The following is a 57,671-nucleotide window of genomic DNA, read 5'->3' on the forward strand; positions in this document are numbered from 1 at the left end:
GAATAAGAAGTTATGAATTTCATTATGCACTTTATAAACCTGGAGCATTTTATAAAAAACATTTTGATCAATTTCAAGACACCAATAACCGTCAATTTTCTATGATAACTTATTTAAATCTTGATTGGGATGAATGTGATGGTGGTGAATTAAAGATTTATGATGAAGATAAAACACAAATTATTAGTCCAACCAACAGAAAAACAGTTTTTTTTAAAAGTAACGAATTAGAACACGAAGTGCTTGTTACCAATAAGTTAAGGTTAAGTATTACAGGTTGGCTAAGAAAAGATTTAATCTAAACATATGTTAAATTTAATAAAGAAGTTGTTTTTTAATCCAATTACCAACTACATTTGTACCATAAAAAAATAAAAAATGAATTATTCAATAGCACAATTCCATCATCATCATACTTGTTTCAAGGCGAGTTAGTGATGTATTGTATCTATTAAAACATAACAAAAACCCGTCTGAGTATATCAAGACGGGTTTTTTATTTTTATTCCTTTCTCTTTTATACTCAGATTTTATCTAAAATAAAAAAATGAGTACTTTAAAAATTGCCATTCAAAAAAGTGGTCGACTTAGTGAAAAATCACTACAATTATTAGAATCGTGTGGAATTAAAATTTCTAATGGAGATCGAAAATTAAAAGCTATTGCAAGCAATTTTCCTGTTGAAATTTTATACTTAAGAGACGATGATATTCCGCAATATGTAGAACAAGGTGTTGCCGATATTGGTATTTTAGGCGAAAATGAAGTTTGGGAAAAAGATAAAAATGTTGCAAATATTACACAACTTGGATTTGCATCATGCAAACTTTCTTTAGCTGTTCCAAAAGATGAGATTTATACGGATTTGACTTTTTTTCAAAACAAAAGAATTGCTACAAGTTATCCTAAAATTTTAACTCAGTTTTTTGTGTCTAAAAACATCAACGTCATTATTGAAGAAATTAGCGGCAGCGTTGAGATAGCAACAGGAATTGGTTTGGCTGATGCCATTTTTGACATTGTAAGTACAGGAAGCACTTTATTAATGAACGGTTTAAAAGAAGTTGAAATTGTTACCAACAGTCAAGCAGTTTTAATTGCAAATCAAAATCTCACGATTGAAAAACAAGAAATCTTAAATAAATTATTGTTCAGAATTGATTCTTACAGAAATGCAAAAGAAAACAAATACATTCTATTAAACGCTCCTAACGAATCCATTACCGAAATATGTAAAGTTTTACCAGGAATAAAATCACCTACAATTCTTCCTTTAGTAGAACAAGGTTGGAGCAGTCTACATTCGGTTGTCAAAGAAGATGATTATTGGGATGTTGTAGATCAATTAAAAATGTTAGGTGCAGAAGGAATATTAATTATTCCTATTGAAAAAATGATTAAATAAGATATAAACATGAAAATACTATTAAATCCACAAAAAGAAGTTTGGTCAAAATTATCGGAACGAAATGCAGTTTCAGGAATCGACCTAAATCAAACCGTTCAAGATATTTTTAAAGATATTGAAAAAAATGGTGATTTTGCCATTGAAAAATACACGCAATTATTTGATGGTGTGGCTTTAAATCAATTTAAAGTTTCATCTCAAGAAATTGAAGACGCTAACAATTTAGTCGATGAAAATTTAAAAAATGCCATCCAAAAAGCAAGTGCTTCAATTGAAAAATTTCATGCTTCTCAAAAAGAAATCATAAATCCAATTGAAACCTTAAAAGGAGTAACTTGTTGGAGAGAAAGTAAAGCAATTGAAACCATTGGAATTTACATTCCTGGAGGAACAGCACCTTTGTTTTCAACTGTTTTGATGCTTGGAATTCCGGCTAAAATTGCAGGTTGTAAAGAAATTGTTTTGTGTTCGCCGCCAGATAAAAACGGAACTATAAATCCAGCCATTTTATACGCAGCTCAACTAACTGGAATAACACAAGTTTATAAAATTGGAGGCATACAAGCTGTTGCTTCACTTACTTATGGTACTGCAACTGTTCCTAAAGTATTAAAAATATTTGGACCAGGAAATCAATATGTTACTGCAGCCAAACTATATGCACAACAACTTGGAGTTGCTATAGATATGCCAGCAGGTCCAAGTGAACTTTTAGTCATTGCTGATGCAACTTGTGATGCAGATTTTGTAGCTTCAGATTTACTTTCGCAAGCAGAACACGGAGCAGATAGTCAAGTGGTATTTGTTACAAACTCAGAAGAAATAGCAGAAAAAGTCTTACTTGCAGTAGCAAATCAAAAGGAATCTTTACCAAGAAAAGAATTGGTCGAAAAAGCGTTATTAAACAGTAAAATTTTAGTTTTTGAAACTATAATAAAAGGGATAGAATTTAGTAATTATTATGCACCAGAACATTTAATAGTAGCTTTTTCAGATGCCGAAAATCAATTAGACACAATAGAAAATGCTGGTTCTGTTTTTATAGGAAATTATAGTTGTGAAAGTGCTGGTGATTATGCAAGTGGTACCAATCATACCTTACCTACAAATGGTTTTGCTAAAAATTATAGTGGTGTTTCTTTAGATAGTTTTGTCAAAAAAATTACGTTCCAAAAAATCACAGCACAAGGCATTCAATATTTAGGACCAACTATTGAAATTATGGCTGAGGCAGAACAATTAATGGCTCACAAAAATGCAGTTTCTATTCGATTAAAAAAATTACAAGATGCAAACAATAACTAATTTGATAAGAAAAAATATTCAAAACATGCAACCCTATTCAAGTGCTAGAGATGAATATGAAGGAAAGGAAGGTATATTTTTGGATGCCAACGAAAATCCGTTTGGAAGTTTGAACCGTTATCCAGATTCAAATCCTTGGAGATTAAAACAAATTTTATCGAGTCAAAAAAAGGTAAAATCCTCTGAAATTTTAATAGGAAATGGTAGTGATGAAATTATCGACTTGGTTCAGCGTGTTTTTTGCGAACCTAAAGAAGATGCAATTATAGTTTGTCCACCAACTTATGGTATGTATGAAGTTTACGCTGCTGTAAACAATTTAGAAGTTATTAAAATCAATTTAACTACTGATTATCAATTGAATTTGGACGCAATTTTAGACCAAAAGGCGAAAATGATTTATGTATGTTCGCCCAACAATCCAACAGGAAATGTGTTAGAAAATATAGAATCGATTTTACAAAATTTTAAAGGAATTGTATTTGTTGATGAAGCTTATATTGAGTTTAGTAATGTTCCTTCATTAGTTGGAAAAATCAATCAATATCCAAATCTAATTGTTTCTCAAACGTTTAGTAAAGCTAGAGGATTAGCCGCTGCGAGAATAGGTATTGCGTATGCCAATGAAATAATAATTGAAGCCTTAGAAAAAATTAAACCACCTTATAATATCAGTCAATTAAACCAAGATGCTGCCGTTTTGTCTTTGGCTAATGCAGATGCTTTAAAAACAAATATTGCTGTATTAATTCAAGAAAGAGAAAAGCTTGAGAATAATTTGGTGTCATTAGATTTTGTTACAAAAGTATATCCTTCACAAGCTAATTTTATATTAGTGGAAATGAAAAATGCTACAAAAATTTTCAACCAACTTATTGAACAACAAATCATTACTAGAAATAGGACTTCGGTAGTTAAAAATTGTATCAGAATCACCGTTGGAACGCCAAAAGAAAACGAACAACTCCTTTATGCTTTGCAATTGATGCAAGAAGAAATTAAAATTTAAAAAATGAAAAAAGTATTATTCATAGATAGAGATGGAACTTTGGTTATTGAACCACCTGTTGATTTTCAGCTAGATAGTTTAGAAAAATTAGAGTTTTATCCAAAAGTATTTCAAAATTTAGCTAAAATTGCAACAGAATTAGATTACGAATTAGTAATGGTAACCAATCAAGATGGATTAGGAACTGCTTCTTTTCCTGAAGAAACGTTTTGGCCTTCACAAAATAAAATCATCAAAGCTTTTGAAAATGAAGGTGTCTTTTTTTCTGAAATTTTGATTGATGCATCGTTTCCTGAACAAAATTCAACAAATAGAAAGCCCGAAATTGGGATGTTAAAACATTACATAAAAGGAAATTACGATTTAGAAAATTCTTTTGTAATTGGTGATAGAATTTCAGATGTACAATTGGCTAAAAATTTAGGTTCAAAAGCCATTTATTTATCTGAAAACCCTGAAGAATTAGCTGTTTTAACAACAACTTCTTGGAATGAAATTTATCAGTTTTTAGCCAAACAACCTCGAACAGCTTCTGTAATTAGAAATACCAACGAAACAAAAATTGCCGTAGCAATCAATTTAGATGGTTCAGGAAAAAGTAGCATTAGAACTGGTTTAGGTTTTTTTGATCACATGTTGGAACAAATTTCAAAACACGGATCAATGGATTTGGACATCCATGTAAAAGGAGATTTATATGTGGATGAACACCATACTATTGAAGATGTGGGAATTGCTTTAGGTCAAGTTTTTGCCAAAGCATTAGGTTCCAAAAAAGGAATTGAACGTTATGGTTTCGTTTTGCCAATGGATGATTGTTTGGCGCAAATTGCTCTTGATTTTGGTGGTCGTTCTTGGCTGGTTTGGAAAGCCGATTTTAAAAGAGAAAAAATTGGAGAAATGCCTACCGAAATGTTCTCTCACTTTTTCAAATCGTTTACTGATGGTGCACAATGCAATTTAAACATCAAATGCAAAGGCGATAATGAACACCACAAAATTGAATCCATCTTTAAAGCTTTTGCAAGGGTTTTAAAAATAGCAGTAAAAAAAGACGGAACAGCAACCATACCAAGTACTAAAGGAATATTATGATAGCTATTGTAAAATATAATGCGGGCAATATAAAATCTGTAAAAAATGCAGTAGAGCGTTTGGGTTTTGAATGCATAGTTACAGATGATGCAAAGCTGTTAAATACCGCTGAAAAAGTTATTTTTCCTGGTGTTGGAGAAGCTTCATCTGCTATGAATTATCTCAGAGAACGAAAATTAGATCAAGTCATTAAAAACCTTAAACAACCTGTTTTAGGCATTTGCTTAGGACAACAATTATTATGTAGATTTTCTGAAGAGAACAACACCAAATGTTTAGCAATTTTTGATGTTCAAGTGAAAAAATTTGAACCAAAACTAAAAATTCCTCACATGGGTTGGAACAATTTAAAAAATATAAATTGCAGTTTGTTTGAAGGAATTGCTTCAATTGATGATTTTTATTTTGTACATAATTATTATGCAGAAATTGGTCAAGAAACCACTGCTGTTTGTGATTATATAGTGCCATTTAGTGCTGCCATGCAAAAAAATAATTTTTATGCAACACAGTTTCATCCAGAAAAATCTTCCAAAGTTGGAGCGCAAGTTTTATTAAATTTTTTACAATTATGAGAATTATACCAGCAATAGATATTATAAACGGAAAATGTGTTAGATTGACAAAAGGAGACTATTCGACTCAAAAAACATACAACGAAAATCCTTTGGAAGTTGCCAATTTTTTTGAAGATAATGGAGTTGCATTTTTGCATTTAGTAGATTTGGATGGAGCAAAATCAAACACAATTATCAATCATAAAGTATTGTATGAAATTGCATCTAAAACCAACTTAAAAATTGATTTTGGTGGTGGATTGAAGCAACATAAAGATATTCAAATTGCTTTTGAAAATGGAGCCAATCAAATTACGGGTGGAAGTATTGCTTATAAAAGTGAAGCGACTTTTTTGGAATGGTTGACAACGTATGGAAGTTCAAAAATTATTTTAGGAGCAGATGCACTTCACCGAAAAATTGCAACTCAAGGTTGGTTGGATACTTCTGATAAAGATGTAGTTGATTTTATTTTAGAATACGAACAAAAAGGAATCGAATATGTAATTTCAACAGACATTTCAAAAGATGGTATGCTTCAAGGTCCTTCTTTAGATTTATATCAAGAAATAATATCAAAATCTAATGTAAAATTAATTGCTAGTGGTGGCATCACAACTATTGAAGATGTTATAGCGTTAAAAAATATGGGTTGCGAAGGTGCCATTATAGGAAAAGCCATCTATGAAGGTACAATTAATCTTAAAGAATTAATGAAGTTATGTTAAAAAAAAGAATTATTCCTTGTTTGGATATCAAAGATGGAAGGGTAGTCAAAGGCATTCAGTTTGAAGGCTTACGTGATGCAGGAAATCCAGTTGAATTAGCACAATTTTATTCGGATAATGGAGCTGATGAATTAGTGTTTTTGGACATTAGTGCCACTTTAGAAAAAAGAAAAACATTAGCACAAATGGTTGAAGAAATTGCATCTAAAATCAACATTCCATTTACGGTTGGTGGAGGTATTCAATCGATCGAAGATGCAAAATTTCTATTGCAATCAGGTGCCGATAAAGTGAGTATTAATTCGGCTGCGGTTAAAAATATAGAGTTAATTTCTTTGATTTCCAATGAATTAGGAAGTCAAAGTTTGGTAGTTGCTATAGACATTAAACAAACGGACAAAAATTGGATGGTGTACATCAATGGTGGTACTAAAGCAACAAATTTTGAGGCCGTTTCTTGGGCTAAAGAAGTTACTACATTAGGAGCTGGTGAAATTCTTCTCACTTCTATGAATAACGATGGTGGCAAAAATGGCTTTTCATTAGAAATTACAGAAAAAATTAGTCAATCTATTGAAATACCTGTAATAGCTTCTGGAGGAGCTGGATCTAAAGAACATTTTTTAGATTTATTTTCAAAAACAAATGTCAGTGCAGGATTGGCAGCAAGTATTTTTCATTTTAATGAAGTAACCATTCCTGATCTTAAAAACTATTTAAAAACCAATTTAATTGCCATACGATGAACCTAAATTTCGATATTACAACAGGATTAATTCCAGTCATTATTCAAGATTATCAAACCTTACAAGTTCTAATGTTGGGTTATATGAACGAAGAAGCGGTTGCCAAAACAATAGCCGAAAATAGAGTCACTTTTTTCAGTAGAAGTAAAAACAGATTATGGACAAAAGGAGAAACTTCGGGCAATTATTTAGAAGTGATTTCTATGTATGATGATTGTGATAAAGATACGCTTTTAATTTTGGCAAAACCTTCCGGACCAACCTGTCACAACGGAACAATTTCTTGCTTTAATACTTCAAAAGAAAGTACATTTTTATATCAATTGGAAAATACTCTACAACAAAGAATTTCTAGTAACGATGAAAACTCTTATACTGTTTCCTTGGTACAAAAAGGCATTAATAAAGTAGCTCAAAAAGTAGGTGAAGAAGCAGTAGAATTAGTTATTGAAGCTAAAGATAACAACGATACTTTATTTTTAAATGAAGCAGCAGATTTAATGTATCATTATTTACTTTTATTGCAAGTAAAAGGATTTCAATTTAAGGATGTTGAAGCCATTTTAAAAGAAAGAAACAAAGGTTAACCAAATCATAAAGTTTTAAAAAAAAATAATTTTTGCATTTTTATATCAAAAAACTTTTATACGTTTGTACTCACAATGAAAAATTATACACAAAATACAAATTGGTGGGACATGACTAACTCCGTTCTTGGAATTGGTTGGTAACTGCTATTTGTAATTTTCTACAAGATATCGAAACCCACTTTTCCAAGTGGGTTTTTTTTATGTTTCATTTTTCCAAAAATCATTTTAATTATGTCATTTCAATTCAAAACTAATTTATATAAAACGTTAAGCGATACGCACACACCTGTGGAGTTGTATTTGAAAATTAGAGATAAATTTCCCAACAGTTTTTTATTGGAAAGTTCTGATTATAAGAGTAAAGAGAATAGTTTTTCGTATTTATGCTTTAATCCTGTGGCTTCTTTTGTTGTTGATAAAGAGCTTACAAAAATCAATTTTCCAGACGGAAATTCGCTTCAAAAACAAACAAAATCAATTCATGTAGCAGATGAATTATATCAATTTACCAATGCCTTTCAATCGGATGATTTAAAACAAGATTTCATCACAAATGGTTTATTTGGCTACACGTCTTATGATGCAATTCCTCTTTTTGAAACGATTCAATTTGAGAATCAAACCTTTGATTTACCTCTAATTCAGTATCATTTGTTCAGGAATATGATTGTTTTTAATCATTTTAATAATGAATTATTCATCATCGAAAATCATTTGGAAAATGAAACTTCTAATTTGAATGAAATTAAAGATATTATTTCCAAACGTTCGGTAACTACTTTTTCATTTAAAAAAGCGAATACCGAAACTTCTAATTTTACGGATTCCGAATTCTTAGATAAAATCGAAATTGGGAAAGAACATTGTTTTGCTGGTGATGTTTTTCAAGTGGTATTTTCTCGAAAATTTAAACAAAAATTTCAAGGCGACGAATTCAATGTGTATAGAGCTTTGCGTTCCATTAATCCTTCACCTTACTTGTTTTATTATGATTATGGCGATTTTAAAATTTTTGGTTCTTCTCCCGAAGCGCAGCTTACCATTTCAAATCAAAAAGCAACTATAAATCCAATTGCTGGTACATTTAAAAGAACAGGAGATTTTGAAGAAGACAATCTACTAGCTGATGCTCTAAAACAAGATCCAAAAGAAAATGCCGAACATATCATGTTGGTTGATTTAGCACGAAACGATTTAAGTAAAAACAGTATCAAAGTTTCAGTTGAAAAATATAAAGAAATAGAATTTTACTCACACGTCATTCACATGGTTTCAAAAGTGAGTGCACAATTGGAAAATGATTTTAATCCCATTAAAATTTTGGGCGATACGTATCCAGCAGGTACATTGTCAGGTGCTCCAAAACATAAAGCCATGCAAATTATTGATGCAAATGAACCAGAAAGTAGAGGTTTTTATGGAGGAACTGTCGGAATTATAGGTTTAGATAAAACGTTCAATCATGCCATTTTTATTCGTTCTTTTTTGAGTTATAAAAACGAATTAACATACCAAGCAGGTTGTGGTATTGTAACTAAATCTGACGCAAAATTAGAATTAAAAGAAGTAACTAATAAATTGGAAGCTTTACGAAAAGCCATTGATTTAGCAGAATCTTTATAACAAGAAAAAATGTTAAAATGAAAATATTAGTCATAGATAATTACGACTCTTTTGTGTACAACTTGGTTTGCATGATAAATAACTTGGTTGATGCAGAAGTACATATAGTAAAAAACGACAAACTCCAATTTGAAACAATGGATACTTACAACAAAATTTTGCTTTCTCCTGGACCTGGAATTCCTAAAAATGCTGGAAAATTAATGCAAGTTTTAGAACAAAAAGCAGCTTCAGTAAGTATTTTGGGAGTTTGTTTAGGACATCAAGCAATTGCCGAATATTCAGGCGGAAGTTTATACAATTTACCGCAACCTTTACACGGAATTGCTTCAAATATTGCCATTATTAAAGAGGACTATTTGTTTCAAAATACGCCTAAACACTTTAAAATAGGGCATTATCACTCTTGGACAGTTTTGGAAAATGAAACTTCAGATTTTGAAGTCTTAGCACGAGATGAAAATCAAAACATCATGGCTATTAAACATAAAAAACATGATGTAAGAGGATTGCAGTTTCATCCAGAATCAGTTTTAACAGAATACGGAACTACTATAATTAACAACTGGTTAACTCATTAATACACTATGAAAAATATATTAGAATACTTATATGCACACAAAACATTTTCGAAAGAAGATGCTAAAGAAGTGCTTCAAGATATCGCTACCGGAAAGCATCAACCCACGCAAATTGCTTCTTTTTTAACGGCTTTCATCATGCGAAACATTACATTAGAAGAACTAATCGGATTTAGAGAAGCTTTAATTTCGCTTTGCAATAAAGTCGATTTATCAGCCTACAATCCAATGGATGTTTGTGGTACAGGTGGAGATGGAAAAAATACGTTTAACATTTCAACTTTAACTTCTTTTGTAGTGGCTGGTGCTGGAATTCCTGTTGCAAAACATGGCAATTATGGCGTTTCTTCTATTTCAGGTTCTTCTAATGTTTTAGAACATCTAGGGGTTGTTTTTCCTACGGATAATCAAGTTATTGAAACTCAAATTAAGGAAGCAAATATTACTTTTTTACACGCACCTCTATTTCATCCAGCGTTAAAAAATGTGGGTCCAATTAGAAAAGAATTAGGTGTAAAAACGTTTTTCAATATGCTTGGTCCTTTAGTAAATCCTGCTGAACCTAAAATTCAAATGACTGGTGTTTTTAGTTTGGAATTGGCTCGAATGTACCATTATATTTTACAACAAGATCAATCCAAATATAGCATTATTTATGGATTAGATGGTTTTGATGAAATTACCTTAACTGATAAAACGAAAATCATTAAAAATTCAGGTGAAACTATTGTTGATGCGAGTTCTTTTCAATTGCCAAGAACAAATTTAGAACAACTTTTTGGTGGAAATACGGTTGAAGAAGCTTCGCAAATTTTCTCAAATATTATCAATGGATCAGGAACTGCAACTCAAAACAATGTGGTTTTAATCAATGCCGCAATTGCTATTCAAACCTATAAACAAGAGTTGGAAATTAATGAAGCTTTTGAATTGGCAAAAGAGTCTTTATTTGACTTAAAAGCATTGCAATCTTTACAAACTTTAAAACAAATTAGATGACCATTTTAGATACTATAAAAACACAAAAATTAAAAGAAGTGCAACAACTCAAACAACTTTATTCTATTTCAGATTTTGAAGAAATGCCTTTGTTTAATTCAACTACTCATTCATTAAAAAAAGTAATAGAAAGTTCTGTTACAGGTGGAATAATTGCCGAATTTAAAAGAAAATCTCCTGCAAAAGGTAACATTAATTTACAAGCCAATGCTGTTGAGGTAACTCAAGGATATGTTAATGCAGCTGTTTCTGGATTGTCTGTTTTAACGGATTCATTTTTTTTTGGAGCTGATAAAGAAGATTTTAATTTGGCTAGGAAAAACAATGCAATTCCAATGTTGCGAAAAGATTTTATTGTTGATGAGTATCAAATTTTTCAATCTAAAGCAATGGGTGCAGATGTTGTTTTGTTGATTGCGAAAATTTTGACGCAAAATGAAGTAATTCAATTTACCGAATCGGCACATCAATTAGGAATGGAAGTTTTTTTAGAAACTCAAAATGAACAAGAAATTATCCAGTACGCTGCCTTTGATTTTGATTTGATTGGCATAAACAACCGCAACTTAAATTCCTTTGAAGTTAATGTTGAAAACAGCATCAAATTAGCTCAATTATTACCAAATGAAAGTATAAAAATAGCTGAAAGTGGTATTGACTCTGTAGCAACAGTAAAAGTATTACAACAAAATGGTTTTCAAGGTTTTTTAATGGGTGAATATTTTATGAAAGACAAAAATCCTGGTCAAAAATGTCAAGATTTTATAAATCAATTGGTATGAAAAAAGTAAAAATTTGTGGTTTGTTTCAGGATGAAAATATAAAAGAAATTGCAACCCTTCGACCCGATTTTTTAGGCTTTATTTTTTATCCAAAATCGAAGCGTTTTGTGGCTGATAAACTTTCAAAGGAAATACTGAATTCTCTTCCAAAAGAAATTAATAAGACAGCGGTTTTTGTCAATGAAACCATTAAAACCATTCAAAATATAGTTCAAAACTATGCTTTTGATTATGTGCAATTGCATGGAAATGAAACGGTTCAATGCTGTCAAAAATTAAATGAAAGTAACATTAAAATCATAAAAGCTTTTTCTGTAGATGATGCTTTTCACTTTAGTATTTTGGAAGAGTATCAAAAGTATTGTGATTATTTTTTATTTGATACAAAAACACCTAATTATGGAGGTAGTGGTAAAGCGTTTAATTGGCAAATTTTACAAAATTATCATCTAAACACTCCTTTTTTTTTAAGTGGAGGCATTGGATTACAAAACATAGACGATGCGCTACAGTTTCAGCATTTACAATTTATTGGATTAGACTGTAACAGTGCTTTAGAAAATCAAGATTACACTAAAAATCAAGAAAAAGTTGCTCAAATAATAGAAAAAATTTACTTATGAAATCGCCATTAACTAAAAGTTTGTGCAAACAAACACCAATAAATAAAAAAGCGATACCATATATGACTGCTAACGAATAAATTCTACAGATATGAAAACAAGAATTAAACCTGATGAAAATGGATTTTATGGAGAATTTGGTGGAGCTTTTGTTCCAGAAATGCTCTATAATAACGTCAATGAATTGCAAAATAAGTATCAATCGATCATTGATTCTAAAGAGTTTCAAGATGAATTTCAAGCTTTACTAAAAGATTATGTGGGAAGACCTACACCTCTATATTTTTCAAAAAATCTTTCAGCCCAATTTGGAGCTCAAATCTATTTAAAAAGAGAGGATTTAAACCATACAGGAGCTCATAAAATAAACAATGCTATTGGTCAAGTTTTATTGGCCAAACGACTCAATAAAAAACGCATTATTGCCGAAACTGGAGCAGGTCAACACGGTGTAGCTACAGCAACTGCATGTGCTTTATTGGGTTTAGATTGTACTATTTATATGGGTGAAATCGACATTCAACGTCAAAAGCCTAATGTAGATAGAATGTTGCTAATGGGAGCCAAAATTCAGCCTGCAACAAGTGGAAGCAAAACATTAAAAGATGCAACTAATGAAGCCATTAGAGCATGGATTAAAGATCCTGTGGATACGCATTATGTTATTGGTTCTGTGGTTGGTCCTCATCCCTATCCTGATTTGGTAGCTCAATTTCAATCTATAATTAGCCAAGAAATTAAAGTGCAATTAAAAGAACAAACAGGCAATGAAAATCCAGACTATGTTTTAGCTTGCTTAGGTGGTGGAAGTAATGCTATCGGTGCTTTTTATCATTTTATTGATAACAAAAAAACAAAATTAATTGCCATTGAAGCTGGTGGTGAAGGAGTTAATTCTGGTAAAACAGCAGCAACTATTGCTTTAGGCAAAAAAGGAATCATTCACGGAAGTAAAACCTATTTAATTCAAACCAATGACGGTCAAATTGTAGAGCCCCATTCTATTTCTGCAGGTTTAGATTATCCAGGAATTGGACCCATTCATTCGTATTTAAATGACACTAAAAAGGCTACTGTGGTTAGTGTTACAGATGCAGAAGCCATTCAAGCAACTTTAGATTTATCTCGAAAAGAAGGAATAATTCCAGCTTTAGAATCAGCTCATGCTTTGGCTTATTTGTCAAAAATGACTTTTAATTTAGAAGATGTTGTTGTAGTTAATTTGTCTGGAAGAGGCGATAAAGATTTAGGAACCATTCAAAAATACATGAACAATGAGCAATAGAATTAAACACTTATTTGAAACAAAAAACGATAAATTACTTTCCATTTATTTTACGGCTGGTTATCCAAGTTTGAATGATACTTTAAAAATTATAGAAGCTTTGGACGAAAGTAAAGTAGATGTAATTGAAATAGGCTTCCCGTATTCGGATCCTTTAGCAGATGGACCAATAATACAAGAAAGTAGTGGAAAAGCTATTGAAAACGGCATGACATTGGCTTATTTGTTTTATCAGTTGGAAGCTTTACGAAGTATAACACAAATTCCGATCGTATTGATGGGTTATTTGAATCCAGTAATACAATTTGGAGAAGAAAATTTTATAAGAAAATGTGCTGAAGTAGGAGTTGATGGAATCATTATTCCAGACATGCCATTGTTTTATTATCAAACCCAATTAAAACCCATTTGTGAAGAAAATTCGGTTTCCAATATATTATTAATTACACCAGAAACTTCTGCAGATCGAATTAAAGAAATTGACTCCAATTCAAACGGATTCATTTATTTAGTTTCTTCAAACAGTATTACAGGAAGTAATGCAACTTTAAATTCTCAGACGGATTATTTTAAAAAAATTCAAATGATGCAATTAAACAACCCATGTTTAATTGGTTTTGGGGTTCACGATAAGAACACCTTTGATACAGTTAGTGCGTTTAGTAGAGGAGCTATTATTGGTAGTGCATTTATAAAACACATCACCAAAGAAGGAATTTCAAAAGAAAAGATTAAAGAATTTATTACTGCAATAAAACAGTAAAGAGGTATAGTTTGTTTGTGAGAGAAAAGGCTAGTTTGAGAAATCATCTAGTCTTTTTTTGGTTTGATTTTTTTACATAAAAAAAGCCTAACATTGCTGTTAGGCTTTTAAAGCTCCCCCTTGTATATCACTATCGAACCCTTTGTTGCTGAAAAACAAAAAGTTAAGTTTTTTAAACAAGAATATATCTGCACTTGTTTAAGATCTTAATTAATCAACAAAATTAAATGACAATTTAGAAACTATACAAATTTCATTTTTTATTCAAGAATTTGTTATAATAATTTAATTTTTAAATAATTAATTTTTAACCCAAATTATATGATTTTCAATTAATTACCAATATTTCAACCTCTTTCACTTTTAACACCTGTTAATTAGATATTATATTTAAAAATTAATTTCATAAAATAATTCAGATAAAGACACATTCAAAGCAAAAGCTATTGAAGTAATTGTTCCAATATTTGGTGTTACCTTTGCACTTTCTATTTTATACAAATATTGTCTATCCATTCCTACCATTATAGCTAAATCTGTTTGAGAAAGTTTTTTTTGTTTTCTCAAATTTTTTATTCTTTGCCCAGTTTCAAAAGCAATTTTCTTTTTAAGTCCTAATAATATTTTTTCATCAATAGCGTTCACTCTACAAAGTGAAAGATAATAAGTTATTATTTTGTAATCTTAAAACACTTCATTTTTTCAAAAAATATTAAATTATATTTGGATATTAAATATTTTAATATTAAAATTGTATTAAATATTTTTCTTGTTAATTAATTTTATAAAAACTTATGATTTTTATTTTTTTATGCTAATAAAAGTTTAAGTAAAAAAATTGATAGCATATTAAATTTTTATTAATTGAATTCAAGATATAAAAAAGATTAGTTATAAATAATTGTTTAATTTTAAATACATACATTATGGTTACATTAGAAAAATTAGTTGAGGAACTTAGACTTGAAAAAGTAGATGAAATTCTTTGTGGTGCTACTACAACAAAAGGGGGTGTAGCACAAAGCTCAGGAGAGAATGATTGGATTACTTATACAACTACAGGGGGTAAACACTGGTACAGTAATTGGATAATCAAACTTTAAAAACCACATAGGCTTGAATGGGGTATATAAATTTTCAAGATTGTTTAAAATTTAATTTTTATTAATTATGATTACATTAGAAAAATTAACAAGTGATTTAAATTTAAATCAAGTTGATGAAGTGTTAGCGGGTTACACTACAACTAAAGACGGAAAAGTTCAAAGTTCTGGAGGTGGTTGGTTTGGTGGTGGTTTGACTTGGACGACTGTTGTCCGAGCAGATGGTACTGAATACATGGCTTTACTTTGGGAATAATTAAATTATTAAGACTATGGTAACTTTAGAAAAATTAGCAAAAGATCTTCAGATCAATAAATTTGACGAGGTTTTGTCAGGTGCTACAACAACCAAAGATGGTGTAGCTCAAAGCTCTGGGGAAGATGATTGGATTACTTACACAACTAATGGTAAAGGTTTTTTAAACCTAGGTATAGTAATTAAATTATAATTTATTGTGGGGTTTTAAATTAGCCCCACAATTTTTTAAAGTCACTATTCATGAAATATATTTTATCAAAATTCATTACTTTATCTAAAGAAAAAAATGTTGATATCCAATATTTAATGACTATTAATTTACGAAAAGAGAAAAGGTTTTTAATTAATGAACAATTATTTTTGTTTTTCAATAAATTCGTGATTGCAAATAGTTTTGAAACAGTTCTTGATGATTACATTTCTTTTTTAAAAATTAATGACTCTAAAGATAAAATAAATTTAGAAAAAATTCTTAAATCATTTTTTGATGATGCTTTAAAAAACAGAATATTAGTGCCTGAAAATACGGAAGAAGTTTCAATTGATTTTAAGCCACTTTATGAGGTAAACGATTTTATTGATTCATTCAGAGTAATTAATGTGATATCTAACAACAAGTATGTGGATGTTTATTTGGTTGAAAAGAACAATAACTTATTTGTAATTAAATATTTAAATAAAAATAAGCATACATCTTTTAAGAAATATAAAAAAAATATAAACTCTTTAAAAGATGAATATTCTCTCTTAAGCATGTTTGATACAAATCTGATATGCGCTGCATATTCACTTGTTATTAACGACGATAAAAATTATATCGTTTTGGAATACATTGAAGGCGATAATTTATTTGAATATGTTAAAAATAATAATTTAACGGAAAAGAGTAAAATTTCAATTATAAATCAAATAATTAATGCAATCGAATTAATCCATTGTAAAAAGATTATACATGGTGATATTCATTTTGGAAACATATTTTGTACTAATAATTTGATAAAGTTTATTGATTTTGGTCTATCCCATGAATTAAATGGAAATCAAAGTGAAGAAAAAAATGGTGGAGTTCATATTTTTATTCCACCAGAGAGATTGGTTGTAGAAGGGAAATCAAAGTTTACCCATACTAAAAATTTTAAATCAGAAATATATCAAATAGGAATAATTTTTTATTACATTGTGTTCAGTAAAATTCCCTTTAAAGCATATACATGGAATAATCTTGTTAATGAAAAATTGGAGTATCATCCAGAAAATGACATTAATATAATTAATCTAAAAAACATTAAAATTAAAAAATTATTAATAAATACATTAAAACAAGATTACAAAGAACGAGATATTTTAAAAATATAAAAATGAAAAAAATAATACTAACAATTATTATAACTTTATTAATTTCTGCTTTACTAATTTTTTTCTTTTTTAAGAATTTAACTATTGTAGATGAAAACTATAATATTATAAAGGGTGAAAAAATAATGATGAATAATTTCAGTAATGATGGACCTTATGTTTTTAATGTTGAAGACAAGAAAGTAGCATATATTTCTAATTCAAAAAGTAATAAATTAATTAAAGAAATTATAAATAATAATTCTATTTCAGTATTAACACAATCAAATAAAGTTTTTCAACTGAGATTAAAAAAAGAGTATCCACAGGAATCATTCTCTTTTAATTCGAACAAAATTTTTTCAATTTCAGATATAGAAGGAAATTTTGAAGTGTTTTCAAAATTTTTAATCAATAATAAAATTATAGATAATAAATATAATTGGATTTATGGTGATGGACATTTGGTTTTAAACGGAGATTTTTTTGACCGAGGTAATGATGTAACAGGATGCCTATGGTTGATTTACAAATTGGAACAAGAAGCTGAGAAAAATAATGGCAAGGTTCATTTTGTAATTGGTAATCATGAAGAAATGAATTTGAGAGGTTACGTTAAGTACGTACACCCCAAGTATATTGCTATGGCAAATGAATTAAAAATTCCATATAAAGATTTACTTAGTGAAGATTCTGAACTAGGAAAATGGATTAGAACAAAAAATTCAATTATAAAAATAAACGATATCTTGTTTACTCATGGAGGATTAAACCCTGAATTAGTAGACGATAATTATTCAATAGAAGAAATTAATCAACTAACTCAAAAGTTTATCGGAAAGAATAAAGATTATTTGAATTTTATTAATCCAAGGGCAAACTTAATTTTTGATCGAAAAGGACCTATGTGGTATCGCGGCTATTTTGGAGATTACAAAGAGTATTATAAAGAAATCAAAGAAAATGAACTAGATAAAATTCTTAATTTTTACCAAGTTAAACATATTGTTGTAGGACACACAATAGTTGATAAAGTAAAAACTTTATTTAACAATAGAATCATTGCTATTGATGCAATGTCAGAAGATGATCCTAGAAAAAATGATGACGATAATATGGCAGTTTCCTGTGAGGGATTATTTATTGAGAACAATCATTTTTACCGAGTGTTATTTAATGGAAAAAAAGAGCTCTTATTTAAAAAATAATAAAATAGAAATCATGAAACATTTTTTTTTAACCTTTTTTCTAATTACCCTATTTAATGGTTTTTCTCAAACAATTAATGAAAATTTAAAAACAAGTATTGAAACAGAAAATATTGATGCGTTAACAAAAGAACTCCAAAATCTAAATTATTCTTTAGATGAATGCTTCCAATTAAAGGAAAAACCATATTCACTTTTTTCTATTGCTATAAAACTAGAAAAATATAAGTTATTTGATTATTTAATAGAAAGGAAAGCAAATATTAATAAAATTTGTGAAGATAAATCACCTTTAATGTATGCTGTAAAATATGGTAATATTATTTTTGTAAAAAAACTAGTTGAAGCTGGTGTTGATATATTCTTAGTGAATGGAGAGGGAAGAACCGCAATAGATTACGCAAAAAAATATGAACAAAAAGAGATATTGGAATATTTACAATCAATCAAAAAATAATCACAGTTGAATAAAACCGACACCCAATTAAAATCAAATGATTGCGGAATAAGTGCTGTAAAAACGGTTTTTAACATATTTAACACTACTATTGACCGCAAGTATATTGAAAATAAGATTCCTTTAGAAGAGAAAGGCTCTCGTCTTTCTGATTTAAAGGATTTTTTTAATACACATAATTTTATTGCCAATTACAAATTATTGGATATCAACTACATCCAAGGAAATATAATATCTTTAAAAGAATTATTCCCTTTTATATTACCAGTCCAAAACAGAAATGGATTACATTATGTTGTTGTAACTGATGTTAAGAAAAATAAACTAAAAATTTTAGATCCCAGTAAAGGAAGTGAATATTTTTTATCAATTCAAGAGTTAAAAAAGAAGTCACATTATAATAAAACCTCATGGAGTTTTGCAGATACTGATGAAAAAATAATTGCTATATGTTCTCATGAATTAGAAAAATACAATATCAATATATACAATGAATTAGAAAAAAATGATAGTGCTTCATTATTTAATAAGTTAACATATTTTTCATATTTAAATGAAAATTTTGGTTTCAAAAACTTCGATGCAGAGAAAGACTTTTTAATTGATTTATTAAATAATCAAGAGATTGGAATTATCCCTAAACATTTCAAAACCTTAAAATATAATAATGATAAATTAAAAATAACAGCACCTCTTATTCTAACTATAAAAGAAAAGGAACAAAAAGCAGACAATGTAGATTTTCCTTTAGATGAGAATAAAAGTATGTATTGGCAATTATTTAAGCAATTAGGGCAATATAAACAACTTTGGTATATTTATATTTTTGCAGCACTTTTTTCAGCTAGTACAACTCAATTAGCAATATTTACCAACCAAATTCTGATTGATGAAATTTTACCTTCCTACAATTTAGGAATGCTTGCTATGTTTGCTATTGGATTGGGTATATATAAGTTATTTGATCTCGGAACATCTATCTACAAATCATTTGTTGGTATTCATTTAGGTAACGTTTTAGACAAATATTTTTTAAATACTTTTGACAGTAAAATTAATTCCTTTTCATTACCTTATATTCATAGCTATAAAAAAGGAGATTTGGTTGAGCGTATTTCTGACGCAATCAAATTAAAAACTTTTTTTTTACGCTTTTTTACTAATGTATTGATAGATGTTTTTGTTTCAATTTATTCATTAGCAATCTTATTTTATATCAATTGGAAACTAACATTTATTGTCGTTGGAGTAATGATTTTATTTTATGGTTGGTTTAAATTCATTACGCCTACCCTGAAGCAAAATGAAAGATTACGTTATGTAAAGAAAGCTGAGTTTTTATCTAAAATGATTGAGAAAGTTGAGGGAATTCAAGTTATTAAATCTTTTAAAATAGAATTCTTCCATTCCAACAAAATTTCAAAAAGTATTAATGAGTACTTAAAAATACAACTTAAGAACGGTTATATTGACTTAATAAATAAAGCAGTTGTAGCTCTTATAATTATCATATCCTCAATTGTTATTTTATATTATATCACTAATGATGCGATAGTAAATCAATTAATTACTTTGGGTCAAATAGTAACATTTATATCATTATCTGGAAGAATATTTAGCTCTCTAAAAGGTATTTTAGATGAGAATTTAACGTTACAAGAAAATGAGGTTATTTTAAAAAGATTCCTGGACTTCGATGAAATTAAAACTACTAATGTTGATAATGGTATTAAAGATTTTACTATTGATAAGTTTGAAATTCAAAACTTATCATTTGGATATTTTTCAAACGAACCAATAATTAAAGGCATCAATTTAATAATTCATAAAGGAAATAAAATAAAGATTGAGGGAAACAATGGTTCAGGTAAATCTACTTTAAGTAAAATATTAACTGCACTCTACACCCCAATAACTGGAAAAATTTTGATTAATGAAAACAATAGAAGTTTTTATGATAATGAACAAATAAAAAACAAAATTCTACTGGTATCAAATGAGGACATACTTTTCAATGATACTATTATGGAAAATATTTGTTTAGGGAGGGATATTCCTACTAAACGCATTTTAGAATATGCAAAAAAAATTGATTTTTATGATTTTGTCGCTTCAAAAGATGAAGGTCTTGAATATATAATTAATGAAAATGGTAAAAACTTGTCTACAGGTCAAAGAAAAAAAATATTATTATTAAGGGCATTTTTTTCTAATTCCGAGATTATTATTCTCGACGAAGTATTATCTGGAATGGATAACGAAAGTAGAGTTAAAGTAGAGAAATGGATTGATGGAGCTAAAGAGAAAACTTTTATCATAATATCTCATGAACCTATAACGAATATTAATTTTGATATAAAATATAAATTAAAAAATGGCGAGCTTACTGAAATTTAAAAACATTTTTTATACAAAAACAAATTTTTCAGAGGATGGGTTACTCTATAAGACTCACGAAATAAAATTCATAAAAATTTTATTCCGCTTTTTTATTTTGTTTATTGTCGTTTTATTTTTATTGCTATTTTTTTTAAAAATAAATGATTCAGTTGAATTTAAAGAAGGCGTTATTTATTCAAACAATCCTCAATTAAAAATTAAAACTCCTAGTGAAGGAAAGGTATCAAAAGTTTTTGTAAAAGAAGGTCAATCTGTTAGAAAGGGTGATACATTATTCATTTTAAATAATTTAAAGACTAAAACAGATTATGAAATTGCAATTATTGATCTTGAGTCAATGCGTAAAAAAATTGAAGTAACTAATCTACTAATCAATAATGCAATTCAAAAGAAAGATGCCGTATTGAAGTTAATTTCAATTCAAAGAAATATTCATAATATAGACAAACAAAAAGCTGAGCAAGAAATCAAAAACTTGAATAACAAAATAAAACTTTCAACTCAACAGTCAGTAATTATTAAAAACCGACACATAACTGATTCCATACTTTATGCGAAAGGTGCTATTTCAAAAAATGAGTTACTGGAACAACAAAATAAAAAAATTGACGACAAAAAAAATATTGATGAAATTGAATCAAATTTCAAACAAAAAAATTATGATTATCAAAATATATTTAACAATTTTAGTAAGACGAAAAATGATCTTAACCAAACACTAATAGGTTTGGATAATGACATAGTAAATTATAAAAAAGAAATTTTAGAACTAGAAACACAAATAAAAAATAAAGAATATAGTATTGAGTTTATTTTTGATGAATTAAATAAATTAACTGTAATTGCTCCATTTAATGGGACTATATCAAATATTTTTAATGCTAAACAGAACATACAAATTATTGATAAAGGTGAGCTTTTGGCTATATTAGCTCCCTCTAAGGAAAAATTTTACGCAAAGATTACCTTACCTGAAAAAGATTTAACTTATATAAAGAAAAATCAAGAAGTAAATTTAAAAATAGATGCCTATAATTACTATAAATTTGGTGCTATAAAAGGTAATATAGAATATATTACACCATCAGATATTGATAAAAATTTTTATTGTATAGCCAATCTAAAAGAGTATAAATCGTCAATTTCACTAAAAGCTGGTTATAAGTTCAAGGGCGAAATAATTGTAGAAAGAATGAGATTATATGAATTTTTAATTAAAAAATTGTTCAATAAAATTGATGATAATGTAAATCAAAATTTGCAAAATAATAGTTCAAACAATTCAAATCTAAAGAAAACAAATTAGACATGAAATACAAAGCAAGATATGCTCTGATACTATTATTTTTAATATGTTTTAGTTTTTCTTCTAAGGCACAAACCACTCTTACATTTGAAAAATGTTTAGAAATCGCATTTGAAAATAATTTAAGAATTAAGAATGCTGAAATATCAGAAAAAATCACCCAATATCAACACAAAAGTGCAATTACAAAATTACTCCCCGATATCACAGGGTCTGCTTCAAATAATTACTCTTGGGGAAGAGGTATAGACCCAAGTACCAATTCCTTTGTTGATCAGGAATTCAAATCTTATTCTGGAGGATTTAACACAGGATTAAATTTGTTTTCAGGCTTTAAAAATATAAATTCGATAAAACTTGCAAAGCAAGAACTAGAAGAGAATAAAACAACAATCCAAAAATTGAAAAATGAAATAACTATTGAAATTGCAACAAAATACACAAATATCCTTTATTTAGAGGAAATTATTAAATCTAATGAAGAACAAATAAAATCTACCCAAAAGCAATTAGAACTAAATCAATCTAAATTTGAACTAGGATATATTCCTGAAAGCGATATATTTAAAATTAAATCTCAGCTTGCAAATGAACAACTTACTCTAATTAATAATACTAATTTACTTTCTTTAAATGATTTAGAATTAAAACAACTTTTAAATATACCTTACAGTCAAAATCTTATTTTAATACCAATCGAAGAAAAATTATTCTCAAAATTAAACTTAGACACTAAAAATGAATCAATAATTAATAGTGCAGTTGAACAAAATCCCGAGTTTAAATTGTCATTAATTAATCAGAAAAAAAGTAAAATTAATTTAGCATTAAGTAGAGCTTTATTTTTTCCATCTCTTAATGCAAGTTTCGGAGTTAATTCGGCATATAGTAACAATAATTTATTGTTTGATTTCAACCAACAATTAAAAAACAACTTGTCTTATGGGCTTTCTTTTTCACTTTCAATCCCTTTGTTTAGTCAATTTCAAAATCATTTTAAAGTAAAGGAAAACAAATTAAATTACAAACAAGCTTTTATAGATACCGAAATTGAAAGAAATAGATTGTCTAAAGTGGTTATTCAGGCTTTAAATGACGCAAATGCCTCATTTTCCAAATACGAATCATCTTTATCGGCTTTAGAATACTCAAAGAAAAGTTATGAAGCTGATGTTTTAAAGTTAGAGTTAGGAAAAATATCTACAAACGAGTTTATTAACACTAAAAACATATTCATAAATAATCAAGCAGAATTGATTCGTTCAAAATACGAACTAATGTTTAATCAATCATTAGTTAGTTTTTATATGAATAATAAATTTGAATTCTAATATTTAAAAGTGAATTATTTTAGATTTTACTTTGCAAAATAGATGAAATTTCACTGACAAAACCTGTATATTTGTTAAACTATTAAGACTAAAAAATAGTGAAAATATATGTTCAATAAAGAAAAACTAGAAAATTTATCAAACGAAGTTTGGAAAGGTGCTATAAAATTAAGAGGGAAGTTCAAAGCAAAAGACTATCCTTCAATTATTTTGCCTATGATAATGCTTCGAAGAATAGAATGTGTACTCGAGGAAAAACGTCAAGAATTTAAACAACAAATTATCAATAAAGATAGTTCTTTTTCTGATGAAGCCATTCAGAAGTTGCATGAAAAAGACAAAAAATTAGCAAAAGAAAAACGTGCAGAATTCGAAAAGAAAATCAAACAATTAGAGGTTCATACTTTAGATTTCTATAACAAATCAAATTGGACACTTAAAGGAATTCTAGCAGAAAGTGCCTCACAAGTTGAAACTAACTTTAGAGATTTCCTAAAAAATTTCAGTCCAAATATCGAAGAAATTATCGATAAATTTGAATACCGAGCAACCGTTACAAAAATGGTTAAAGAGAAGCGTTTGGCTTCGATTATCCAAATGGTTGCAGAGGAAGATTTCAGTCCTTCACGCCTATCTAATATTGAAATGGGTTACGTGTATGAAAACTTATTACAACAATTCTCACAAGACGATGCAAAGGATACAGGAGAACACTTTACTCCAAGAGAAATTATTCGCATTATGGTGGACTTAATGGAGATTGATTTTGATCCTGAAACTTCTACCAAAGCCATATCTTTATATGATCCTGCTTGTGGAACTGGCGGTATGCTTTCAATTGCCAAAGAACATTTAATTGATAAGGCAAAAACACCTAAAGGAATTGCTAACGTTGAAGATTTGGTGTTATTAAACGGACAAGAACTACTCTCACAAAACTACGCTCTTTGTAAGGCAGATATGATGCTGAAAGGAGAAGTTAAAAGTAACATAACTCATGGAAATTCTCTTATTCCACATATCGAAAGTGTAACAGATGATGGTGATCAACATTCTAATCAACAGTTTGATTACATGATTTCTAATCCTCCTTTTGGGGTTGACTGGGGTGAATATAAAAATGACGTAAAAAAGCTATCAACTTCACGCTATAAATGGGGTATTCCTGCTTCAAATGAGGGTTCTTTGTTATTTTTACAAACAATGATTGAGAAAATGAAACCAGCAAAAGAGGGTGGTTCTAAGATTGCTATTCTATTTAATGGTTCTCCTTTGAGTAATGGTGATGCAACTCAAGCTGAAAGCGAAATCAGACGAAATATTTTAGAAAATGATTTGATAGACACTATTGTTATGTTACCCGATCAAATGTTCTACAACACAGGTATTTATACCTATATATGGTTGTTGAACAATAAGAAACCTGCTTATAAAAAAGACAAGGTACTTATTATAAATGCAAGAGAACAATTTGAAAAAGAACCCAAATCATTTGGAAACAAGAGGAATAGAATTACCGACAAGCACCGTGATTGGATAGACCAACAATATGGTGCTTGGAAAGAAAACAGCAATTGCAAAATATTTCATACTAAAGATTTTGCTTTTCATAAGGTAAATGTCATTTTTTGGCAAGAAAATGAAAAAGGGGAACAATTATGGATAACAGAACCTTTTGATGTTCAGCTCAATAATGGAAACGCTAATAAGAAATTAGAATTATATGGCGATATGACTTTTTATATTTCCATAAAATCACCTTTTGAAGTAAACAATAATATTGAAATTGAGGTTCATTTTACAGGAGAAACAGCTTTTGAAACCTTAGTAGCACAAGAACTAAAAAGCAAAGTAGTTACTCTAAAAGACGAGAAAGTAAACGATATTAAAAGTTGGTTCAAAAAACAGGAAATAGAAGTATTATATAAGCACAGAAATTACATTGTTGACAACGAGTACATCCCTTTTGACCGCTCTATTGAAGACAAAGAAGCCTATATTAATGCGTTTTTAGCTAAAGAAATTGATTATGAGATTATAAAATGGCAAGAATATGACCAATTAGGGTATGAAATTTTACCTAACAAATATTTCTACAAATACCAAGAGCCGAAACCAAGCGATAAACTTATCGAGGAGTTTTGGCAATTAGAAGAACAAGCAGAGTCGTTACTTAACGAAATAAGAAACCTGTAATATGGAGTATAAAGAAACAGGAGTTGAATGGGTGGGAAAAGTTCCAGAGCATTGGGAAATAAAAAGACTTTTTAATATATGTGATTTTGTAAGAGGAAATTCAGGGTTTGAAAAAAATGATTTACTTACGGAAGGTAAATACGTTGCTTTGCAATATGGAAAAACATATAAAGTCCAAGAAATCAACGAAAAGTTTAATTTTTATGTTAATGATAGCTTTTATAAAAATTCTCAAACAGTAAATTACGGAGATGTCATTTTTGTATCAACTTCAGAAACGATTGATGATTTAGGGCATTCTGTTTTTTACAATAGAAGTGACGTAGGATTGATAGGAGGAGAACAAATTTTATTGAAATCAAGTAAAAATATTTTAGATGGTAAATATTTATTTTATGCTTCAAAAGTGTTTGGAAAAGAATTAAAAAAATTTGCTAGTGGTGTTAAGGTTTTTAGATTTGATGTATATGACTTAAAAACAATTTATATCTCGTTGCCAAACAAAGGCGAACAAATAGCAATTGCGAATTATCTAGATAAGGCTTGTGAGCGTATAGATAATATTATTATTTCAAAACAACAACAGCTATTAAGAATTGATTCCTATTATAAGTCTAAACTTCACGAAATAATTACAAAAGGCTTAAATAAAAATGTTAATTTTATTGATAGTAAAATTGACTGGCAAGGAAAAGTTCCAAAACATTGGAAAAGAGATAAGTTATACAGATTAGCCAATAAAATGGGAAGCGGTGGCACACCTAAAAGTACTAATCAGGAGTATTATAATGGTCCAATTCCATGGATACAAAGTGGCGATTTAAATGATGGAATAATAATAAAAACTAAAAAAACAATAACACAAAGAGGGTTGAATGAATCTTCAGCAAAGATTTTTAGTAGAGGTACTGTTTTAATAGCTATGTATGGTGCAACTATTGGCAAATTAGGAATCATGTCTACCGAAGCAGCTACAAACCAAGCCTGTTGTGCAATACAAATTGGAAGTAAAATGGATTCACTTTTTCTTTACTACTTACTTTTTGATATGCGACAATATCTTATTTCACGAGGTTATGGAGGAGGACAAAGTAATATTAGTCAAGAAGTTTTAAAACAGCAATATTTATATTACCCAGAAATTGAGGAACAGAAAAAGATAGTGGAAAAGATTCAATTTCTTGAAAGAAAAACTTCAGACATTAAAACTCAAGTTAATAAGCAAATTAAAACACTTCAAGACTATCGAAAAAGTTTAATCCATGAGTATGTAACAGGGAAGAAACTAATTGAAAAACACACAAATAAAGCTTAATTTCTATGTTATAATTAAAACGTCACATTATGCCAAGTAATAAAGAAACCTTATTCCAAAATCACATAGCACAATTTTTAGAAACACAGCATCAATATGTTGTGCTTACTCATGATGATTTAAAGGATAAGGAGTATCACATCATAAACAATCATGTATTAGCTTTTATTAAGGCAACACAAGCTGATAAATACAACAACCTGCATGAAAATTATGGAACAGATACCGATGGCGAAATCATAAAAGCAATAAAAGAAGAACTCACAAAAACTCCTCTTTGGATGCTTATAAGAAACGGTGTAAATGTTCGAGGAGTAGAACTGCAACTATACAAACCAAAACCTAGATCAAACACAAGTAATTTACAAGAATCACACTACCAAAATAATACACTCGCCTGTAAAACAGAATACAGATACAACCCTCTAACAGATGAACGAGTAGATTTAGTTATTTGGTTAAATGGATTACCTATTATTGTCGCAGAACTAAAACACGAAGACGAAGGACAAAATGTAGATGACGCTGTTTATGAAAGCTTTTTAACTCGTGATTTAAGTAACCATCTTTACAAAATGCCATTTATGTTTTTGGCGTTAAGCAATACGCAAGCTAAAGTGGCTACCAATCCATCTTCAGAAAAAAACTTCCTTTGGTTTAATGCAGAGTTAGTAAATAAAGCGGAAACCCACGGAGAATATCCTGTAGAATACGTGTATAGAAATGCTTTTTCTAAAGAGAGTATAGTTAAATATTTAGAGCATTACTTAGTATTTGTTCCTGCAAAAGAAAATATTAATGAACAGGGTATTTTAGAACATAGATCATCGTTTACAATTTTCCCAAGATACCATCAATTTAGAGCGAGTAAAAACCTAGCCAAAGATGTTAAAGAGCATATCGAAAACACAAGAGGTTTAGGTAAAAAATACTTGATAAACCACTCAGCTGGTGCAGGTAAAACCTTAACTATTTCATGGATGGCTGACTTATTGGATAGTTTATATACATCTGATAACAAAAAAGTTTTTGATAACATTATCATTTTAACCGACAGAAAATCGCTCGATAAAAATATAAAAGACGACTTAGAGAAATTTACGCATCTAAATCGAAAATTAAATTTAACAGAAAAATCAAAAGATTTAGCAGACTTTTTAATGAAGGATAGAGACATCATCGTATCTACAATTCATAAGTTTGCTCACATTCAAGAAAAATTACAAAACGATCAAATCCTAAAAAAACGTAAGGTTGCCTTTTTAATTGATGAGGCACACCGTTCCCAAGATGGAAAACTGGCATTAACCATGCGACAGTATTTTAACGAAGATACCGATGTTGAAGAAGAAGATACAGAATGGTTAGAAAAGTTAAATATAAGCAACCAAGTATTTGTTGCTTTCACTGCTACAACAACACCAAAAACCGTATCGTATTTTGGTGAACCTTTTGATGTTTACAGCGAAGAAGAAGCCATAGCTGAAGGATATATTTTAGATGTTGCACAAAACATTATTTCGTATGAAACGCTCTATAATTTAAGACTTAAAGAAGCCATACCTGATAAAGATTTCCCAGTAGGAACAGTAAGCAAGGCTCTGAAAACATTAGCTTTTAATGATGATAGTTTAATTCAATACAAATCAGAAGTCATTGTAAAAATCTTTGAAGAAAAAGTAGCATCCACCATTGCAGGAAAAGGGAAGGCTATGGTAGTAGCATCTTCAAGACCAGCAGGATTAAAATTCTTTACTACTTTAAAAACCATATTAGAAGAAAAAAACTTGCCCTACAAAGTGCTTTTCGCATTTAGTGATTTTAATGATTCTGAAACCAATAAATCCATAGAAGAAACAACGATTAATGAACTCGATACAAAACACGGAGGGAAATTAATTGAAGATGTATTTGACCTACCCGAATACAGAATTTTAGTGGTTGCTAATAAGTTTCAGACTGGTTTTGACCAACCTTTGCTATCAGCTATGTTTTTAGATAAAGCTGTAAAAGGAGTAAATGCTATACAAACCATTTCAAGGTTGAACAGAAGACACAACGATAAGGAACAAGAAGACATTTTAGTGGTTGATTTTACAAATAACTCACAAGAAATATTTGAGTCATTTAACAAACACAGAAAAGGTTCTCCGTTTAAAGAAAGAGAACCTGACAAATCAATACTTGAAGAACTCTATAGAGAAATTGAAAAAATAGAAGTATTTAATGATGAAGAGATACAATTTTATATTGAGGCATATCTAAAAGCAGAAGACCAAGCAAAACAAAGAAATTCAGAAGCAGATGCTATTTTAAGTAATCTGAATCAAGACTACCGCCAAAAATTTAAAGAAAGGTTATCGAGTTTAGAGGAACAAAAGCAGTATGTAGCACTGTTAAGGCGTTATACAAAGCTCTATTATTTTATAGCCAAGTTCTTCACATTAGAACAACACTTAAATAATTTTATAGTGTTTACCGAAATTATGGCAGATATTCTATTAAGTAAGGGAAAAACTTCTGAAATGAAATTATTCCTTAAAAAAGTTGAATTATCCAAAGGTGCAGTAAAATATCACGGTGTAAAAACCAATTTAACACTAGTAAAAGAACCTAAAAAAACTGGTCTAAAATTAGGTGGAAGCGGTCAAGAACCAGCTAGGACAACAATTGAAATGGCATTAGTAGAAATTGAAAGTAAATATCAAATTACTAAAGATGATGCCATAATAATTAAGGAAATATGCGAGGAAGTGTCTAACAATTACGAAATTAAAGAACGAGTTGTAGCCAATAAAGAAAACGACATTTATCTCAACAACAACGCAAAGCCAAGAATTAAACAAGAAGTAAAACAAGGTTATATTGTTAGAGATATGGTGGAAAAATTAGAAGACCCAATTTATTCTCAAAGAGGAGGTATCATTTCTTTAATGAGTAATGCAATTATTAAACAGATTTTAACAGCTACTGGGTGATAATAATTCTTTAATATTATTGTCATATGTAACATAAATAAAAACTAATAAAATGACATCAAGATCAGCAGATGCAACAATAAAAGGTTATTACTATCAATTTGATACTTCGATTCTGAGGCTACTGGATCTTCCATCTAACACAGATACTGTAACAATTGAAGGAATTGAAGATATTGATATAAACATAGCAACAGAAACAACAGCAATTCAGTGCAAGTATTTATCAAAACCTAGATTCATAAATTCAGCTGTAAGAGAACCTATTACTTTAATGCTTGAACATTTTGTTAATCCTGCAACTTCAAATAATTACAATTACGTTTTATACGCTCATTTTGAAAATGAAACTTCAGGTAACGAACCAACAATTGACCTTAATAAACTTAAAGAGATTTTAACCTATACCGAAAAAAAAGTTACTAAGCATTACCATATTGACAATGGAATAACCGATGCAAAACTAATTGATTTTATTAGACAGTTTAAATTTGTTTTTGGTAAAGAGTTTAATGTACAGCAACAAGAAGTCATTCAAAAACTAAAAGCTAAATTTAGTTGTTCTGAATTTGAAGCCGATACTTTATATTACAACAATGCTTTGAGAATTGTAATTGATAAAGCAATAAAGAAAAATGTCAATCAAAGAATCTTATGTAAAGCCGATTTTATAAATGAAATAGATTGTAGCAAAAAATTATTCAACGAGTGGTTTATTAAACTTCGTTCAAAGAAAGAATACCTCAAATTAGCTGCACAAAATCTAAAATCAACAAAAGCACTTGATCCGATACGATCAAAAATGATTGTTATTGGTAAAGAAGTTCTTTCAGCCGACAATACAGAGTTGCCTATAGAAGCATTTATTGAGAATTTAGTTACCAAATTCTACAAACTAAATTCGGCTTTGCGAGACGCTAAGCCGTTGACAATAATCTTAGATTGCGATCCGTCAACTGTAAATATTATTAAAAAATCTTTGATTGAAAACGAAATTACTTTTAATGATGGATATGAATCAATCTGTTTTTCTAATCACTACTTCAATAATGAGCCAATAATAAATAGAACAGTGAATGGACAAAAAATATTAAAATCATCATATTTAGTCAAAATCATCTCTTGGAATTCCTTGGTTGCTAACATTTCAACAATCAAACCACCAAAGGTTTTACTTAATTTTTCTAGAGACGATTTACAAGACTCTTTCAAAACAGATGTACAGTACTTTGATTTTAAATACTGTGAGAATTTAAAAGATATTTATAAACTAATAGCACCATAATTTTATGTCAACAAGCACTTCGGATATTTTTAGAATTCTTACGGTAGCACCAAATCTTATTCAGATTGAAGTTCTAAATGCAGACCAATTTAAACAAGATGTGAACGATTTTACAATTGGAAGTTATCTGAAAATTTCAGATGATTCAAATACTTCAATCATAGCATTGGTACAAAGTTTTAAAATTAAGGAAGCTTCAGCAACAGGGACTACTGAAACCACTCAACCATCTTTTATTTTAGATGCACAACCAATTGGATTTTTGGATGATGTAGGCAAGTTCAAAAGAGGTGGACAACAAATTGCAATTCCCCCAAGTAATGTTTCAATAGCAGACGATCAAATTCTTAAAGGGATTTATGAATCTATTGAAGAAGATAAAAAATTTTGTTTTTCAACATTAGCTCAGAAGCCTAACATACAAATAGATGTTGATGGAGATAAGTTCTTTAGCAAACACATTGCCGTAGTTGGTTCAACAGGGTCAGGCAAATCAGGAACGGTTGCAAGAATTTTGCAAGAAGGAATTTTATCAACTTCTGAGCAAAACCAGAAAGGTGTTTTAAATAACACACACATTTTATTATTTGACCTGCATGGTGAGTACAAAACAGCATTTCCAAAATCAAAGAAACTTGATGTAATCAATTTGGTTTTACCATATTGGCTTATGAATTCCGAAGAATTAGAGGAAATGTTTATTGAAAGTAATGAAAATAATTCTCACAATCAGATTTCTCAGTTCCGCTATGCAGTTATTCAAAACAAAAAGAGACATAATCCATCAGTTGAGAATCCGACATATGACTCTCCTTTGTATTTCAGTTTAAAAGAAGTTCATAACTTTATTACTAACTTGAATAATGAAGTTATTGGTAAAACTGATGCAGATAATTCCAAACCAAAACTTTCAGATGGAACCTTAGTTGATGATAGATGTGATTTCTATTTTGACCAGATAAGAACTTTTGTTGTTTCTTCACAAGCAGTTGCAACTAAAGCATCAAACGGACCATTTAATGGAGAATTTGATAGGTTTGTTATGCGACTTGAGTCAAAAATAAACGATGATAGATTAGGGTTTCTTCTTAAGCCTAAAAAAACACCCACAACTGAGTACGAAACTGATGACTTTCCAACAATTCTAAAACAGTTTATTGGTTATAGTGATGATGCAAAAGACAATATTACAATAATTGATTTAAGTGGAATTCCGTTTGAGGTTTTAAGTATTGTTGTATCATTAATTAGTAGATTAGTTTTTGATTTCTGTTTTTATTATAAAGCAATAAAAGCAGGAACAGATGAAGTGCCATTTCTTTTGGTGTTAGAAGAAGCTCACAATTATATTCCTCAAAGCGAAGGTGCAAAATATCGCTCTGTAAAAAAATCTATTGAAAGAATTGCAAAGGAAGGACGAAAATATGGACTATCTTTGATGATTGTAAGTCAACGACCATCTGAGATTTCAGAGACAATATTTTCTCAATGCAATAACTTTGTTGCTATGCGATTAACTAACCCAACTGACCAACAATATGTAAAACGACTAATGCCCGATAGTGTGAGTTCAATTACTGACACTTTACCTGTTTTAGAAAGACAAGAAGCATTAATAATTGGAGATAGTATACCAATTCCAACTATCGTGCGAATTAAAGATTTAATTGATAAACCTGATTCAAAAGATATTTTATTTAGAACTGAGTGGAAAAAAGATTGGGTGCAAATAACTTTTGATGATTTAATAAAAAAATTAAAAAAGGAAGTATAAAAAACACTCAAATCAATGAGTGTTTGTTAAAAGTTATTTAATTTTCATTGTGTAGACAATTACAACTGTTTTCTTCTTGATAAATTCAATTGAAAGAATGGTGTGTTGCATGTCAAATAGTTGACCTAATTCAAAGTTTACATAATCTTGAAAACTCATAGGTTCATCATTAAAATCTTCTTGATAGAATTGATGGTCTTTTTTTGTAATAATCCTAATCTGCCTTAAAGTTCTCATTGAGCCAAATTTCTCTTGCCTTATCAAACCCGCACCAGCGATGGTTTTTATCATATCCACGAAGAGCAAGTTCATGACGAATGATTTTATCTAATGGAATTTTATTTTCCAAAATAAATCGCAGAATTTCGCCATTGGTGGTAGAAACCATACCGATGATGTCACTCCAAAAGGGAAGCGGTTCTTTGTCTTGTCGGACAAAGTCAAGGTGCTTGTAAGTAAGCTCAGTTAAATCCTTTGGAAGAATATCCAAAAAAGACATCTCCATTTCATCGGCCGTAGCTTGTTCACAAACTGCCCAATTATCATCAGGTCCTTGCAACACCCCAAAGCGAATACCTGCTATTCGGTACTTAAAGTTAAGCCAAATAGCGTGGTCAATCGCTTTTTGCTCGGAGTCGAAAAGGTCTAAATAGTTATCCTTTTGCATTCTCTTTCGATTTTTCTTGAGGTTCGATTTCCTTATCTAATACTCTTCCGTTTAAAGAAACTATATCCTCACGAGAGTTAGCAGCATCCTTTCCCTTAGAGCGAAGCAATCGCTGTGTATTGAAAAGGGAACGACACTTAATATTAAACTCGGTGTAGTTAACAGCTTCCTCTGCGTTTTTCAGCGTTTTTACATAAGCATCATACAAAGCACCATTGGTCATGGAATTATCTTTTGTTTTCATGATGATTTCTAAAACAACTGTAGCTACAGGATTCATCGATGAGGATGAGGAGTCAGCAAGGTCTAATCCTAAAGACTCGATTTGCTCTTTATGCTTCGGATCGGCATACTTCAAGAGAACCGAAATATCACCACGGTAGCCCTTTAATCGGTTAGCAATTTCTCTTTTCTCTTCTTTAAGCGTTTCGATTTGCTTATCAGTTGAGATTAAAAGTTCTTGGTCGGCTTTGATGTTTTGAATTAAAACATCGATAACATTTTCATTTTTCATACGTATTAAATTTAAAAGGTTACGGTTTAATTTTTTGTAACTCTCCAAAGGGGATGAATCACAAATTCAGTTTTAGGAATATTTCGCTTTTGAGCTATCCGATCTAGTTCAGCCTGTGCCTCTTCTTTGGTATCAAAAAAGCAAGTAGGTGGTGTGGTTACTAAATACTTTTGCTCATCAGTTACATCAGATGTGAAGATGGCAAACACGCAGGTAGATTTTCCATGTCTAGCAAGTAGGGAATGATAATTAGCTACATCGTATTTGTCCCATTGTAAAACAGGTTTAGAAAACAAATAATGAAGTTCCAAGGATTTTTCTCTAAAGAATTCTGTCACTTCTTTTTCTTTTAATTCAGGTGAGGCAGTAATTTCTGATTCCAACTTTTGAATTAAAAACATCACAATGAATACATCATCTCCAATGAGTTCTAAAAGTTGTTCTTCACTTAAGGTTTCTACCTCATGTTCTATTAGGTCTTGGTCAAAAAAGCTACACTCTAGAATTTCAATTAACTCTTCTTTTGTGAAAAAACCAGTAAAGAAAGAATGTAATTCCTGTTTGTTTTGATGCTTTATTTCATTTTCCAATTGCTTTAGAAAATGAACAATAAGTTTAAGTTGCTTAATCCTCATAATCTTCATCAATAAAAGGTTCATCTTCTACTTCGCAATGATTTAAGATGGCGGCTAGTAGATGATCATAATTAGAACTTTTCGCTTCATTGAGCACTTGTTCTACTTCATCCATAGTCCAACCCTCTCTTAAGGCTTGTCTTCGAAAAACACCCAATATAGCATGAGCATTTCCGTCAATTCCGATTAAGTCTAATTTTACGGTTTTGTTAATAATTTTCTTCATTTTTAAAAAGATTAAAAGGTTTTTACTGGTTTTAATATTTACAATATTCTCTTATGGTTTCCATAAGATGAGTGTAATCATTGTGTTTGGTAGCTTCCACTACTACAGATTGAATTTCTTTGGAACTCCAACCCTCTTGTTTTGCCTTTTGTGAAAAGACATCAATAAGCTCATCCCATGAGCCTTGGTAGTCCTCTAAATTGAGGTCTACCATCTTGTTTTGCGGTGTTTTCATTTTAAATAACTTTTTAAAGTTTAATACGGATTTAAATGGGGTAGTTCGCTGTGAGTACTTCGGTTTTATAGCTTTCTCTTTTTTTGCCAAGAACTCCTTTTTTAGCACTGAGTGGCTTTTTGAATTCCTTGGTGTACCATCCAAACTCTTTTGTATATAAATTCAAAAGGTCAGAAGGATAAGAACTTAAAAGAAACTTTCCTTTGATTTGAGATAAGTTTTGCAAGAGTTTAATAAAGTCTTCACGGGTGTATCCATCATAATGCCCTTGATTACTGTCAATATAAGGCGGGTCAACATAGTGAAAAGCATCAGAGGTATTGTAGAGTTCAATGACCTTACAAGCATCGTAGTTTTCAATTTGAGCGTGTTCCAATCGTTTGAAAATTTCAGCATCGAATTGCATTTTCTTGTTCTGAAAAGCTTTTACCCGTTTGCCATATTTATCAAACCCCCAAGAACCAATCCGACATCCAAACCCCATATTTGTGGAGACATAAAATGCCCAAGCTTGTTGTAATGAATTAAACAAGTGTGGCATCTGATAAATGGTCAGTGCCACACTATAAGTTGCTCTTGAGAAAAGCGTGGCTTCCACTTTTTGCTTTAAGGCATCAAAGTCAGTCTTGCAAACTTTGTAGAAATTAATTACTTGGGTATTCGTATCGTTTATGATTTCGGATTCGGATGGTGCTTTGGCAAAAAAGACAGCACCGCCACCAAAGAAGGTTTCGGTATAAATTTTATGATCTGGGATTAAGGGTAAAATATGTTGTAACATATTTTGTTTGCCACCATAATAAGAGATGGGTGTTTTGGGCATAAAAGGGAAATAATAAGAATAAACCGAATAAAGAGAAAGTACTATAACAAACCTTCTTTAGCAAAGGACATAAACCCTTCGGAGGTAATAATGATGTGGTCAATTAATACCATATCTAAAAATTTTGCCGCTTGCGAGATTTTCTTTGTGATAGAAATATCAGCATCTGAGGCTTGTAGATTTCCTGAGGGGTGATTGTGAGCCACAATAATTCCGATGGCATTAACTAGTAATGCTTTTTGAAAAATGGTTTTTACTGAAACTCCCACTTGAGTGGAACTTCCTACTCCTATCTCTGCCATAGCAATTAATCTATTGGAATTGGTTAGGTATAAAACCCAAAAGAATTCCACTAAATCAATTCGCTTTAAATCAATCATGTCTCGAAGGTATTTTTCAACCTCTTTTACATCATTCAAATGGGGCATGGTTTCAAATAGTTGTCTTTTGTAATGGAGTTGAATTTCATTGCAACTCAGTAGCTCCCCTTGAGGTAGAATTGTTTGATTCATAATATAAAAATTAAATTAATTTGTTAGACACTTAGAGTATGGTATCTGCACTAAAGGGGACTGATGGTTTTCCATCAATCATTAATCGCAGGTATATGGAATGGTTGGCAAGGGAAGTAAAATCCTCTGCACTAAAAACGGGATAGAATTCTTTTGCCATTAATCGGGCATCGGTAATTCCTAAACGGAAACTAACAATTGTTCCAACGTTTCCTATCACACTAGCTCTGACCTCTGGGTCTAGCTGATGCAAGAACTGATTGGCTAAGATGAGCCCTACTTTAAATTTCCGAACCTGAGCCAGTAGCTCTGCGATAAGTTCCGTACCAGATATAGTTTGAAACTCATCAATGTAGAGATAAAAGGGAACTCGGTCTTTTTCTAAAATATCAATTCTTGAAAACGATGCCGAGGCAAGGGACGTAAGAAGTAGTCCTCCAAGAACATTGGAAACATCAGATCCAACTTGACCTCGAGAAAGGTTGATAATCAATATCTTACGGTTGTCGATAATCTCGCGAAGTGATAATTGCTTTTTGTTTTCAATTAGAATTTTGCGAATAATATTGTGGCTCAAAAAACCACCTAGTTTATTCATTATTGGTAACAAATCATTTGGTTTATAGTTTGGAAATTCTTTTATCCAAAAGGTTCGGATATCTTGGTTTTGTATGTAAGGTAAGCATTGCTCTCGATAGGATTTCTCATGTAAAAGTTTTAGGACGTCCGCAAGCTGGGCTTTTGGCTGATCCAATAAAGTAAGGAGAATCATACGAAGTATATGTTCCATTTTCATACCCCAAGCCGATTTCCATTGCCTTTGAAAAATTTCTAAAATGTTTGAAGCCACTAGTGAGCGTTTAGAAGGGGATACATACCGAAGGGGATTGTATCCAATATCAAGCTCTGGATTGGTAACATCAAGGTACACTAATTTATGGTCAAGGTGTTTTTGCTTTAATTTTTGGACTACCTCTCTTGAAGCGTCACCATGCACATCCACGAAAGCAAATCCTCGATTTGCGTTTTCTTCTGCATCTTGGAGCATTAGCGTTTTTAGTAAAGATGTCTTGCCGACACCGCTCTTACCCACACAGTAGAAATGATACATTCTGTCTTTTTGTTTGATGCCAAAAAGTTTTCTTTGATCTCTGAAATTGGTACGAGCAAAATAACTGACGTCATTAAGCTCTGAATGATGCCAATTCATATAGTAAAAAGAAGATAAAAAGGCCGATAAAGGGATATTGAATTATCTAGTCTAAAAGACTGTGGAAAGAACACTTGCTTTATTTAAAATCTGTGGTACTGTTTAAAACTTCTTGATGGTAACTATTTTGCGTTCTATTTGTATCAATTATACCATAGTTGCGAAATAGTGCACATAAGAATTTTTTAGTAAGAGAAACTCTTGCAAAAATTTATTTATGAAATATACTATTATCAGTAACTTAAATACCAAGAAACACCGTTGAGCGAAAGCATCATTTTTTTTACTTATTAAATTAATTGGTAAAAAAGATTAAAGGAAACGACGCGCGTTTTTATTTACCTCTAACTTTTTAATGTTGGGGTATATAAAAGACCCGCTCAGATTTCCTTTTGGCGGGTCTTTTATGATATGACTATTACAGATTCAATACGGACTTACTTAAATTGGAAGGAAACCCATACTAATGCAGCTTTTATAAACTATAAAATACGATTGGAGCAGTTTGCAGCCTTTGTTGCTCCAAAGGAAAAATTAACGGATATAAACGGTGATGATATCGTGGCTTTTCATCGAAGTTTAGAAGACAAATACAGCCTAAATACGATTTCTTATTCAGCAAGAATACTCAAGAATTTCTTTTGGTTCTGGCACGGAAGAGGCATGACACACTTCAATCCAAAGGAGATTATTCCAATTCGCTATGTGAGCGCCGACAAAGAAATCGTAACCAAAGAAGACTTGGAGGATATGAGCGATTTGTTACAAGTAGACAATTTGCAAGATTTACAAAAGAAGTTAATTATCCATTTGCTATGGGATACAGGAATGCGCATCAGTGAACTACTAGATATTAAAATTTCAGATATTAATGACCAAGGGAAGGACGGACTTCGAACAGCTAAGGTTCGAACCCGAAAGAGTATGCGTTACAACCTCGTGATTTGGGGAAGTGACACAAATGATTTGCTGAATCGCTATTTAGGAATGCGATTGTGTATGGATGATGACAATTCCAACCAACTATTTTTAAATCCAAAAACAGGGAAGGTATTCACCCCAAGAAGCATCCAACGATGGATTGTAGAATTAGCCGATATGGCAACGCTTGATAAGAAGATAACACCGCATAGTTTTAGACACGGAAAAGCCAACTACATACTCGATCAAGGAGGAAGTGTTCGAGATGTATCGGCACTACTTCGACACGTGAAGCCAGAGTCAAGTTTTCAATATATGCAACTCTCTCAAAAGCGGTATGAAGATGTGGCACGAAAATATTTAACAACATTCTCCAATTTTCAATTAGCATCATAAAACAACTTGAAAAGGGTTGTTTTTTTATTTAGGTTAGTATATAATCCTGTCAGTGCTTTCAGCTATGAATATTTCCTTACGGCTTGTAATGTTTTTATAAAGTTCATACTTTGTATTTAAGTTACTATTAAGTCTAGTAAAGAGAAGAGGATACTCTACTACCTACACCCTAAAGGACAAAAGTCCTTTATAATTTAGGAAGGTAATGTCGCACAATTCCCTTTATACGACATCCATTTCAAGCCTGTAGGGAGGTATTGGGCTACAACCCTAAGGCTGTTGCACGTAATTTACAAATTTTTAGCATGACTAAATTTTACAATGTTGTTACTCGCAAAACTATTAACCAAGCAGCTGCCCATGAAAAACATATTTACCACAAAGTAGGGGTTATTAAAATAACCGATAACGGAGGATGGTTTTTACAGCTCTACCAACAACCCGAAACTGACTTTATGATTTTTCCCAATCACAAAGAAGAACTCCCAGTAATTGATTTTGGTGAGCATGAGGCTTAATAACACGACTCCTGTTCCCAATGCTTTTTTTGACGCACATCTTGAAGGCTTAAGTGGTTCAGCGGTAAGGGTGTATTTAAAAATTGTGAGAAACCTGCTTGGATGGAGAGATGAGAACGGGAACGTAAAAAAGCGGGATTGGATTGCTCACTCGCAGTTTGAGAAAACGGGACTCTCAAATAGAAGTGTCACCAGTGGTGTCCAGGAACTACTTGATCACGGACTCATTGGGGTAAGCGATGATTACTTAAATAATTTAAACGACCCATTCAAACGTAAAAAAGCCAAACGAGTCTACTATTCACTTGTGTTAGAAAATACTCCAACCACAGAAAATAGTACATTCTACAGCGAAAAAAATACACTCTACAACGCAAAAACAGATGAAAAACCCACGCAAGATTTGCGTATAACAAAAGACATTTCTTTACAAAAGTACAACGTAAATGAAAGAGTTCCGGACTATATACGGATTGAACAAATTAGGCGAGAGAAACTCAAAAAACAAGAAATGGATAAGCAAAAGGAAAGAGATAGCTGGCTATAGTTGGCTGTCTTTTTTTTGTTTTTAAAAGCTAAAGCTTTCAATATAACGTGTTGATAAACAGACACTTGAATTTGACTTAAATATTAAGCATGTCATGATAATAAAGAACTATAAAATTTAATAGCATGGCAAAAAATAGCATTCATTTTAATGAATTTAACTTAGAAATTATCAACGGAGTATATCAATTAAAATGTGTAGAACCTTTTAAAAAAAGACTACCTGTATATGATGAAGAATCAGTTTGGAAGTTTATAACTAAAAGGGATTTAGAAAGTAAATCAATAATGAAGTTTGTTAGGATATTTTTTATATCTGATAATAATAAGGTCAAAGGTTTTTACGAAACAGAATTAATTACATTTCATGGTAGCGGAGACATTTTAATTCCAAAAATTGTTTTAATGGCAAATGTTCAAAAAATAGTTTTTGTTATGAAACGGAGTAATTCAGCAGAAGATATTATGAAATTTCCAAAAACTATGACTGATTATTATCAAAACAAGCTTAATATTTTCCAAATTGAAATTATAGATACTTTAGTTATTTCTAATGAAAAATGCTTTTCATTAAAAGAGAATTCATTAATTTAATAAACATCTCCCGATTTAATTATTGGGAGATTTTTATTATAGATGTTTTCTTTGTTGATTAATCTTCAATCTTTAAATCTTTTTTTAAGTCATCAATATCTGAATCACTTATTGGAAGTAAATTGATTTCATTTTTTGTGTTTCTAAGATAAGAATTAATATTTTTTCTTCTATACTCTAAAAAAGTTATAATGTGTTTAAAATGATTTTCATTGTTTATCTTAAGTAATGATTCATAGGCATCTTCAAAAAACAATTCTTTTCTATTTAAAATATTAATTAAATAAGGGATTGCTTCCTTAATGCCAAAGCTTCCAAAAAATTTAATAAAGGTATACTCACTTTCTTTTTCTTGATGTGCAAATTTTACAATATCACTTTCAAAATCCTTGGAAAGACGTATTGGGAAGTTTTCAAAAATTTGAATCATTTGAAGTTTAAAATTAATATTGGATTCATTAAAAAAGTCATGTAGCTTTTCATTGAAAAGCCTGATTGACTCATCATTTTTAGATCTACTGTAAAGATACTTTGTTAATCCCCAAATTGCATTAAGTTTAAACTCCTCATTTTTACTTTCTAAGAATGAACTGAAAAGAGGTATGTCATACTCAAATGGATGTTCAGCATAAATGTAGAATAATCTTTGCTTGGTTTTTAAGTCTGTTTCTGAACTTATGATATCTATTCTCCACGAAGCTAGTAGTTCATTTTTTATATCTGAATCTAAAATGTAAAGTATTGCGTCATTAACTAATTGCACAAATTTATTTGTATTTTTGTTTTGGTTGTGACGAGCTAATAGATTAAAATGATTAATTATTATTTCTTTAGTTTTTGGAAGGTTTTTTTTTGAATCAATTCTGATGTGATTTTTTTTGTAATAAACATATAGTGTTTTTATATTTAAAGGTGTTGGATTATGTGATGTTAAGTAATAGTCTAGATAAGAATGGGCATTCAATCTAAAAAAGTGCTTCAAAAAGTTCTCTAAATTTTTTAAATCATTTGTATCAACTTTAGAGTCCTTTTTAATCCTGAAATTAGGGTCAAATATTAAGCAATCTACAAAAGAAAAAATTAAATTTGGTGAGTTTTCTATTTTAGTAAAAGTTATAGCTGGACTATTTAATGAGTAATTTAATATTTTGAAATTACTCGTATTAACTTTAATTTCTTTAAATACAATTTTACTTTGTGGTAATTCTAAAATTTCTTTCAAATTGTGAAGATAATGGAAAATAGTCACATTTTTGCTAGGATAGTAACAATGATAATAGTAGTTAGATCTTGGAATTAAAAAATGAAAATATCTGCTATAAGGTATCTTTAACCTTCTAAACAAAAAATAGGGCTCATATTTACTCCTTGAAAATCCTTCAGTATAATTCATTCCATATTTTAAATGATTAAAAAGAATCATCACAATGATGTTTAAAAAGTAAAATTTATTTAATAAATCAAAATTCTGAACAAAGTTCCCATTATAGATAAATTGTAATGCATATTCTAATTGTTGAATAAATGAATTGCTATAAATAATTTGATCTTTGACAACAAATGTTTTCAAATCTACCATAAATTTATTAGGTTTGATTAGTCCAAAAACGTATTTCTCAATAGAATTCCAGCTATCATTATCGCCTTTGAATTTCGCCTTAAATTTCAGATAATCGTCTATATTATTTATTTGAGTGATTAAATGGTTTGCAGCAAAAAATAAGCGAATTTCTTTTTTATCAAAACCAACATAATCTCTTTTTAAAGTTAAAATGGAATGTTTTTTAAAATCATTAAACAATCTTATGTAATCAAAAAGAGAAGATTTGTTATGTGTATCCAAATACTCAATAACTTTGTCATCTTTAAAATGTGCACTCTCCGTATTATCTAATTCAAAAGTCAAATAATATGCAAAAAGTGAAATTATTTGCACTTGAAGATGTTTGGTGCTTTCCCATTGATGTTCATGATTGTTAGCCTGCCTTTCTATTTCATACTTATAAATAAAATCACTTATCAATACTGTTTCAAGAAGTTTTGCTCTATTTTCTAACAATTCTCTGATATAGTTTAGGTCAATTTCGTCATCATCATAATTTTTAAGATTAATAATTAAAAGAAATAAAAACAAAGGGGTTTCTATAAATCGTAATAGATCTTCTTTTTTTAAATCATCAAAATACTTCTGTCCTTTGTTTGGGAAAACAAGTTTAAACATACGATTAATATCTTTATGACTGAATTCGGACAATTTAAAGGTGTTGAAATCTTTTTCATTAATTTTTTTTGGTTTGAAACGACCAGCAAAAATTATTTGACAATTTGTTTTTCTTTTGAAATTTTTAATCTCCTTTAATAGTGTTGATTCATCGCCTCTTGAATATTCATCGAATCCATCTATAAGTAAAACTAAACTATAGTCTTTTAATGAAATAAGATCTAATCCATAAGGTTCTAATTCTTCACTTATTAGATTCTTTAAGTCTGATTTATAAGATTGAAGCTCTATGAAAATAGGAAGCTTATTTTGCTCTGAAGCTAAAGAGTATGCAAAGCTTTTAAGAGTAGTTGTTTTACCAGATCCTGCGGGTGATAAAATAAAGATATCCGCCTCGCTCCTGAGAACTTCACTTGGGTTGTTTGGTTCATTTAGGAATTCTTTTAATTTTTCAATCTTTTCTCTTAATCTTTTTACTTTTTCTAAATCATTATTTCCTTCAGATAATTTAAGCTCTCTCTCAAATAATACTATTTTATTCTTTTTTTCGTCATCAATGCTATAAAAGGGTAGTTCTATTACTTGTTCAATTGAGATTGAAAAACTTGTAAAACCTACACGAATTTCTTTGAACTCCTCTCTTAATTCATTTCTATAATTATCTAATTTACTGAATGTTTTACTACTTCTATTATCTAATCCAATAATTCCTTCAGTATATTCATCTATCTTATTTTCAATATCAGTATTAATAAATGACAAATTAAAACTAGAATCTAACTTACAATGGATATAGTCTAAATCTATTGTTTCTAATAAATGATTTATAAGTTTTTCCGTATATACAAAATATTTTTCTATTAATTGACTAGCATCTAAAATGTAGAAAAATTGCTCTAATTTAATAAGTAAATCTATTTTTTCCTGTTTATTTTTTATCCTTGAAAGATTTAAAAAAAAATATGCAATAAACGAGTTTAATGTCCTTATTGTTGGTTGACCACTTTTTATATGCTCTGAAATTGTCCCTTCATATTTATTTAGTTTGATGAAATTTTCTGTAAAAGGTTCTTTAATTTTCAATTCTTCTAATTTCCATTCTTTATCTATGAACAAAAAAATACCTTCTATTCTTCCAGCAATAGTATGATGAGCCCCATTTTCATCAGGTATATCAAGTCCTTCAATTCCATAAAGGAACTCCCAAAACTTATTTTTATCTCTTATTGTTATCATTTCGCAGACTTAAAACCATAAAAATACAAATTTTTGAAAATCGGATTGAAAATCGGACGAATTTTTAAAAATCGGACAAATCTTCGGACGCATTTTAGGATTATGATGGTTAGTTATTTAACCAATTTTGACTAATGAAATTCAAACAATAAATCTTCATGATTTAATTAAAGAATTCATCAAAACTAGTAATAATAAATTAATCTTTTTATCATGAAAACAAAAAAACAACACAAAATCAAAACTGCATTCCATAAAAATTTGGAAAGAATTACAATGGAAAAAATTAACCAAATGGTCGTAATTGACTCGGAGGATCAAATAAGATTTCTTAAAGACCCTAAAACTGGATTCTATGTAGTATTTAATCCTTTGGTTAATCAAATTCATTATTCATCGACATTCAAAGACGCCCAACAATTCTTTAACCGATTAATTAATTCAACCAAATAAACCTTTAACAAAGCACTTCGAGTTTTCCCGAGGTGCTAATTTATTAACTTAATACAAATTAATATGAAAAACTTATTTAAAAAAAATACAGAGCCCAAACACTACCGATTAATTAATAGCGAATTAATCAACTATATTGAAACTCAAGATGCTGTTATGGTAAACAAACACCAAAAGACAGCTCAGCGTATTGCTTCAATGGACTTTAAAAATTTTTCCAAGGAAGCAAAAATTAAAGATTTTCTTGGGTTAATGAAATCTGATTACCAAAGATTTATCGCAAGAATTGATCAAACTCTTGCAGGAGCATTAAGTGAGTTTCAATCCTCACAAGATATTCAAAATGCAAAAGAGGTAATTGCTGACTTGAACAGAAAAATAAAAGAAGTAGAAAACATTCTTGTTGTTTTAAAAGCAAAGGTAGATGAATCATCAGAAAGACTCAGGTCAAAAGTGGAGGGATGGCTTTACCAAAAAGTTTTGGTTTTATATTTTCTAGCTGGGTTTGAATTAATTGCAAATTACAGTGTGTATCAATTATTAGGAGGTGGAGTTATAGCAGCGGTTTCAATCTCTTTGATTTCTGCAATTGCCATTTTCTGGTGGGGACATCTTACACCAAAATATGTAGTGAAATATGGAGGCGAGAATCCAAAGAAAAAGGTACTTCTTTTTATTTTATTTGCTACACCTGTAGTTGTTTTATTTTATCTATTCTCACAAATGAGGATTTCTTCTCTAATAATCAGCAATCCTGAAATGGCTAAGGTTTTTGTCTCAAATCCTTTAACACCAACGCTGATTAATTTCTTTGGTTACTTAATTGCCTGTTACTTGGTACATAACTACAGACCAAGCAAAGAAGAAATTAATGCCTATAAAAAGAATAAAAGAGATTTAAACGAAATAGCAAAATTCAATAAAGAGAGGGAATTGCTCATTGGGCAGAAAAACAGCCAAATACCAGAACTTCAAAAGAAATTAACTGAGCATTATAATTTTTTACTTCTAGCCCAACAATTAGAGATCGATGTAAAAAATAGATATGAAGGGTGTTTTGAAGAGTTTAAAGGTGAACTGTATTTACGCACCAACTCAAAATGTGCGGTCTTGTTTTCGGGAAATCAACAACATGATTTACTTCCATTAGAATTGAACTACCAAACTATCGATAAAACCCAATTTGAATTATGAGAAAAATAATCACTATCACCTTGTTTCTGCTGTTAGGCTCTTGTAAAGATGCCCAAACAAGCACCACCTCTATAACTATTTTAGCTGACCGTACCGACGTGGATATTCCGAAACCAAATTATAAGGTAATTCAAACTTTGTTTGATTTGGAAGATAAGCCAAATAATGGAGTTGTATTGAAGTTTCAAAATATAGGCAATACTGATTTTAATCCAGTTCAAAGTATTGAAATTAAAGAAGGATCATTACTAGATAATAGTTTCCAAAGAAAATCGGATGTTACTGAATTTTATAAAGCCATAGCAGGTTTAATTGAAAAAGAAAATAGCAAAAATTATTCATTTCAAAAGTCCAGTATTCTGTTTCCACTTATTGAGAATTTAAAAGCTCTTCAAGAGCATAAGGGAAGCAGAGTTTTGGTACTATATTCCGATTTAGCTGAATTTTCACAGGTTTATAATTCATATGAAATAAGCAATCTAAAAAATGCCAATCCCCAGAAAATGGCAGTTGAGATTAATACAAAAATTGAAATTCCAAGGCTACAGGATACTAAGCTTTATATCATCTACTATCCAAAAACGCAGGAGCAGAATAACGACTTCAAGTTCAATCTTGAGCTGTATAGAGAATTATTCAAAGCATCAGGATTAATAATCAAAGTAGGAATTGATAATCAAATAAAATATTAACTATGAGTAATACTAAAGGGAAAATATTCATTTCAGCAATCGGAAGTCTTCTAAAAGGGCTTTGGAAAATTACACTATTAGCACTCTATTTCACATGCAGACTTATAGAAATAGTGAGCGGATTTACTCGAAAACTACTCGAAAAAATATTGTAAAACTTAATAACGACTTATAAATATGAAAGAAATAATTGATTTTTTTAGTGATGTATTATCTTCCTTTTTTGATTTTTTGATTGAAGGGATTGATAGTTTTTCAAAGAAAGACCACACAGCCAATGCAAGTTTTGGTGATTCTTCCAAATTGATCTCTACAAGCAATAAAGGTTGGTGTGTGGATGGTAAGCGGTTCTTGGATATGTCAACAAGTAGAAGAAATATACTAGTTGTAGCTGGCTCTGGAAGAGGGAAGTCACAAGTTCAGATATTCCCAACCATTCTAAACGCTACTTCTTCATTGGTTATTAATGATAATAGTGGAGAGCTATCCAATTGCATTCCCTATCTTAATTCAAAGGGAGTTAGTACGATGGTATTGAATTTATCAAATAAAACAGGGGTTTACCTTAATCCACTAGATGGTTGCAAGGGTGATGTTTCTAAAATTCGTAAAATATCTAAAACTTTGATGTCAAACAGTAGTAAAGAAAATGATTTCTTTTCTCTTTCTGCTGAGGATTGCTTGAGTTTATTTATCGAGTTTGTTTTAGATTTAGAATCGCAACAAACTGCTAACCTTTCTAATGTCTACAAACTGATATTAGATTATCAAGGGAATCCAGAAGTAGTTGAAAAACTTTTTGCGGACAAAGCATCGGAAGCCGTTTGGACAAAGTTCAAGGCACTAGCAGGGAATTCAGAGAAGACACTCAAATCCATAACAGCAACGGCACTCTCAGCTTTGTCTTGGCTGGGAGATAATCCTACACTTTCAGAGATTACATCTCAAACAAGCTTTTCATTTGATGAGTTTAGAAAAAAACAAACCGTTTTATTTATTCAATATCCTGTGAGTGATGCTAATTTCTATGCTCCAATGGTCTCTTTAGTGTTTCAGAGTTTCTACCGTTTTGCTTTTGCAAGTTTACCAAAAGAAGATGACTTGGATATAATGATGGTACTTGATGAATTCTCTACCCTTATAGCGGGTTTACCTGATTATAGTAACATCATAAGTAATAGTAGAAAATTCAAAATTCCACAGTGTATCGTTCTGCAAGATGAATCTTTGTTGTCTCCATACAAAGAGCTAAAGGATAATATTTTAGGAAATTGTTTTGTGAAAATTTATTACGGAGGTCAAGATAAGAAAGCTTTTGAGTTAGAAAAGCTATTAGGGAATTACACCTATACCGATAAAGAAACCAATCAACAAAAGCAGCGGCCACTTCTGTATGCAAATCAAATACGTGAAATGGATAATGAGATACTCGTTTTTCCAAGTGGTCAAAAGCCATTAATGGTAAGAGTAACTCCTGCCTATAAGCAGAGAAGTTTACGAAAGAAACTTGAAATGAAACTTGAGCAGGAGGAATTACTTCAAGAGCAAAATGATTACTCTATTTCCTATATAGATTTAGAACCTTACCAACAAAAAATTCAACAACTTAACGACTAACTTACAATGAAATTAATTACTAAAGAACTAGAAAAAAGATTTGAAAAAGTGGGGGATCAATCAGAGATTGAAAATCCGATATTTATAGCCAAGTTTTTTAACCCCGCAGGTTCTCAAACTTGGTATGCTTCGGAGTATGAGCCTGAAACAAAAATAGCTTTTGGCTACGTTACTGGAATGTTTGTGGATGAATGGGGTTCTTTCTCCATAGCTGAGTTAGAATCCATTAATCTGCCCTTTGGTTTAAAAATAGAAAGAGACATTAATTTTAGTGAGATTACTTTCAATGATTTAATGCAAAAAAATCAGCGATTATCCGAGTTATATAAATCCAAAACTGATGAACAATCTTTAGAACGGGAATAGCCAATGGGAAAAAGAAAATATAATTCACTTTATGAGTTTTTAGATGATAATTTAAAGGGAATAAACAACCCAAGTAATGAACAGGTTATTGAATTAAAAAAGCAGTATTGGAAAGAGTATTTTTATCACTATCGAAAAAACTATCGACAGAAATTTAAGGAGGTAACGCTTCGATTTGATAAAAAGAGTATTGAAAAAATCAATGCAAAAAAGGGAAATCAAGCACTTGCACAATTTCTTTACGATTGTATTGAAATGGCATTAGAATCTAATCAAAATGGCATAATGGACAAAGAAACTCTCGGACTAATAAACCTTAACTTAATGAATGTTATTCATCTTTTGGAAGAACTGATTGATACGAACAATGCTACGCTTACTGAAGAAGTTTTAGAACGGATTGAAGAACTAGAAAAACAATTCACGCAAACTTTTAACAACATAACGCAATGATAATAAAGGAAAAATCAATCAAGTCATACATAGTATTAGAGAAGACACTTCGTTATATTTTATCTAAAAATGCAGACAATGAAAATTTCGTTTTCAAAAAGTTTGTTCAGGGTGATAGAGCCTTTGAAAAGCAATTGGTACTTGTTAAGAATGATACTGAAGTTTATTCATTAGTAATGGAAAATCGCTTACAAGAGATGCGAAAACAATTCATCATTAACGACAAACAGCGTTTGCATAAACGAATTAGCGAAACAAAGTTCTATCACTCCATTATTAGTTTTTCTAAATTAGATAGACTCACAAACGAGCAACTTTTGTCTGTAGTGAAACAATTCACTAAGCTTCGCTTTCCAAATAGTATTGTTGTGGCTACTAATCATAGTGATAAAGAGCACCAGCACATACACCTTATTGGCTCAAACGTAGAATACGGTATTCACACCACAAACTATCTTACTAAAAAACAATTTAAAAATATTAAGTTAGCTATGGAGCAATGGCAAGACAGGGAATTGGGGTTGCAACACAGTCGAATTGATCACTCAAAAAAAAAGACCAATCACTTCATAAGGATGCCGAATTCCAACTCAATCTAAAAGGTAAATTATCTGAAAAACAAGAGTTAAAATTGATTTTAGATACCGCTTTTTCCAAAGCAAAATCTGAAATTGATTTTTATGACAAGTTAAAAGACTTTGGTTTGGAATTGTATTTTAGAAATAAGCAGCCTGGAATTATCGCAAAACGGAAATATAGATTAAAATCACTTGGTTTTTCATTGGAAAGAATACAAACTTTGAATTTGAGTAGAAACCTACGACAACAAGAATTAAACAAAATAATCGCTTCGCGCATGCAAAAAAATATTACTAACGAACGAGAATTATAATTATGAGAGCAAAAATAAAAACAACAAATTTATCGTATTTCTTACGACAAGAGTATGGATTTAGTTCCATCGAACAATACTTTGAACTTACCAAATTTGGTCATCCTTTGAGAAATAAAGCCATTCTATCGATGATTAATGAGTTTACAGGATATAAAATAGAAGGTGATAGCCTTGTGACCTACAATCCATATACCGATAAGAACGAGAGAATAAAACTAAATAACTTTGATCATATAAATTCTAAAGAAGAACTCCTTAAAGATTTATCTCTGCTTCACAAAACTCGGATGCAAATGCTAGAGCAAAGCAGAGATAGATTACTTGAGCTATCACAGGAGCAAATTCAAAAAAGGGATCAAGACTTAAAAATCACCCATGAAAAGAGAATAACAAGGCACAGAGAGTTACCGAAGAAAAAGTTGAATTTAGAGAATGAGTTGGAGCAATAGTATGGTATACTATAAACTAAACTAATACCGAATAATATGATCACAGAAAAACAATTTTGGAAATATATAGCCCAGAGTATAGAGCAAAAACCAAGCGAAGATAAGAACGAGCAGGGCGATTGCCTTATGGAAATCTTAACTGATTTACCTGTTGAACAAATTGCAGGATTTCACAATCGAATGCTTCATTTAAGGGAACAACTAGATTCTCATATGATGCGGGATGTAGCCTATATGATGAACTATGGTGATAACGAACATGCCTATGAGGGATTTAAAAATTGGGTTATTTCTTTAGGAGAAGAACATTATCTTAAAGCCAAAAGTTCTCCTGCATATCTGTTAACACTAAAAGACGAAAATCTATTTGTGGTTGCACGAGCCTATTTTCAAGATTTAAATTTTGTAGCTTCAGGAGCATTCTTTGAAAAAACAGATTTAGAGTTTGATGATTGGTATAAAGCCTTAAAAGATGATAAAGAAGCCTCTCAAGACAGAAAGCTTCCTAAAAAATCAGACAAATCCAAAGACCAAGATATAGAGCGATAACTCTAATTTAAAAACAATTACAAAAGAACAAGACAGAAGGAATTAGTTTTTCTTCTGTCTTCTTTTTTTGTCCAAAGGGTAAATGCAAATAGGGAATCCCTATTGCCAAGATGCATTTGGGAAGTTCATTAGAACTGAGCAAATGCAATCTTGCCTGACGATGTCTTAAAAGATTCTTCGACTTGAGACATCGGCAGCCAATTTCATTTGTACTAAAAGAAAAGCGACTTAGGACAAATGAAAAAAATGTCCTTTAGGCGAAAAATTATTTATTTTAATCTGATAAAAAGTAATTTTTATTATTTTTGGTAAGTAACATAGAATTTTAAATAGACTATTGTTATTTACATCTTTAATATAGAAATCACAGATGAATAGAAAAAAGCAAATAAATGAAATAAGTAATTTACTTTCTAATGGATTTAGTGTGATTTATAGATACATTAATAATTCATATGAGTTTCTTGAAGCTGAAAAGAATAATTCTGTGAACTATTTTTTTGATTCTCAAACATATTTAGATGATAATCTAAGACAAAAATTAAAACTTTTTTTCTTTATACAGAATGAGATTTCTGAAAAATATATTGAAAGACACAGGTTGGTTTTGTCTTCAGGTATTACTGATTTAGAAGATTATAGCTTTTATGTAAATAAAGGGATTGCATCTGTAAAAGAGTTTCTTGATACTAAACTAAAAGAAGATGAAATACCAAATAGATTTAAAATATTGTATTTAGTTGATAAGCATATTCAATTGATAGAAAATAATTTTGATGATTTAACCTTTTTTCTTGAAGAAGAATCTATAAGTAATGAAGACTTATTGGAAGCATATAATGATGGAAATAGTGTTGCTCTTTCTTATGAAATATTAAAAAGAATTAACCCTAGAGAGAAAACTTTTCTCGATATAGAACATGGGTTTAGTGAAGAGTTATTGAAATTCATGTCTAAAGAACTAGTTTTTGAATTGATAAATGAGTACGGGAAGGAAGAAGCTAAACGAATTTTTGGTAATTTGGAAGAAAGATTAGATTATTTAACTTCTGATAATAATGACAGAGAAAGTCTAGCGCACCTAGCACTAATGATAAATCAAATACTTCATTATTCTGATGAATATGAGATGGCATTTCCATTAATTTACAAACTAGCTTCACTGTATAAAGATAGTTATTTAATAGAAGGAGATATAGATGTTTTAATTAAGCTTTATGAATATATTGCTAATCAAGCAACTGATGTTAATTTAAGTTTAATAAACCCAAACACAAATAAAAATCACCTCAATCTACTTAATAGAGTAATTAGAAATAATCTAGGCGAATTATATATTAGCGCTTGGGAGAAAGATAAAGCTATTGAAATATATAAAGAATCCGCTAAATACTGGGATAATGAAGTAAAAAATATTGAGATTGTAATATCAAACATTGAAGATGTTTACAATAAGATAGGAAGCAAAATTGAGCTAATAGATTTTCAAATAAATATATTAAATAGTCCTTCTGCTTTTCTCCATATTAATGAAAATATTAGTTTATCGGAAGAATTAAAGTATTTACTATCATCTAATTTAAGTGTAGCGATTGGAGAATACGAATTTTCACCTAATGAGTATAATAAAATAATAGAAAAGCTAAAAAGAGTTCAAACACCAATATTAGATTTTTTTAATTCAATAATTGAAAATGATGTAATGAACTCTGATAATCTGGAAAATTTTTTAGAAATACACAGCAATAATTTAAAATTTTTTTCTGACAAATATGAATTGGATGATGATGTAAATTTGAATGTAGGGTTACAATTAAATGATTTACGAATAATTGATCCAGACATACATACTTTAGAACAAGTTTTGATAGGTATTGAAAAAAAATATGAAGAACTAAATGAAGAAAACATATATCTATTTAGGCTATTTCAAGCTAAGCTAAAATTTAGCTTAAATGATATTTCTTCTATAAAAGAATATTTTTCCCTTCTAGAGAATGAGTATTTCAATCAGAAAATAACTTCTGTTGAAGAGCAAAATTATTGGTATCGCGAGTATTTAAGAGCAATTAACTTAAATATTTATAATGATACTTCATTAAATCAAGAAATATTAAAGTATGTAAAAAAGAAATTAGATAACGCTGTAATTGAATATTATGAAAATAATGGCACGAAGAGTGCATTATTTTTTATTCAAGAACAGGTTGAAGAATGTGTAAGATGTGTATTGGAAAGTATTGATAAATCTTCTGATCCAGATTTTTTATATCATGTTCTGTATAGCATTCTGTATTTTAAAAATAATATTATTTTATGGAAATTTCAAAAGCAAAATATCATAAATAATAAACAATTCATTCAACTTAATAATGAATTGAGAACATATTTAGCTAATTTGTATTTCTTTAAAGACAACAATTCAAAACAAAAAATAGAAGATACAATTTTTGAAATTCGGAAATTATCAATCCCTGAATTGAGAGAGACTTCATCATTTAATTTAATTTCACTTCCTGTTTTTGACACTATTGCTTATCATATTTTCACTAAGAGAGATAACGAACATTTAATATTGAAACTAAACTACAATGTAAATAGCTCTCAAAAATTTAGTTGGGAAATTAAAGATTTTAAGGGGATTAGTGATGTATTAGAAGAAGCTAAAAATGAATTACGATGGGAATTTGATAATGTAACATTATTATCTTCAATAAAAGTTTATAATGAAAACTTATATAATTTACTTATTTCAGATGATGAAGTTTCTCAAAAAATTAATAACTTATTCTTTGGATTAGGAGCTATTAAAATTGAGCATCAGCAATTATTGTTGGATGGATCATTATACAATATCCCTTTTGAAATGTTACAAGTTGACGATTCAAAACCGTTAGGAGTAAGTAGTAAATTGACGATTATTCTAAATAAAGAAAGAGATGATATTTTTGTAGATAATAAAACCAAATTTTTAATACTTTCAGAGATTAACGAACTTCCTAATTTTTCAGGATTAGAAGAGACGATTCTTGAAAGACATACTATTGAAAAATTGTGTAAAGAAAGGGAACTTAATTTTACATCTCTTTTTGAACAAAATGCAACATTTGAAAACTTTAAAAAGTATTTGTCGTTAAATCAACCAAATATTATTCATATTTCGGTTCATGGTAAATTTATGGATGAATTGCCATATGAAACTACCTGTTTAATATTAGAGCCCTCCAATAATGACAAAACTACTTCTTTATTAACTTATAATGATATATTAAGTTTAGATTTATCTAATGTAGATTTAGTAGTTTTGTCGGGATGTAATACAGCTAGCGGGAATATTTTAAAAGGCACTCCTATGCTTGGTTTAGCATATGCCTTTTTGGCTGCTGGTTCAAGAGCAGTATTAGCTTCAAAATTAGAAGTTGATGTTAATAATACGGCAAATATTTTAAATATTTTTTATAAAAATTTATTATCAGATCAAAAAAGTGTACAAGAAGCTTTTCGCAGCACTTTAAATGATTTTCATAAAAATGAGAGTTTTAGAAGAGATATTTCAAGTTGGTCATTATATACATAAAAAAAATGATACATAATATTATAGATAAACTATCCAAACAACAGTCTATCACTATTTTAAATTGGGTAAATAAAAAATTAAATAATGATAATAATCATTTTGATTTTATAATTGAAAACGAAGATGCTTTTGATTATATTAAAATTCTATTACATTTATTAATAGAAAATGATGAATCTGATAGTTTACAATTAAAAAAACAATTAATTAAAAATGCTCAATACTTTGAAAAAGAGAGAGAAGTAGAACAAAAGAAAAAAGGTGATTTTATTGATGTATTAAGCTTAGTCATTAGTGTTTTTGCTTGGCTCAATATTAAACCAGTATCTGAAAAGGAAGAAAAAGATTTAATAGAAAAAGATTTAAAAATAAAGGTATCTGAGAAGCAATTTAAGAAAATGAAAAAAAATGGATTAATTTTAAATTCACATTTAGTAATAAGAGATAAAAAAGGCTTATTAAAAAAAGTGAAACTTAGTATTGAATAACTATTTTTTTTCAGTTATATATTTTATTTAAGCTTTAATTTTAGGATTATATTAGACATCATACTTAGCAATATTTTAAAGCTTGTGTTGTAATCAGGTTAGATTTCTTCAAGTCGTTTTTCGATATTAATAAGAATCTCGTAAACTTTCGTAAAATATATTAATGCATTTTTTTCAGCAGAAATATTTTGGTAAAGTTGAGCAACAGATGGTGAAATACTTGGAATTTCTATTTTTCTTGTGGTGAAATTTGATTCTCCTTTAGTTAGTTTTTTCTTAACATCGGAGATGCTAAACATTTGTCCCGAAAAGTTATTAGGTTGCTTAATATTAATTTTTCCGATTTGAGCATGACTGTATGAATCTCGAAACATTTTACCATCGTTGCTCAAGAATTTATATTCTTCTTCAGAAATAAGTTTTTTTTTCTTGTTATGATTTAAGGTTTCATGAAGATAAAGATGATCATATTGTTGATGTAAATGATTAACTTTCTTCGAATATTTGTCAGGTTCAGAAAGTGTTATGTTTTTAGTTTCAAGTAATATTAATGAAAGTTTCAACATTCTTTCTACAAAGTGATTTGTCAAAGTTATACTTGCATTATTAAATTCTAGAATTAAGCAATTAAGAATTTCGAACTTTATAAAAGTTAGAGAACTCATGTAGCTTAAATCATGATTATATAGTTTCTCTACTTTTGAAAAATTTTTATCAAATCTAATTTCTGCGTATTTCTTTAAAACTTCTTTGGGATCCATGCTCTTTTGATTTCTAAGATTTATTTGTTATAAATTTATGTGTATAAATGATATAATAGGTTTATGAGCTACTATAATGAATTTCTGGTCAATTTAAAAAATACAATAACCGAAGAAGAAATCTGTGCTAATGTAAATTATAATGAAATATTTAAGGCAGTAAAAGAGAATGACATTTCTCATGACAGAATAATAAAATTGTTTAAACTAGGAGAAAAATTGGCAACTGTAAATATTGATGAAGCACAAGAGTATTTTATGATATTATCAGAAATTCCAAATCTTCCTTCTTCACATTGTGATTTGGCAATTGAATCATGTCTAATCTTAGAGGGAATAGAACGAGATAGATATGATACATTGGAGCAATTGATAAAGCAGTTATAATTTTCTATTTCTTTTTGCCAGGGGTAGAACCACCTCCAAATAGTTTACCCGATTTATCAAACTTCATCCAAGAATGCTGATGATCTGACTTACTTCCAGAATTCGTTCTTAAAGTTTCTTTTCTTGAGCCGTAGCTTTCATTTGAACTTTTTCTTTTTTCAGATTCTCCACCACCTACGCTAAACCATTTTGACCATCCCATGTTAAATAATTTTATTTAAATAAAATTACGAAATTTCTAATAACTATAACTAATTATTACCACTTTTTTTAAGTAGTTCATCTTTTAGTCTTTATAATTGAATTTTATTTGAATTATCAAAGCCCTCCTTAAAAAAATCTTCCAACGAAATATCCAACGCTATAAGCACCTTTACTAAAGAACTAAACCTTAAATCTTTTCCTTGCTCATATCTTCCGTATTGAGCACGAGGTAAATTATGTTCAAACGCAAATTGCTCATAGTTTGTGAATCCACGAGAAATCCTTAAATTTTTCAACCTATTGCCTAAATTTTTTAGTTGTTGTTGGGTGTATGCGTCGTTTTTATCCATACGCAAAGTAATTTCAATTAAAATTAATTTGTTACCATTAATAAGTTACTACTAATTAGTAGTATTTATAAATTAATTTTTATATTTGAACCCATAAAAGGCTCAGTATTAACGCTCCTTTGAGCCTAGGGGCAACAAATTAATTTACAAATGAATAAATCCTTCTTTACCTTCATGTCCTTTGTGTTTGTTTTGACAACTAGTTGTGTTCCTACTAAACAAGTTGCTCCTGCCAAGTACGACCCACAATTCACTTACACGCCTGAACAGCGTAAGCAAATCTCCAAGAGTAGCTTAACTGTTGCTATTATTGATCCTGTGTTTTCCGATGGAGAAAAAAACACACTTGTTGAACCTTACAAGAGTTTTGTAAGTAATATGGCTGATGATTTTGAAGAAACACTCAATGCAAATGGATTTAAGATAAAAGGTCCATTTAAAACACGTGATGAGATGGTTTATACCGATAAACTCAATAGTGATTTTGCTTTAGAAATTCAAGTTGAAATATTATCTGAAAACGGCGACTTTGGAAAACGAAGCTTATCCTTTGGAGATGCTTTAATGTATAAGGATGCGTATCGATTAGCAGGAACCTTTTATCACAAAGGAAGAATTATTATTACGGCAACTGACCCAATAGATGGGGAGAAGTTTTGGAAGAAAACAGTTGATTTAAGTAGAAAACCTGTAACTACTGATGGTGTATTGAAATTTACAGGCCCTGTATCTTCTGTCGGAGATGAAGCTGTAATGTCTGATGTAGGTATTTATAACCCAGTGGCTAAAGTTCTTGAAGAGTACTATGCAGAGGCAATGCAAAGTTTATCTAAACAAATTGATCCTCGTGAAATGGAACAAGTTGCTTCACAAATAAAAGCTAAACGAAAAAGAGTGGGTCAGTAACTAAATGTAAGGTTTAATTTAATTTATTCGCAAAA

62 protein-coding genes (2 of these 62 only partly in view) are annotated in these 57,671 nt (G+C 29.8%); 48 read left to right on the forward strand and 14 right to left on the reverse strand.

All coding sequences use genetic code 11. From position 1 onward, the window contains the following. From ACTF56_RS01155 to trpA, 16 genes are all read left to right on the forward strand, one after another. Positions 1-302 carry the 3' portion of a 2OG-Fe(II) oxygenase gene (locus ACTF56_RS01155; protein WP_438965067.1) on the forward strand. 298 nt of this gene lie to the left of the window's left edge, so 302 of the gene's 600 nt are visible here — the last part of the coding sequence; its start codon lies off the left edge, out of view; it ends in the stop codon at positions 300-302. Positions 303-547: 245 nt separating this feature from the next. Beyond that, positions 548-1,405, forward strand: a complete 858-nt coding sequence (gene hisG, locus ACTF56_RS01160; RefSeq protein WP_438965068.1) for an ATP phosphoribosyltransferase — start codon at positions 548-550, stop codon at positions 1,403-1,405. Between the two features lie 9 nt (positions 1,406-1,414). Beyond that, positions 1,415-2,713, forward strand: a complete 1,299-nt coding sequence (gene hisD, locus ACTF56_RS01165) for a histidinol dehydrogenase (protein ID WP_438965069.1) — start codon at positions 1,415-1,417, stop codon at positions 2,711-2,713. Further along, complete coding sequence (hisC, locus tag ACTF56_RS01170) at positions 2,697-3,722, forward strand: histidinol-phosphate transaminase (protein WP_438965070.1); 1,026 nt, start codon at positions 2,697-2,699, stop codon at positions 3,720-3,722. Before hisD ends, hisC begins: the two co-directional genes overlap by 17 nt. Positions 3,723-3,725: 3 nt before the next feature. Further along, positions 3,726-4,817, forward strand: coding sequence for a bifunctional histidinol-phosphatase/imidazoleglycerol-phosphate dehydratase HisB (gene hisB, locus ACTF56_RS01175; protein ID WP_438965071.1), 1,092 nt, complete (start codon positions 3,726-3,728; stop codon positions 4,815-4,817). Next, a complete protein-coding gene (hisH, locus tag ACTF56_RS01180; RefSeq protein ID WP_438965072.1) occupies positions 4,814-5,392 on the forward strand; it encodes an imidazole glycerol phosphate synthase subunit HisH in 579 nt (192 codons plus the stop codon). Before hisB ends, hisH begins: the two co-directional genes overlap by 4 nt. Then, a complete protein-coding gene (gene hisA, locus ACTF56_RS01185; protein ID WP_438965073.1) occupies positions 5,389-6,102 on the forward strand; it encodes a 1-(5-phosphoribosyl)-5-[(5-phosphoribosylamino)methylideneamino]imidazole-4-carboxamide isomerase in 714 nt (237 codons plus the stop codon). The genes hisH and hisA overlap by 4 nt, the downstream gene beginning before the upstream one ends. After that, positions 6,096-6,848, forward strand: coding sequence for an imidazole glycerol phosphate synthase subunit HisF (gene hisF, locus ACTF56_RS01190; protein ID WP_438965074.1), 753 nt, complete (start codon positions 6,096-6,098; stop codon positions 6,846-6,848). Before hisA ends, hisF begins: the two co-directional genes overlap by 7 nt. Beyond that, positions 6,845-7,435 (forward strand): bifunctional phosphoribosyl-AMP cyclohydrolase/phosphoribosyl-ATP diphosphatase HisIE, encoded by a 591-nt coding sequence (gene hisIE, locus ACTF56_RS01195; RefSeq protein ID WP_438965075.1) that lies wholly within the window; start codon positions 6,845-6,847, stop codon positions 7,433-7,435. Before hisF ends, hisIE begins: the two co-directional genes overlap by 4 nt. 234 nt (positions 7,436-7,669) lie before the next feature. Continuing rightward, positions 7,670-9,061, forward strand: coding sequence for an anthranilate synthase component I family protein (locus ACTF56_RS01200; RefSeq protein WP_438965076.1), 1,392 nt, complete (start codon positions 7,670-7,672; stop codon positions 9,059-9,061). A gap of 17 nt (positions 9,062-9,078) precedes the next feature. Further along, entirely contained in the window at positions 9,079-9,642 is a 564-nt protein-coding gene (locus ACTF56_RS01205; RefSeq protein ID WP_438965077.1) for an anthranilate synthase component II, read from the forward strand. A 6-nt stretch (positions 9,643-9,648) separates the two neighbouring features. Further along, complete coding sequence (trpD, locus tag ACTF56_RS01210) at positions 9,649-10,641, forward strand: anthranilate phosphoribosyltransferase (protein ID WP_438965078.1); 993 nt, start codon at positions 9,649-9,651, stop codon at positions 10,639-10,641. After that, positions 10,638-11,423, forward strand: coding sequence for an indole-3-glycerol phosphate synthase TrpC (locus ACTF56_RS01215; RefSeq protein WP_438965079.1), 786 nt, complete (start codon positions 10,638-10,640; stop codon positions 11,421-11,423). Before trpD ends, ACTF56_RS01215 begins: the two co-directional genes overlap by 4 nt. Then, the gene (locus ACTF56_RS01220; protein WP_438965080.1) at positions 11,420-12,046 is read left to right on the forward strand and encodes a phosphoribosylanthranilate isomerase; all 627 of its coding nucleotides are present in this window, start codon (positions 11,420-11,422) and stop codon (positions 12,044-12,046) included. Before ACTF56_RS01215 ends, ACTF56_RS01220 begins: the two co-directional genes overlap by 4 nt. A 91-nt stretch (positions 12,047-12,137) precedes the next feature. After that, a complete protein-coding gene (trpB, locus tag ACTF56_RS01225; protein ID WP_438965081.1) occupies positions 12,138-13,331 on the forward strand; it encodes a tryptophan synthase subunit beta in 1,194 nt (397 codons plus the stop codon). After that, a complete protein-coding gene (trpA, locus tag ACTF56_RS01230) occupies positions 13,321-14,094 on the forward strand; it encodes a tryptophan synthase subunit alpha (protein WP_438965082.1) in 774 nt (257 codons plus the stop codon). Before trpB ends, trpA begins: the two co-directional genes overlap by 11 nt. Before the next feature lie 390 nt (positions 14,095-14,484). Here the strand turns inward: trpA and ACTF56_RS01235 are convergent, their stop codons facing one another. Continuing rightward, entirely contained in the window at positions 14,485-14,739 is a 255-nt protein-coding gene (locus ACTF56_RS01235) for a helix-turn-helix domain-containing protein (RefSeq protein WP_438965083.1), read from the reverse strand. Between the two features lie 281 nt (positions 14,740-15,020). Here ACTF56_RS01235 and ACTF56_RS01240 point away from each other — a divergent pair, with 281 nt between their 5' ends. The 14 genes from ACTF56_RS01240 (at position 15,021) to ACTF56_RS01305 (ending at position 33,041) form a co-directional block, all read left to right on the forward strand. Continuing rightward, positions 15,021-15,197 carry a hypothetical protein gene (locus tag ACTF56_RS01240; protein ID WP_438965084.1) on the forward strand — a complete coding sequence of 59 codons (177 nt, stop codon included), beginning with the start codon at positions 15,021-15,023 and terminating at the stop codon, positions 15,195-15,197. Between the two features lie 67 nt (positions 15,198-15,264). Further along, entirely contained in the window at positions 15,265-15,453 is a 189-nt protein-coding gene (locus ACTF56_RS01245; RefSeq protein ID WP_438965085.1) for a hypothetical protein, read from the forward strand. 16 nt (positions 15,454-15,469) lie between these two features. After that, positions 15,470-15,646 (forward strand): hypothetical protein, encoded by a 177-nt coding sequence (locus ACTF56_RS01250; RefSeq protein WP_438965086.1) that lies wholly within the window; start codon positions 15,470-15,472, stop codon positions 15,644-15,646. A 50-nt stretch (positions 15,647-15,696) separates the two neighbouring features. Then, on the forward strand, positions 15,697-16,812 hold the full coding sequence (locus ACTF56_RS01255) for a protein kinase family protein (RefSeq protein WP_438965087.1): 1,116 nt from the start codon (positions 15,697-15,699) through the stop codon (positions 16,810-16,812). Positions 16,813-16,814: 2 nt separating this feature from the next. Next, a complete protein-coding gene (locus ACTF56_RS01260; RefSeq protein ID WP_438965088.1) occupies positions 16,815-17,999 on the forward strand; it encodes a metallophosphoesterase in 1,185 nt (394 codons plus the stop codon). Positions 18,000-18,012: 13 nt separating this feature from the next. Further along, positions 18,013-18,456: an ankyrin repeat domain-containing protein gene (locus tag ACTF56_RS01265; RefSeq protein WP_438965089.1), complete on the forward strand. Its 444-nt coding sequence runs from the start codon at positions 18,013-18,015 to the stop codon at positions 18,454-18,456. 6 nt (positions 18,457-18,462) lie between these two features. After that, on the forward strand, positions 18,463-20,853 hold the full coding sequence (locus ACTF56_RS01270) for an ABC transporter transmembrane domain-containing protein (RefSeq protein ID WP_438965090.1): 2,391 nt from the start codon (positions 18,463-18,465) through the stop codon (positions 20,851-20,853). Positions 20,854-20,950: 97 nt separating this feature from the next. Continuing rightward, positions 20,951-22,162 carry an HlyD family secretion protein gene (locus ACTF56_RS01275; RefSeq protein WP_438965091.1) on the forward strand — a complete coding sequence of 404 codons (1,212 nt, stop codon included), beginning with the start codon at positions 20,951-20,953 and terminating at the stop codon, positions 22,160-22,162. A gap of 2 nt (positions 22,163-22,164) precedes the next feature. Then, positions 22,165-23,493, forward strand: coding sequence for a TolC family protein (locus ACTF56_RS01280; protein ID WP_438965092.1), 1,329 nt, complete (start codon positions 22,165-22,167; stop codon positions 23,491-23,493). Between the two features lie 108 nt (positions 23,494-23,601). Further along, positions 23,602-25,689 carry an N-6 DNA methylase gene (locus ACTF56_RS01285; RefSeq protein WP_438965093.1) on the forward strand — a complete coding sequence of 696 codons (2,088 nt, stop codon included), beginning with the start codon at positions 23,602-23,604 and terminating at the stop codon, positions 25,687-25,689. A gap of 1 nt (position 25,690) precedes the next feature. After that, positions 25,691-27,004: a restriction endonuclease subunit S gene (locus ACTF56_RS01290; protein ID WP_438965094.1), complete on the forward strand. Its 1,314-nt coding sequence runs from the start codon at positions 25,691-25,693 to the stop codon at positions 27,002-27,004. 29 nt (positions 27,005-27,033) lie between these two features. After that, entirely contained in the window at positions 27,034-29,982 is a 2,949-nt protein-coding gene (locus tag ACTF56_RS01295; protein WP_438965095.1) for a DEAD/DEAH box helicase family protein, read from the forward strand. Between the two features lie 52 nt (positions 29,983-30,034). Further along, on the forward strand, positions 30,035-31,267 hold the full coding sequence (locus tag ACTF56_RS01300; protein WP_438965096.1) for a DUF4297 family anti-phage-associated protein: 1,233 nt from the start codon (positions 30,035-30,037) through the stop codon (positions 31,265-31,267). Positions 31,268-31,271: 4 nt separating this feature from the next. Then, positions 31,272-33,041, forward strand: coding sequence for an ATP-binding protein (locus ACTF56_RS01305; protein ID WP_438965097.1), 1,770 nt, complete (start codon positions 31,272-31,274; stop codon positions 33,039-33,041). A 33-nt stretch (positions 33,042-33,074) separates the two neighbouring features. On the opposite strand, the gene ACTF56_RS01310 is transcribed toward ACTF56_RS01305, so the two are convergent. Genes ACTF56_RS01310 through ACTF56_RS01350 form a run of 9 tightly spaced genes read right to left on the reverse strand, consistent with a single transcriptional unit; the run spans position 33,075 to position 37,863 of the window. Beyond that, a complete protein-coding gene (locus ACTF56_RS01310; protein ID WP_438965098.1) occupies positions 33,075-33,278 on the reverse strand; it encodes a hypothetical protein in 204 nt (67 codons plus the stop codon). Further along, positions 33,256-33,708: a hypothetical protein gene (locus tag ACTF56_RS01315; protein ID WP_438965099.1), complete on the reverse strand. Its 453-nt coding sequence runs from the start codon at positions 33,706-33,708 to the stop codon at positions 33,256-33,258. Before ACTF56_RS01315 ends, ACTF56_RS01310 begins: the two co-directional genes overlap by 23 nt. Next, positions 33,695-34,222: a hypothetical protein gene (locus tag ACTF56_RS01320; protein WP_438965100.1), complete on the reverse strand. Its 528-nt coding sequence runs from the start codon at positions 34,220-34,222 to the stop codon at positions 33,695-33,697. The genes ACTF56_RS01315 and ACTF56_RS01320 overlap by 14 nt, the downstream gene beginning before the upstream one ends. A gap of 26 nt (positions 34,223-34,248) precedes the next feature. Continuing rightward, complete coding sequence (locus tag ACTF56_RS01325; protein WP_438965101.1) at positions 34,249-34,857, reverse strand: hypothetical protein; 609 nt, start codon at positions 34,855-34,857, stop codon at positions 34,249-34,251. Next, on the reverse strand, positions 34,847-35,083 hold the full coding sequence (locus tag ACTF56_RS01330) for a hypothetical protein (RefSeq protein WP_438965102.1): 237 nt from the start codon (positions 35,081-35,083) through the stop codon (positions 34,847-34,849). Before ACTF56_RS01330 ends, ACTF56_RS01325 begins: the two co-directional genes overlap by 11 nt. 31 nt (positions 35,084-35,114) lie before the next feature. Next, positions 35,115-35,318, reverse strand: coding sequence for a hypothetical protein (locus tag ACTF56_RS01335; protein WP_438965103.1), 204 nt, complete (start codon positions 35,316-35,318; stop codon positions 35,115-35,117). Positions 35,319-35,349: 31 nt separating this feature from the next. Then, positions 35,350-36,141 carry a DNA adenine methylase gene (locus ACTF56_RS01340; protein ID WP_438965104.1) on the reverse strand — a complete coding sequence of 264 codons (792 nt, stop codon included), beginning with the start codon at positions 36,139-36,141 and terminating at the stop codon, positions 35,350-35,352. A 41-nt stretch (positions 36,142-36,182) separates the two neighbouring features. Next, complete coding sequence (locus tag ACTF56_RS01345) at positions 36,183-36,653, reverse strand: JAB domain-containing protein (protein WP_438965105.1); 471 nt, start codon at positions 36,651-36,653, stop codon at positions 36,183-36,185. Between the two features lie 31 nt (positions 36,654-36,684). Then, entirely contained in the window at positions 36,685-37,863 is a 1,179-nt protein-coding gene (locus ACTF56_RS01350) for a type IV secretory system conjugative DNA transfer family protein (RefSeq protein ID WP_438965106.1), read from the reverse strand. A 411-nt stretch (positions 37,864-38,274) separates the two neighbouring features. On the opposite strand from ACTF56_RS01350, the gene ACTF56_RS01355 reads away from it, so the two are divergent. The 4 genes from ACTF56_RS01355 to ACTF56_RS01370 all read left to right on the forward strand — a co-directional run bounded on the left by ACTF56_RS01355 (position 38,275) and on the right by ACTF56_RS01370 (position 40,838). Beyond that, entirely contained in the window at positions 38,275-39,180 is a 906-nt protein-coding gene (locus ACTF56_RS01355; protein WP_438965107.1) for a tyrosine-type recombinase/integrase, read from the forward strand. Between the two features lie 305 nt (positions 39,181-39,485). Next, positions 39,486-39,698, forward strand: coding sequence for a hypothetical protein (locus ACTF56_RS01360; RefSeq protein WP_438965108.1), 213 nt, complete (start codon positions 39,486-39,488; stop codon positions 39,696-39,698). Next, entirely contained in the window at positions 39,688-40,245 is a 558-nt protein-coding gene (locus ACTF56_RS01365) for a hypothetical protein (protein WP_438965109.1), read from the forward strand. The genes ACTF56_RS01360 and ACTF56_RS01365 overlap by 11 nt, the downstream gene beginning before the upstream one ends. Before the next feature lie 125 nt (positions 40,246-40,370). Further along, positions 40,371-40,838, forward strand: a complete 468-nt coding sequence (locus ACTF56_RS01370; protein WP_438965110.1) for a hypothetical protein — start codon at positions 40,371-40,373, stop codon at positions 40,836-40,838. A 58-nt stretch (positions 40,839-40,896) separates the two neighbouring features. Here the strand turns inward: ACTF56_RS01370 and ACTF56_RS01375 are convergent, their stop codons facing one another. After that, positions 40,897-44,295, reverse strand: coding sequence for an NACHT domain-containing protein (locus tag ACTF56_RS01375; RefSeq protein ID WP_438965111.1), 3,399 nt, complete (start codon positions 44,293-44,295; stop codon positions 40,897-40,899). A 516-nt stretch (positions 44,296-44,811) separates the two neighbouring features. Between ACTF56_RS01375 and ACTF56_RS01380 the strand changes: the two genes are divergently transcribed. The 11 genes from ACTF56_RS01380 to ACTF56_RS01430 all read left to right on the forward strand — a co-directional run bounded on the left by ACTF56_RS01380 (position 44,812) and on the right by ACTF56_RS01430 (position 55,028). After that, positions 44,812-45,942 carry a hypothetical protein gene (locus ACTF56_RS01380; RefSeq protein WP_438965112.1) on the forward strand — a complete coding sequence of 377 codons (1,131 nt, stop codon included), beginning with the start codon at positions 44,812-44,814 and terminating at the stop codon, positions 45,940-45,942. After that, the gene (locus ACTF56_RS01385) at positions 45,939-46,634 is read left to right on the forward strand and encodes a hypothetical protein (protein WP_438965113.1); all 696 of its coding nucleotides are present in this window, start codon (positions 45,939-45,941) and stop codon (positions 46,632-46,634) included. The genes ACTF56_RS01380 and ACTF56_RS01385 overlap by 4 nt, the downstream gene beginning before the upstream one ends. Positions 46,635-46,811: 177 nt before the next feature. Beyond that, complete coding sequence (locus tag ACTF56_RS01390; protein ID WP_438965114.1) at positions 46,812-48,251, forward strand: type IV secretory system conjugative DNA transfer family protein; 1,440 nt, start codon at positions 46,812-46,814, stop codon at positions 48,249-48,251. Positions 48,252-48,257: 6 nt separating this feature from the next. After that, positions 48,258-48,617, forward strand: coding sequence for a DUF2958 domain-containing protein (locus ACTF56_RS01395; RefSeq protein ID WP_438965115.1), 360 nt, complete (start codon positions 48,258-48,260; stop codon positions 48,615-48,617). Positions 48,618-48,620: 3 nt separating this feature from the next. Next, positions 48,621-49,070 carry a hypothetical protein gene (locus ACTF56_RS01400; protein WP_438965116.1) on the forward strand — a complete coding sequence of 150 codons (450 nt, stop codon included), beginning with the start codon at positions 48,621-48,623 and terminating at the stop codon, positions 49,068-49,070. Beyond that, a complete protein-coding gene (locus tag ACTF56_RS01405; RefSeq protein WP_438965117.1) occupies positions 49,067-49,669 on the forward strand; it encodes a relaxase/mobilization nuclease domain-containing protein in 603 nt (200 codons plus the stop codon). Before ACTF56_RS01400 ends, ACTF56_RS01405 begins: the two co-directional genes overlap by 4 nt. Before the next feature lie 32 nt (positions 49,670-49,701). After that, a complete protein-coding gene (locus tag ACTF56_RS01410; RefSeq protein WP_438965118.1) occupies positions 49,702-49,962 on the forward strand; it encodes a hypothetical protein in 261 nt (86 codons plus the stop codon). 2 nt (positions 49,963-49,964) lie between these two features. Then, complete coding sequence (locus ACTF56_RS01415) at positions 49,965-50,414, forward strand: hypothetical protein (protein WP_438965119.1); 450 nt, start codon at positions 49,965-49,967, stop codon at positions 50,412-50,414. A 36-nt stretch (positions 50,415-50,450) separates the two neighbouring features. Beyond that, positions 50,451-50,963, forward strand: a complete 513-nt coding sequence (locus tag ACTF56_RS01420; protein ID WP_438965120.1) for a DUF4240 domain-containing protein — start codon at positions 50,451-50,453, stop codon at positions 50,961-50,963. Between the two features lie 370 nt (positions 50,964-51,333). Next, on the forward strand, positions 51,334-54,540 hold the full coding sequence (locus tag ACTF56_RS01425) for a CHAT domain-containing protein (protein ID WP_438965121.1): 3,207 nt from the start codon (positions 51,334-51,336) through the stop codon (positions 54,538-54,540). A gap of 5 nt (positions 54,541-54,545) precedes the next feature. Further along, positions 54,546-55,028, forward strand: a complete 483-nt coding sequence (locus tag ACTF56_RS01430) for a hypothetical protein (RefSeq protein WP_438965122.1) — start codon at positions 54,546-54,548, stop codon at positions 55,026-55,028. Positions 55,029-55,126: 98 nt separating this feature from the next. Here the strand turns inward: ACTF56_RS01430 and ACTF56_RS01435 are convergent, their stop codons facing one another. Then, a complete protein-coding gene (locus ACTF56_RS01435) occupies positions 55,127-55,789 on the reverse strand; it encodes a hypothetical protein (RefSeq protein ID WP_438965123.1) in 663 nt (220 codons plus the stop codon). Between the two features lie 63 nt (positions 55,790-55,852). Between ACTF56_RS01435 and ACTF56_RS01440 the strand changes: the two genes are divergently transcribed. Beyond that, complete coding sequence (locus tag ACTF56_RS01440) at positions 55,853-56,176, forward strand: hypothetical protein (RefSeq protein ID WP_438965124.1); 324 nt, start codon at positions 55,853-55,855, stop codon at positions 56,174-56,176. Positions 56,177-56,180: 4 nt separating this feature from the next. Here ACTF56_RS01440 and ACTF56_RS01445 read toward each other — a convergent pair whose 3' ends face one another. Beyond that, positions 56,181-56,378: a hypothetical protein gene (locus tag ACTF56_RS01445; RefSeq protein ID WP_438965125.1), complete on the reverse strand. Its 198-nt coding sequence runs from the start codon at positions 56,376-56,378 to the stop codon at positions 56,181-56,183. A gap of 91 nt (positions 56,379-56,469) precedes the next feature. Then, on the reverse strand, positions 56,470-56,730 hold the full coding sequence (locus ACTF56_RS01450; protein WP_438965126.1) for a helix-turn-helix domain-containing protein: 261 nt from the start codon (positions 56,728-56,730) through the stop codon (positions 56,470-56,472). A gap of 174 nt (positions 56,731-56,904) precedes the next feature. Between ACTF56_RS01450 and ACTF56_RS01455 the strand changes: the two genes are divergently transcribed. Both ACTF56_RS01455 and ACTF56_RS01460 read left to right on the forward strand, forming a co-directional pair. After that, positions 56,905-57,636 (forward strand): hypothetical protein, encoded by a 732-nt coding sequence (locus ACTF56_RS01455; RefSeq protein WP_438965127.1) that lies wholly within the window; start codon positions 56,905-56,907, stop codon positions 57,634-57,636. Positions 57,637-57,670: 34 nt separating this feature from the next. Then, position 57,671, forward strand: a 1-nt sliver of a protein-coding gene (locus ACTF56_RS01460; protein WP_438965128.1) for a hypothetical protein. Its footprint extends 689 nt past the window's final position; just 1 of its 690 coding nucleotides falls inside the window; only part of the start codon is in view: it crosses the right edge, with 1 base visible at position 57,671; the stop codon falls past the right edge of the window.

Source organism: Flavobacterium sp. (assembly GCF_965657075.1).
Taxonomy (GTDB): Bacteria; Bacteroidota; Bacteroidia; order Flavobacteriales; family Flavobacteriaceae; genus Flavobacterium.

Bases quoted from the DNA above. Each gene is read 5' to 3' on its own strand.
- hisG (WP_438965068.1), top strand. From the start codon at position 548: ATGAGTACTTTAAAAATTGCCATTCAAAAAAGTGGTCGACTTAGTGAA.
- hisD (WP_438965069.1), top strand. From the start codon at position 1,415: ATGAAAATACTATTAAATCCACAAAAAGAAGTTTGGTCAAAATTATCG.
- hisC (WP_438965070.1), top strand. From the start codon at position 2,697: ATGCAAACAATAACTAATTTGATAAGAAAAAATATTCAAAACATGCAA.
- hisB (WP_438965071.1), top strand. From the start codon at position 3,726: ATGAAAAAAGTATTATTCATAGATAGAGATGGAACTTTGGTTATTGAA.
- hisH (WP_438965072.1), top strand. From the start codon at position 4,814: ATGATAGCTATTGTAAAATATAATGCGGGCAATATAAAATCTGTAAAA.
- hisA (WP_438965073.1), top strand. From the start codon at position 5,389: ATGAGAATTATACCAGCAATAGATATTATAAACGGAAAATGTGTTAGA.
- hisF (WP_438965074.1), top strand. From the start codon at position 6,096: ATGTTAAAAAAAAGAATTATTCCTTGTTTGGATATCAAAGATGGAAGG.
- hisIE (WP_438965075.1), top strand. From the start codon at position 6,845: ATGAACCTAAATTTCGATATTACAACAGGATTAATTCCAGTCATTATT.
- ACTF56_RS01200 (WP_438965076.1), top strand. From the start codon at position 7,670: ATGTCATTTCAATTCAAAACTAATTTATATAAAACGTTAAGCGATACG.
- ACTF56_RS01205 (WP_438965077.1), top strand. From the start codon at position 9,079: ATGAAAATATTAGTCATAGATAATTACGACTCTTTTGTGTACAACTTG.
- trpD (WP_438965078.1), top strand. From the start codon at position 9,649: ATGAAAAATATATTAGAATACTTATATGCACACAAAACATTTTCGAAA.
- ACTF56_RS01215 (WP_438965079.1), top strand. From the start codon at position 10,638: ATGACCATTTTAGATACTATAAAAACACAAAAATTAAAAGAAGTGCAA.
- ACTF56_RS01220 (WP_438965080.1), top strand. From the start codon at position 11,420: ATGAAAAAAGTAAAAATTTGTGGTTTGTTTCAGGATGAAAATATAAAA.
- trpB (WP_438965081.1), top strand. From the start codon at position 12,138: ATGAAAACAAGAATTAAACCTGATGAAAATGGATTTTATGGAGAATTT.
- trpA (WP_438965082.1), top strand. From the start codon at position 13,321: ATGAGCAATAGAATTAAACACTTATTTGAAACAAAAAACGATAAATTA.
- ACTF56_RS01240 (WP_438965084.1), top strand. From the start codon at position 15,021: ATGGTTACATTAGAAAAATTAGTTGAGGAACTTAGACTTGAAAAAGTA.
- ACTF56_RS01245 (WP_438965085.1), top strand. From the start codon at position 15,265: ATGATTACATTAGAAAAATTAACAAGTGATTTAAATTTAAATCAAGTT.
- ACTF56_RS01250 (WP_438965086.1), top strand. From the start codon at position 15,470: ATGGTAACTTTAGAAAAATTAGCAAAAGATCTTCAGATCAATAAATTT.
- ACTF56_RS01255 (WP_438965087.1), top strand. From the start codon at position 15,697: ATGAAATATATTTTATCAAAATTCATTACTTTATCTAAAGAAAAAAAT.
- ACTF56_RS01260 (WP_438965088.1), top strand. From the start codon at position 16,815: ATGAAAAAAATAATACTAACAATTATTATAACTTTATTAATTTCTGCT.
- ACTF56_RS01265 (WP_438965089.1), top strand. From the start codon at position 18,013: ATGAAACATTTTTTTTTAACCTTTTTTCTAATTACCCTATTTAATGGT.
- ACTF56_RS01280 (WP_438965092.1), top strand. From the start codon at position 22,165: ATGAAATACAAAGCAAGATATGCTCTGATACTATTATTTTTAATATGT.
- ACTF56_RS01285 (WP_438965093.1), top strand. From the start codon at position 23,602: ATGTTCAATAAAGAAAAACTAGAAAATTTATCAAACGAAGTTTGGAAA.
- ACTF56_RS01290 (WP_438965094.1), top strand. From the start codon at position 25,691: ATGGAGTATAAAGAAACAGGAGTTGAATGGGTGGGAAAAGTTCCAGAG.
- ACTF56_RS01295 (WP_438965095.1), top strand. From the start codon at position 27,034: ATGCCAAGTAATAAAGAAACCTTATTCCAAAATCACATAGCACAATTT.
- ACTF56_RS01300 (WP_438965096.1), top strand. From the start codon at position 30,035: ATGACATCAAGATCAGCAGATGCAACAATAAAAGGTTATTACTATCAA.
- ACTF56_RS01305 (WP_438965097.1), top strand. From the start codon at position 31,272: ATGTCAACAAGCACTTCGGATATTTTTAGAATTCTTACGGTAGCACCA.
- ACTF56_RS01310 (WP_438965098.1), bottom strand. From the start codon at position 33,278: ATGAGAACTTTAAGGCAGATTAGGATTATTACAAAAAAAGACCATCAA.
- ACTF56_RS01315 (WP_438965099.1), bottom strand. From the start codon at position 33,708: ATGCAAAAGGATAACTATTTAGACCTTTTCGACTCCGAGCAAAAAGCG.
- ACTF56_RS01320 (WP_438965100.1), bottom strand. From the start codon at position 34,222: ATGAAAAATGAAAATGTTATCGATGTTTTAATTCAAAACATCAAAGCC.
- ACTF56_RS01325 (WP_438965101.1), bottom strand. From the start codon at position 34,857: ATGAGGATTAAGCAACTTAAACTTATTGTTCATTTTCTAAAGCAATTG.
- ACTF56_RS01330 (WP_438965102.1), bottom strand. From the start codon at position 35,083: ATGAAGAAAATTATTAACAAAACCGTAAAATTAGACTTAATCGGAATT.
- ACTF56_RS01335 (WP_438965103.1), bottom strand. From the start codon at position 35,318: ATGAAAACACCGCAAAACAAGATGGTAGACCTCAATTTAGAGGACTAC.
- ACTF56_RS01340 (WP_438965104.1), bottom strand. From the start codon at position 36,141: ATGCCCAAAACACCCATCTCTTATTATGGTGGCAAACAAAATATGTTA.
- ACTF56_RS01345 (WP_438965105.1), bottom strand. From the start codon at position 36,653: ATGAATCAAACAATTCTACCTCAAGGGGAGCTACTGAGTTGCAATGAA.
- ACTF56_RS01350 (WP_438965106.1), bottom strand. From the start codon at position 37,863: ATGAATTGGCATCATTCAGAGCTTAATGACGTCAGTTATTTTGCTCGT.
- ACTF56_RS01355 (WP_438965107.1), top strand. From the start codon at position 38,275: ATGACTATTACAGATTCAATACGGACTTACTTAAATTGGAAGGAAACC.
- ACTF56_RS01360 (WP_438965108.1), top strand. From the start codon at position 39,486: ATGACTAAATTTTACAATGTTGTTACTCGCAAAACTATTAACCAAGCA.
- ACTF56_RS01365 (WP_438965109.1), top strand. From the start codon at position 39,688: ATGAGGCTTAATAACACGACTCCTGTTCCCAATGCTTTTTTTGACGCA.
- ACTF56_RS01370 (WP_438965110.1), top strand. From the start codon at position 40,371: ATGGCAAAAAATAGCATTCATTTTAATGAATTTAACTTAGAAATTATC.
- ACTF56_RS01375 (WP_438965111.1), bottom strand. From the start codon at position 44,295: ATGATAACAATAAGAGATAAAAATAAGTTTTGGGAGTTCCTTTATGGA.
- ACTF56_RS01380 (WP_438965112.1), top strand. From the start codon at position 44,812: ATGAAAAACTTATTTAAAAAAAATACAGAGCCCAAACACTACCGATTA.
- ACTF56_RS01385 (WP_438965113.1), top strand. From the start codon at position 45,939: ATGAGAAAAATAATCACTATCACCTTGTTTCTGCTGTTAGGCTCTTGT.
- ACTF56_RS01390 (WP_438965114.1), top strand. From the start codon at position 46,812: ATGAAAGAAATAATTGATTTTTTTAGTGATGTATTATCTTCCTTTTTT.
- ACTF56_RS01395 (WP_438965115.1), top strand. From the start codon at position 48,258: ATGAAATTAATTACTAAAGAACTAGAAAAAAGATTTGAAAAAGTGGGG.
- ACTF56_RS01400 (WP_438965116.1), top strand. From the start codon at position 48,621: ATGGGAAAAAGAAAATATAATTCACTTTATGAGTTTTTAGATGATAAT.
- ACTF56_RS01405 (WP_438965117.1), top strand. From the start codon at position 49,067: ATGATAATAAAGGAAAAATCAATCAAGTCATACATAGTATTAGAGAAG.
- ACTF56_RS01415 (WP_438965119.1), top strand. From the start codon at position 49,965: ATGAGAGCAAAAATAAAAACAACAAATTTATCGTATTTCTTACGACAA.
- ACTF56_RS01420 (WP_438965120.1), top strand. From the start codon at position 50,451: ATGATCACAGAAAAACAATTTTGGAAATATATAGCCCAGAGTATAGAG.
- ACTF56_RS01425 (WP_438965121.1), top strand. From the start codon at position 51,334: ATGAATAGAAAAAAGCAAATAAATGAAATAAGTAATTTACTTTCTAAT.
- ACTF56_RS01430 (WP_438965122.1), top strand. From the start codon at position 54,546: ATGATACATAATATTATAGATAAACTATCCAAACAACAGTCTATCACT.
- ACTF56_RS01435 (WP_438965123.1), bottom strand. From the start codon at position 55,789: ATGGATCCCAAAGAAGTTTTAAAGAAATACGCAGAAATTAGATTTGAT.
- ACTF56_RS01440 (WP_438965124.1), top strand. From the start codon at position 55,853: ATGAGCTACTATAATGAATTTCTGGTCAATTTAAAAAATACAATAACC.
- ACTF56_RS01445 (WP_438965125.1), bottom strand. From the start codon at position 56,378: ATGGGATGGTCAAAATGGTTTAGCGTAGGTGGTGGAGAATCTGAAAAA.
- ACTF56_RS01450 (WP_438965126.1), bottom strand. From the start codon at position 56,730: ATGGATAAAAACGACGCATACACCCAACAACAACTAAAAAATTTAGGC.
- ACTF56_RS01455 (WP_438965127.1), top strand. From the start codon at position 56,905: ATGTCCTTTGTGTTTGTTTTGACAACTAGTTGTGTTCCTACTAAACAA.